Origin of the sequence: Mesorhizobium sp. M4B.F.Ca.ET.143.01.1.1 (genome assembly GCF_004792275.1) — a bacterium.
Taxonomy (GTDB): Bacteria; Pseudomonadota; Alphaproteobacteria; order Rhizobiales; family Rhizobiaceae; genus Mesorhizobium; species Mesorhizobium abyssinicae.
Window position 1 is genome coordinate 496,151 of sequence record NZ_SRSR01000002.1, and the last position, 57,671, is coordinate 553,821.

The window sequence follows — 57,671 nt, forward strand, 5'->3', positions numbered from 1 at the left end:
TCTGGGTGACGAAATAGACGCCGACACCCTTGGAGCGGATCAGCCGCACCACCTGCTCGACGCGATCGACCAGCACCTTCGGCGCGTCCTCGAACAACAGATGCGCCTCGTCGAAGAAGAAGACCAGCTTCGGCTTGTCCGGATCGCCGACTTCGGGCAATTCCTCGAACAGCTCCGACATCAGCCAGAGCAGGAAGGTGGCGTAGAGCCTGGGATTCATCATCAGCTTGTCGGCGGCAAGCACGCTGATGGCGCCACGGCCGTCGCGCGTGGTGCGCATGATGTCGGCGATGCGCAGCGCCGGCTCGCCGAAGAAGTTCGCCGCGCCCTGCTGTTCCAGCACCAGCAGCGTGCGCTGGATGGCGCCGACCGACGGCTTGGTGACATTGCCGTAGCGGGCGCTGAGCTCATCGGCGCGCTCGGCGATATTGGCGAGCAGCGCCTGCAGATCCTTGAGGTCGAGCAGAAGCAGGCCTTCCTCGTCGGCGATGCGGAAGGCGATGTTCATGATGCCTTCCTGCGCTTCGGTTAGGTTCATCAGCCGCGACAGCAAGAGCGGTCCCATCTCCGAAGTCGTGGCGCGAATCGGGTGGCCCTGTTCGCCGAACAGGTCCCAGAAGATGACCGGGAATTCCTGGAAGTCGTAAGGGTCGAGCTTGATCTGCTCGGCGCGCTTGACCAGGAAATCCTTGGCCTCGCCCATCATGGCGATGCCGGAAAGATCGCCCTTGATGTCGGCGCAGAAGACCGGCACGCCGGCGTTGGAAAAACCCTCGGCGAGGATTTGCAGGCTGACCGTCTTGCCGGTGCCGGTGGCGCCGGTGACCAGGCCGTGGCGGTTGCCATATTGCAGCAGAAGCTGCTCGGGGCGCTGATAGCTGTCGTCGGGCTTGCGGCTGGCGCCGATGAAAATGCTCTTGTCGTCAGCCATATGTCCGGTCTCCGCAACCTGATGAAGTTAAAAGCAAAGGGCCACGCTGAGGTATAGTGAGGCGACGCGGCAGCGACAATGCTCCAATCGCGAATCGGGCTTTCAGTCGGAGTCTGGAACTCAACCCAAATCCCGACTTGCCGGGCTTCCTGCAGCTTGCGGACTTTGCGCATGTTTGGCAATCGGTCGGTGGTTCACCCGGCCGCATGCGTGGCGCATTGTGATATCGGACAGGGAACCTTAGACTGACGGTTCGAATTGATGCGGCAGAAAAACCAGGAGTGCGGATGGGCGCCGGCGCCTTGACCAGGGAAGTCGACCTTCAGAACGCTGACCGCCAGCGCTGGCTGGCGCTCGCCGAAAAGGCGCTTGCCGGCGGCTCCTTCGAGGACAGGCTGGTTTCCCACAGCGACGACGGCATCCGCATCGAGCCGCTCTATGAGCGCTCGGCCGCGGCCGAACCGCTGGTCAGGGCAAATCCCGGAGCGCCCTGGATCGTCAGCCAGCGCGTCGACGATCCGGATATTGGCCGCGCCAAGGCGCAGGCACTGGACGATGTCGCGCAAGGGGCGACCGGTCTGTCACTGGTTTTCGAGGGCGCGCCGAACGCTTTCGGCTATGGCCTGCCGCGAACGGCCGAGGCGCTGGAAGCGGTGCTCGACGGCGTGCCGCTCAACCGCGTCCAGGTCCGCATCGATGCCCATCCCTGGAGCCGTGCGGTGGCCGACTGGCTGGTGGCATTCCTGGGCAAGCGCCGCTCCGATCCGGCCAAGCTCAACCTTTCCTTCGGCATCGATCCGGCGGCGATCTTCGCCGGCACCGGCCGGCTGCGCATGTCGATCGAGGCGCTGCAGGAATCGATGCCGCAGTCGATGGCGCATTTCTTCTCGATGGGAGTGCCCGGCGTGCTGCTCGAGGCCGACGGGCGCGTCTTCCACAATGCCGGCGCCACCGAGGCCCAGGAGCTCGGCACGATGATGGCGTCGGCGGTCTCCTATCTCAGGATGTTCGAGAAGGCGCGCCAGCCGCTGGTCTATGCCGCACCCCATATCGGCTTCGCGCTCAGCGTCGACCAGGACCAGTTGCTGTCGATGGCCAAGGTGCGCGCCTTGCGCCGGCTGTGGGCGCGGATCCAGGAAGCCTGCTCGATCCCGGCCTCGACGGCCAGCATCCACGCCGAGACGTCCTATCGCATGATGACGGCGGCGGACCCGGAGACCAACATATTGCGCACGGCGATCGCCTGTTTCGCGGCCGCCGCCGGCGGGGCCGATTCGATCTCCATCCTGCCACACACAATCGCGCATGGGCTGCCGGCCGGCTTTGCCCGCCGCGTCGCCCGCAACGCGCAGCTGATCATGGCCGAGGAAAGCCACGTCGATCACGTCGCCGACCCCGCTGGCGGATCGGGCGCCGTCGAGGCGCTGACCAATGATCTCTGCGCGGTCGCCTGGCAAGAATTCCAGCGCATCGAGGCCGAAGGCGGCGTGCTGGCGAGCCTGCAGCAAGGCTACATCCAGAACCGCGTCCAGACCGCCGCTGCGAAGCGCAACGCCGAATACCGGACGGGCGCGCGCGCTATCGTCGGCACGACACTGTTCCGCGCGGGCAGCGAACGCCCGGTCGAAACACTGGCGGCGGAGCGGCGACCGGCGCTGACGGAAGGCGTCGCGACCTGCGAGCCGCTGTTTCCGGTGCGCATCGATCAGTCGATCGGAGCCGGCGCATGATCCCCGATTTCAGCCAGATCGGCTGGTCTGCTCCGCGCCGCGCGCCGGTCGAGCTCAAGGGCCAGCGGATGACGCCGGAAGGCATCGCCGTGAAGCATCTCTACATGCAGGGCGATCTCAAGGGCCTCGCCAATCTCGATACCTATCCCGGCTTGGCGCCCTTCGTGCGCGGCCCCTACCCGACAATGTACGTCCAGCAGCCCTGGACGATCCGGCAATATGCCGGCTTCTCAACGGCGGAAGAGTCGAACGCCTTCTACCGGCGCAACCTGGCGGCCGGGCAGAAGGGCCTGTCGGTCGCTTTCGATCTCGCCACGCATCGCGGTTATGACAGCGACCATCCTCGCGTCGCAGGCGATGTCGGCATGGCGGGAGTCGCCATCGATTCCATCCTCGACATGCGCCAGCTGTTCGACGGCATTCCGCTCGGCGAAATGACGGTGTCGATGACCATGAACGGCGCGGTGCTGCCGGTCATGGCGCTCTACATCGTGGCGGCGGAGGAACAGGGAGTTGCGCAAAAGGATCTCGCCGGGACCATTCAGAACGACATTCTGAAGGAGTTCATGGTCCGCAACACCTACATCTACCCGCCGAAACCCTCGATGCGGATCGTGTCGGACATCTTCGCCTACACGTCGCGCAACATGCCGAAGTTCAACTCGATCTCGATCTCGGGCTACCATATGCAGGAGGCCGGCGCGACGGCGGACCTCGAGCTCGCCTACACCATCGCCGACGGCATCGAATATGCCCGCGCCGGCGTCGCTGCCGGGCTCGACATCGACCGCTTCGCGCCGCGGCTTTCCTTCTTCTGGGCCGTCGGCATGGACTTCTTCATGGAGGTCGCCAAGCTCAGGGCCGCGCGCCTGCTGTGGTCGAGCCTGATGAAGAAGAATTTTGCGCCCAAGGACGAGCGCTCGCTGTCGCTGCGCACGCACTGCCAGACGTCAGGCTGGTCACTGACGGCGCAGGATCCCTACAACAACATCACCCGCACGATGATCGAGGCGATGGCGGCGACGCAGGGGCATACGCAGTCGCTGCATACCAATTCCTTCGACGAGGCGATGGCGCTGCCGACCGACCATTCGGCCCGCATCGCCCGCAACACGCAGCTCATCCTGCAGAAGGAATCCGGCACCACGCGCATCGTCGACCCGTGGGGCGGCTCGGCCTTCGTCGAGCGGCTGACGCAGGATCTGGCGGCGCGCGCGCTCGCTCACATCGAGGAGGTCGAGAGCCTCGGCGGCATGGCGGCGGCGATCGAGAAAGGCATTCCGAAGCTGCGCATCGAGGAGGCCGCGGCCCGCACCCAGGCACGCATCGATTCCGGCGAGCAGACGCTGGTCGGCGTCAACGCGCATCGGCCGCAAACCGACATCGAGGTCGACGTGCTGAAGATCGACAATGCCGAGGTCAAGGCCAGGCAGTTGGCGAAGCTGCAGCGGCTGAAGGGCACGCGCGACGTCGGCGCGGTCGAGGGCGCGCTTGCCGCGTTGACGCGGGCGGCCGAGGACGACGAGAACCTGCTTGAATTCGCCATCCGCGCGGCGCGCGCCAAAGCGACCGTCGGCGAGATTTCGCTGGCGCTGGAAAAGGTTTTTGGGCGTCATGTCGCCTCGGTGCAGACGATCTCCGGCGTCTACCGCGATGCGCTCGGCGACAATCCGGCGGTCGACAGGCTGCAGGACAAGATCGCGACGTTTGAGGAGAAATCCGGTGGCAAGCCACGTATCCTGGTTGCCAAGATGGGTCAGGACGGCCATGACCGCGGGCAGAAGGTGATCGCCACCGCCTTTGCCGATCTCGGCTTCGACGTCACCGTCGGTCCGATGTTCCAGACGCCCGAGGAGATCGCGAAACTGGCGGTCCAGCACGACGTCGACATCATCGGCGCCTCCTCGCTCGCGGCCGGACATTTGACGCTCATTCCTGAGCTCAAGGAAGCGCTGAAGAAGCTCGGCCATGGCGACATGCTGATCGTCGCCGGCGGCGTGATCCCGCCGCAGGACTATGATGCGGTGCTGAAGGCGGGTGCGGCGGAAATCTTCCCGCCGGGCACGGTCATTCCAGAAGCGGCGGACAGGCTTATGGACCGCTTGCTGGCGGCGGCATGAGGCCGTTATAATTCCTGTTGCAACAATCGGCGTCTGGCGTTATAATCGGCGTTGCAACAGGATGATCCGTCATGAACACCACCATTCGCAAAATCGGCAATTCCGAAGGGCTGATCCTGCCGAAGGAACTTCTCGACCGGGTGAACCTGAAGGCGGGCGACAATGTGGTCGTCGTCCAGGAGGGTCAGGAGCTTCGCTTGCGCCGCCTTGAGGACTCTGCCGAAGAATTCGAACGCAAGATGAAGATCGCGCGTGAGCGGATGAAGAAATACGAGGTTGCCTACCGCGCGCTCGCGAAATGACCGCGCATCATTCGCGAGAATTCGTGGAGGCGATGCACGCCGAGCAGTTGCGCCTTCACGGCGGTGCGCCGGGCATTCGTGACGAAGGCATGCTGGAATCAGCGCTTGCTAGGCCTCAGCAGAAGGAGGCCTATGGAGAGCCCGATCTTTGCGAACTGGCGGCCGCTTATCTCTTTGGCATCGCAAAGAACCACCCATTCGTCGACGGCAACAAGCGCACCGCTTTTGCCGCAGCCGATTTGTTTCTCTACTTCAATGGATTGAGTGTCGAGGCCGAGCAGGAGGACGTCATCCAAATGGTGATGATGGTTGCAGCGGGTGAAATCGACGAAGCCGGGGCCGCGGCATTCTTCCGCGACCATGTCGTCAGGCTGGAAGACTAGCTCTCAGCCTTGTCCGAAAGCTTGGTGATCTCCCACTCCTTGCCGTTGACCGACGCGATGTCGCCAAGCTTCTTGCCGAACAGCGCCACTGCCATCGGCGAGACATGGGAAATGCTGCCCTTTGAGGGATCGGCCTCGTCCTCGCCGACGATCTTCCAGTGCACTTTCTTGCCGTCATCGCCTTCCAGCGTGACGCCCATGCCGAAGCGGACCACGTCGCTGCCGGGCTCGGGCACGGAAAGCTCCGCACTCTCGCGCCTGGCGGTCCAGTAGCGCAGGTCGCGCGACACGAGCGCGATGCGCTCGCGGTCGGCTCGCCTCTCGGCCTTGCCCAATTCGTCGCGCAGTCCTTCGAGTTCCTGATCGATCATTGCCAAGCCACGCTCCGTCACCAGGTTGCGGTGCTGGCTGATCGGACGCTCGCCAATGCCGGCGATGGCGTTTTCGCTGTCTTCTTCGCGGGTAAAAGCTCTGCTCATGCAATGAACTTAGGCCCGGTGCCGCCTCTGTACAAGCTGTAGTCCGACGGCAGGCCTGGCACGATTCCTGCGACAGGGATGGCAAACGCCAGGACCTGTGCCGATGTTGAACAGACGAATGCTGCTCGCCCAGACCGCCGGCTTTGCCATTGCGGGCCTTTGCGCTGGCAAAGTCTCGGCCAAGGTGCTGCCCGGCATCGCGAAAGCCTCGATGCGCGGTTCGATCAACGCCACCGAGCTCGGCGTGCAACCAGGCACGCTTGACGACCAGAGCAAGGCCTTCACCAAGCTCCTCAACGACGCCAGCGAGCGCGACGCGCCGGTGTTTTTGCCGCAGGGCACCTATGTCGTGTCCAACCTCAAGCTGCCAGCGCGCCTGCGCCTGAGCGGCGTGCCGGGCGCCACGCGCATCGTCTATGGCGGCAACGGCCATCTGATGATGGTCGAGCAGGCCGAGCATATCGAACTCGGCGGGCTGGTGTTCGACGGCTCGAACCGCTGGCTGGCCGACTATGCGCAAGGCCTGCTCGACCTGCGTCGCGTCGGCCATCTCGTCATCGACAATTGCCAGGTCACCGGCAGCGGCAAGAACGGGCTGGCGCTGGAGCATGTTTCGGGCCGCGTCGGGCGTTGCGACATTTCCGGCGCGGCGGACGCCGGCATCTATTCGGTCGAAGCCGGCGGGCTGGAGATCTCCGGCAATACGGTTTCCGACTGCGCCAATGGCGGCATCCTCGTGCATCGCTGGCAGCAGGCGGAAGACGGCACCCTCGTCAGTGGCAACCGCGTCGAGCGCATCGGCGCCAGGAGCGGCGGCACCGGCCAGAACGGCAACGGCATCAACGCCTTCCGCGCCGGCAATGTCGTGATCTCGGGCAACATCGTCTCGGACTGCGCCTTCTCGGCGATCCGCGCCAACAGCTCCAGCAATCTGCAGGTCACCGGCAACACCTGCTCGCGCTCGGGCGAGACGGCGCTCTATTCGGAATTCTCCTTCGAAGGCGCGGTCATCGGCAACAACATCATCGACGGCGCCGCCAACGGCATCTCGATCGTCAATTTCAACGAAGGCGGCCGCATGGGCGTGTGCGCGAACAACATCGTGCGCAACCTGTCGACGGTCGGCCCCTACCCCGCCGACGCGCCCGGCTTCGGCGTCGGCATCAGCGTCGAGGCCGACACCACCGTGTCGGGCAATGTCGTCGAGAACGCGCCGCTCTATGGCATGCAGATCGGCTGGGGGCCTTATCTGCGCAATGTCGTTGCCACCGGCAACATCATCCGCAAGGCCGGGACCGGCATTGCGGTGTCGGTGGTCGAGGGCGCAGAAACGGCCATCATCTCGGACAATGTCATCGATGGCGCGCTGAACGGCGCTATCGTCGGCCAGCGCTGGGCCGATCCGGCGACCGCCGACCTCGCCCAGTCAGGCAATGCCGGCTATGCGCATCTGACCGTTGAGCGCAACCACGTCAGTTGAGCGCAGCCGTCGGCCGTAGCGTGCCAACCTTGGCGCCAATCCGGCTTTCGACGGGGCGATGGGCGAGCTCCATCAGTTTTGCGGCGAGGCCTTCGTCGCCACGCAGCAGCCTGGCCAGCACCGCGGCGATCATCACCTCGGCGGCGCGGCCGGCGCCGTCGTCGCATTTCAGCGCAATGCCGAGGCCAAGCTCGGGAACGGCGGCGCAATAGACGCCCTCTGCACCGGTCTTGACGAAGATGCGGCCGGGCGCCGCCTGCATCAGCGCGACATCGGCGCCGCCGCTGCCGGAGACCAGGAAGGGCTCGGCCATGCAGGCGGACAAGAGCCGCTTCGCCGCCCTGGCCCGCTCCGGCGCAAAGCCCCTGCCCGTCGCCATGCGGGCAAAGCCGAGCGCGAAGCTCTTTAGCGGCACGGCATAGGTCGGGATGGAACAGCCGTCGGTGCCGCAGTGGTCGACGTCATGGGCGGCACCGGTCACGGACTGCATGGCATCGCGAACCATCTCCTGCTGGGCGTGGCCGGCCTTGACGTAGCCGCGATGGGCGATGCCCGCATGCACGCAGGTGCATAGGAAGCCGGCATGCTTGCCGGAGCAGTTGTTGTGCAGCGCGTTCGGCACGCCGCCGGCACGGGCAAGCGCTATGGTGGCGTCATGGTTCGACGGCCAATGCGCGCCGCATTCGAGCGCGGTTTTGTCGAGACCGGCTTTCGCCAGCATGGCTTGCGCCAGTTCGACATGCGCGGCCTCGCCGGTATGCGAGGCGCAGGCCAGCGCCAGTTCGCGGTCGCCGAAGCCATAGGCGTCGGCCGTACCGCTTTCGACCAATGGCAGCGCCTGGATCGCCTTCACCGCCGAGCGCGGAAACACCGGGCGGACCGTCTCGCCGATTTCGAGCAACGGCTTGCCGTCAGCATCGAACACGGCGACCGCGCCGCGATGGGCGCTTTCGACCACCGCGCCGCGCAAAACCTCGACCAGAACCGGATTTGACATGCTGCCTCCCGCACGCGCGCGCCCAGAGGGCGCCGCTTTAAATGCGGGCCGCTTCTACCTGATCCGGTCGAGAATGGAAACGTAGTTGGCAACGGCAGCGCCACCCATGTTGAAGATGCCGCCGAGCTTGGCGCCCGGCACCTGGATGCCGCCCGCCTCGCCGGTGAGCTGCATGGCGGTCAGCACATGCATCGACACGCCGGTGGCGCCGATCGGGTGGCCCTTGGATTTAAGGCCGCCGGAGGGGTTGACCGGCAGGCGGCCGTCCCTGACCGTGGTGCCGTCCAGCGCCAGCTTCGCGCCTTCGCCTGGCTTGGCCAGCCCCATCGCCTCGTATTCGATCAGTTCGGCGATGGTGAAGCAGTCATGCGTCTCGACGAAGGAGAGGTCGTCGAGCGTCACGCCGGCCTTCTTCAGCGCCTGGTTCCAGGCCTGCTCGCAGCCCTCGAAGGCGAGGATGTCGCGCTTCGACATCGGCAGGAAATCCTGGACGTGCTCATTGGCGCGGAAGGTGACGGCGCGGCGCATCCTGAGCGCCGTCGCGGTGTCGGTGAGCACAAGCGCGGCGGCGCCGTCCGAAACCAGCGAGCAGTCGGTGCGCTTCAAGGGACCGGCGACGAACGGGTTCTTCTCGCTTTCCTGGCGGCAGAATTCAAAGCCGAAATCCTTGCGCATCTGCGCGTAAGGATTGTCGACGCCGTTCTTGTGGTTCTTGGCGGCGATCATGGCGAGCGCATCCGACTGGTCGCCATAGCGCTGGAAATAGGCCTGCGCGATCTTGCCGAAGACGCCGGCAAAGCCGGCGGGCGTGTCGCCATCCTCCGGCAGGTAGGAGGCCTTGAGCAGGTTTTTGCCGATCTCGGGGCCGGGCGTGGTGGTCATCTGCTCGGCGCCGACCACCAGCACAATGCGGGCCGCATTGGCGTCGATGGCGCGGATACCTTGCCTCACGGCGGCCGAACCGGTGGCGCAGGCGTTTTCGACGCGCGTCGCCGGCTTGAAGCGCAGCCGGTCGTCGGCCTGCAAAACCAGACTGGCGGTAAAATCCTGCGCGGAGAAGCCAGCGTTGAAATGGCCGAGCACGATCTCGTCGACATCGTCGGGACCAATCCCGGCATGGTCGAGCGCCTCGACGGCGACCTTGGTGATCAGGCCCTCGAGCGTCTCGCCCTCGAGCTTGCCGAAGCGCGAATGCGCCCAGCCGACGATGCATGCGGTCATTACAGCCTCCATTTGCCGCGCAGCCTGGCGTGTGGATCCTCAGGTGATGCCGGCCTGACCTGAACCTCCACACACGCTAGCACGTCCTGTCGCGGCATGAGATTCAATATTGTTCAACAGTGAACTTTTTTCCAGCCCAGGGGATGGGCCAGACCAACAGGATCGTTTGATGCCAGCATCGATTTTTTGTTGATTGATCCGTCAATAAAAAATAATCTTATATCGAGCCCGGATCCCAAAATGCCGAAAATCGGAATGGAACCCTTGCGCCGCAAGGCGCTCATCGATGCGACGATCTCGGCGATCGGCGAGCGCGGCTCGCTGGACGTGACGATGTCGGAGATCGCCGGCCGCGCCGGCGTGTCGTCGGCGCTGGCGCACCATTATTTCGGCGCCAAGGACGAGCTTCTGTTCGCGACGATGCGGCACATACTGTCGGAGCTCAACACCGACACCAGGCGTGCGCTGCGGGCCACCGGCACGGCGCGCCAGCGCGTCTCGGCCGTGGTCGCCGTCAGTTTCTCCGACGACCAGTTCCAGCCCGAGACCATCGCCGCATGGCTTGCCTTCTATGTCGAGGCGCAGAAGTCGTCGGCCTTGCGGCGCCTGCTCAAGATCTATGCGAGGCGACTGCATTCGAACCTGATGAGCGGGCTGACCGGCATCCTGTCCCGACGCGAAGCGGATCGCGTCGCCGAAGCGACGGCGGCGCTGATCGACGGGCTCTACATCCGTCGCGCGCTGAAAGACGGCGTGCCGGACGCGGCGACGGCCATCGCGCTCGTCGAAGACTATCTCGAAACCAAGCTCAGCGGACGGAGCCTGCCTTGACGAGCGGACGGCCCAATTTCCTGATCGTCATGGTCGATCAGCTCAACGGCACGCTGTTCCCCGACGGACCGGCGGAATTCCTGCATGTGCCGCATCTGAAGGCACTTGCCGCCCGCTCGGCGCGCTTTGCCAACAACTACACCGCCTCGCCGCTCTGCGCGCCCGGCCGCGCTTCGTTCATGAGCGGGCAGTTGCCGTCGCGCACCGGGGTCTACGACAACGCGGCGGAGTTCACGTCCTCGATCCCGACTTTTGCCCATCACCTGCGATCTGCCGGCTACTACACCTGCCTGTCTGGCAAGATGCATTTCGTCGGGCCGGACCAACTGCATGGCTTCGAGGAGCGGCTGACCACCGACATCTATCCGGCCGATTTCGGCTGGACGCCAGACTATCGCAAACCCGGCGAGCGCATCGACTGGTGGTATCACAATCTGGGCTCGGTGACCGGCGCGGGCGTCGCCGAGACCACCAACCAGATGGAGTATGACGACGAAGTCGTGTTCCTGGCCACGCAGAAGCTCTACCAGCTTTCGCGGGAGCAGGACGATGCGGACCGGCGGCCCTGGTGCCTGACCGTTTCGCTGTCGCACCCGCACGACCCGTACGTCGCGCGCAAGCAGTATTGGGACTTCTACGAGAATTGCCAGGCGCTGGACCCCGAAACCGGGTTCATCGCGCATGACGAGCAGGACGCGCATTCGCAGCGGCTCTACCACGCCAGCGACTATTCCGCTTTCGCGATCACAAGCGACCAGGTGCGCCGTTCGCGGCGCGGGTATTTCGCCAACATCTCCTATGTCGACGACAAGCTCGGCGAGCTGCTGGACGTCCTCGGCCGCACGCGCATGCTCGACGACACCGTCATCCTGTTCTGCTCGGACCATGGCGACATGCTCGGCGAGCGCGGGCTGTGGTTCAAGATGAGCTTCTTCGAGGGTTCGGCGCGCGTACCGCTGATGATCGCCGGCAAAGGCGTGCCGGCCGGGCTGATCGAGGCGCCGGTCTCCAATCTCGACGTGACGCCGACGCTGTGCGACCTCGCCGGCATCGACATGGGCGCCATCGCTCCGTGGACCGACGGCCAGTCGCTGCTGCCGCTCGCCAATGGCGGGCAGCGCACCGCGCCCGTGTTGATCGAGTATGCCGCCGAAGGCTCCTACGCGCCGCTGGTGGCGATCCGCGACGGCAAATACAAATTCGTCCATTGCGAACTCGACCCGCCGCAATTGTTCGACCTCGAAACCGATCCGCTCGAGCGTGACAACCTCGCCGACGACCTGGCCAACGCGGCGCTGGTCGCGGCGTTCATGGACAAGGTCCGGGCGCGCTGGGACATGGCCGCTTTCGACGCCGCCGTGCGCGAGAGCCAGGCGCGCCGCTGGGTGGTGTATCCGGCGCTGCGCAACGGCGCCTATTACCCCTGGGATTTCCAGCCGCTGCAGAAGGCGTCCGAGCGCTACATGCGCAACCACATGAACCTCGACAATCTCGAGGAGAGCAAACGGTATCCGCGAGGCGAATGATGACAACGCTCGTCCCCTCACTCGACCATCTCAAAATGGCCTATGCCCTCACCTCGGCCGCAACGCAGGTGACGCCATTGCTGGAGTCGACGGCGCTCGCCAGGGAGACGGGCGCGGCGCGTGTCTTCGTCAAGCCGGAATCGCTGCAATGGGCCGGCTCCTTCAAGGTGCGCGGTGCCTATTGGCGGCTGAAGCAGCTGTCGCCGGATGAGGCCAAGAAAGGCGTCGTCGCCTACTCGTCCGGCAATTTCGCGCAAGGGCTGGCCGCCGCCGGCCAGGCGCTCGGCATTCCCGTCACCATCGTGATGCCGATCGATGCGCCGGCCGCCAAGCGTGAGGCCACCGCCGGCTATGGCGCGCGCGTCGTGCTCACCGACCATGGCGATCGCGCACGCGAGGAAGTGGCGGCCGCCAGGGCGCGCGCGATCGCCGAGACCGAAGGACTCACGCTGCTGCATCCCTTCGACGATCCGGAGATCGTTGCCGGCCAGGCCGGCGCCGGGCTGGAGGCGCTCGACCAGTTGGCGGCGAAGAACGCGCATGCCGACCTGGTGTTCTGCTCCGTCGGCGGCGGCGGGCTGATCGGCGGCGTGTCGCTCGCTTTCCACTATCTGTCGCCCCAGACCGAAATCATCGCGGTCGAGCCGGAAGGCTTCAACGGCATGGGTTCCTCACTGGCGCACGGCGCCATCGAGACGATGCCGATCGGGCCGAAATCGATCTGCGACGGGCTTATGGCGAGGCAGCCCGGCGAAGCGCCATTCGCGGCGGTGCGCGCGGCCGGCGTGCGCGGCGTCACCGTCGACGATATCTCGGTGCGGCGCGCCATGAAGATCGCCTTCGAGCGGATGAAGCTGGTGCTGGAGCCGTCGGGCGCGGCGTCGCTGGCGGCGCTGCTTGGGGGAAAGGTGAACGTGGCGGGAAAAACCGTCCTTGTTGTGGCTACCGGCGGCAATGTCTCGCTCGCCGATTTCATCTCGCATATGAACGATGGGCGCATATGAACAATGCTTGAAGCGGACTTCGTGATCATCGGCTCCGGCTCCGCCGGCTCGGCCATGGCCTACAGGCTGTCGGAGGACGGCAAGCACTCGGTGATCGTCATCGAGTTCGGCGGCACCGATATCGGGCCGCTGATCCAGATGCCGTCGGCGCTGTCGATCCCGCTCAACATGAGCCTCTACGACTGGGGCTTTGCCAGCGAGCCGGAGCCGCATCTCGGCGGCCGCGTGCTCGCCACCCCGCGCGGCAAGGTGATCGGCGGCTCGTCCTCGATCAACGGCATGGTCTATGTGCGCGGCCATGCGCGCGACTTCGACCACTGGGCCGAACAGGGCGCAACCGGCTGGGGCTTCGCCGACGTGCTTCCCTACTTCAAGCGCATGGAGGATTCCGACGGCGGCGAGGATGGCTGGCGGGGCAAACGCGGCCCGCTGCATGTCCAACGCGGCACGCGCAGGAACCCGCTCTACGGCGCCTTCGTCGAGGCCGGCCGCCAGGCCGGTTTCGAGCTGACCGACGACTACAACGGTTCGAAGCAGGAAGGGTTCGGCCCGATGGAGCAGACCATTCTCGGCGGCCGCCGCTGGTCGGCGGCGAACGCCTATCTGAAGCCGGCTCTGAAACGCAAAAACGTCACCTTGGTCAAGGGCTTCGCTCGCCGCGTGGTGATCGAGAATCAACGCGCCATCGGGGTCGAGATCGAAGCTAACAAACAGATTCAAATCGTTAAGGCGCGACGTGAAGTGATCGTCGCGGCATCGTCAATCAATTCGCCGAAGATCCTGATGCTGTCGGGCATCGGCCCGGGCGCGCATCTGCAGGAAAACGGCATCCAGGTCGTTGCCGACCGGCCAGGCGTCGGCCGCAATCTGCAGGACCATATGGAACTCTACATCCAGCAGGAATCGACCAAGCCGATCACGCTGAATTCGGTGCTCAACCCCTTCTCCAAAGCGTTGATCGGCGCACAGTGGCTGTTCTTCAGGACCGGCCTCGGCGCCACCAACCATTTCGAGGCCGCGGCTTTCGTGCGCTCGCGGGCCGGCGTCGACTATCCGGACATCCAGTACCACTTCATTCCGGCGGCGGTGCGCTATGACGGCAAGGCGGCAGCGAAGTCGCACGGCTTCCAGGCGCATGTCGGGCCGATGCGCTCGAAGTCGCGCGGCTCGGTGACGCTGCGCTCGCCCGATGCGAAAGCGAAGCCGGTGATCCGCTTCAACTACATGTCGCATCCGGACGACTGGACGGAGTTCCGCCACTGCATCCGGCTGACGCGCGAGATCTTTGGGCAGAAGGCTTTCGACAGTTTCCGCGGCAAGGAGATCTCGCCCGGCAGTCATGTGCAGTCGGACGAGGATCTGGACGCCTTCATCAGGGATCACGCCGAGAGCGCCTATCATCCTTGCGGCACGTGCAAGATGGGCCGCGCCGACGATCTGACGAGCGTGGTCGATCCGGAATGCCGGGTGATCGGCGTCGAGGGCCTGCGCGTCGCCGACTCCTCGATCTTCCCGCGGGTGACCAACGGCAATCTCAACGCGCCCTCGATCATGACCGGCGAGAAGGCTTCAGATCACATCCTTGGGCGGATGCCGCTGGCGCCGTCCAACCAGGAACCATGGATCAATCCGCGCTGGCAGGCGGCGGATCGATAGGGCATTGTGAGGCTGGCGCCCTCCCGCCCAGCGACCATCAATGGAGAAGACCATGCGCGCCCAGCCCACGGCATCGCACTATGTCAACGGCCGCTACATCGAGGACGAGGGCGGCGCGCCGCTGCCTGTGATCTATCCGGCCACGGGCGAGACAATCGCCACGCTGCATTCCGCGACGCCGAACGTGCTGGAACTGGCGATCGAGGCCGCGCGCGCCGCACAACCGGCCTGGGCTCGGCTGAAGCCGGTCGAGCGCGGCCGCATCCTGCGCCGCGCCGCCGACATTCTTCGCGCCCGCAATGCCGATCTCGCGCGCATCGAGACGCTGGACACCGGCAAGGCTATCCAGGAGACGCTGGTGGCGGACGCGCCCTCGGCGGCGGATTGCCTGGAATATTTCGGCGGCGCGGTCGCCGCCTTCAACGGCGAGGCGGTCGATCTCGGCGGGCCTTTCGCCTACACGCGGCGCGAGGCGCTTGGCGTCTGCGTCGGCATCGGCGCCTGGAACTATCCGATCCAGATCGCCGGGTGGAAATCCGCCCCGGCGCTCGCCATGGGCAACGCCATGGTGTTCAAGCCCTCGGAGAACACGCCGCTGTCGGCGCTGGCGCTGGCCGAGATCTACTCGGAGGCCGGCCTGCCCGACGGTCTGTTCAACGTCGTGCAGGGCTATGGCGATGTCGGCGCCGGCCTCGTCGGCCACGATGTCGTCGCCAAGGTTTCTGTGACCGGCTCGGTGCCAACCGGACGCAAGGTGCTGTCGCTCGCCGGCTCGAAGATGAAGCACGCGACGATGGAGCTCGGCGGCAAGTCGCCGCTGATCGTCTTCGACGACGCCGATCTCGAAAACGCCATCGGCGGCGCCATGCTCGGCAACTTTTACTCGACCGGTCAAATCTGCTCCAACGGTACGCGTGTCTTCGTGCAGAAGGGCATCCACGACCGTTTCGTCGACCGTCTGGTAGAGCGTACCAAGAAGATCCGCATCGGTGACCCGCTCGATCCAGAAACGCAGATGGGGCCGCTGGTCAACAAGGCGCAGCAGGAGAAGGTCGTCTCCTACATCGCGACCGGCAGGCAAGACGGCGCTGCCCTCGCCTGCGGTGGTAGCGTGCCCTCGCTGCAGGGTTTTCAGGGCGGCTTCTTCGTCGAGCCGACGGTGTTCACCGGCGTCACCGATACGATGCGCATCGCCCGCGAAGAGATCTTCGGGCCGGTGATGAGCGTGCTGAAGTTCGACAGCGAGGACGAGGTGATCGAGCGCGCCAACGACACCGAATTCGGGCTCGCCGCCGGGGTCTTCACCCGCGACCTGCCGCGCGCCCACCGCGTCATCGCCGAACTGCAGGCCGGCACCTGCTGGATCAACGCCTACAATCTGACGCCGGTGGAAATCCCCTTCGGTGGGGTGAAGCAGTCGGGCATCGGGCGGGAGAACTCGCTTGCGGCGCTGGCACTCTACTCGCAGCTGAAGGCGGTCTATGTCGAGACGGGGGACGTGGCGAGCCCGTATTGAGGGGCTGGCGCGAGGCACGCCTAATCTCCCCCCTTGAGGGGGAGATGTCGCCGAAGGCGACAGAGGGGGGTCGCCGCGCGTGGGGCGCTAGCCTTATCCTGTCGCAAAAGAAGGTCGCGTCCAGTCGAACCGACCCCCTCTGGCCTGCCGGCCATCTCCCCCTCGTGGGGGGAGATCGGCGGCTTCAGCCTCCCTCCCCGGCCGTTCCATCCAGATACTGCGTCAGCGCGCAGACGAGGTGGTAGAAAATGCTGGCCGGCACGTCGGTCGCCAGCGAGCGGCCGCGTTCGTCGATGCGGTCGATCCAGAGGCCGAGCGGCGCCGGGTCGATGTGCCAGCGGAACAGGCGGCCGACGCGCGCCTCGATCTCCGGCTTGAGGTCCGGCCCGCCCGTGCCGTCCAGCGCAATCGCCGCCTTGACCGCTTCGGCCTGCGGCCAGCTGCGCGACACCCGGTCGAGCGGCAGGCCTTGCCTGGAGACGGCGCCGTAGGACAGGCCGGTGGCGCGGTTGAGGCCGTTGGCGACGGCGGAGGCATAGAGCTTGCGGGCAAAGGCGGTGAGCTCGGTCTGGCCGCTGCGGCCGGCGAAATCGACGAGCAGCGAGGCCCATTCGAAATGATGGCCGGGCTCGGTCCAGCTGCCCTTCTCGCCGGCCACCGGCTTCCAGCCGTCGTCGAAATGTTCGCCGAGCGTCCAGCTTTCCGGATCGAAAAAGTGGCTGCGGAAGAGGTCGATGATCTGCGCCGCGCGGCGCAGATAGGCGCGCTCGCCGGTCGCCTGATGCCAGGCGAGGAAGGCTTCGAGCAGATGCATATGCGGGTTGGAGCGCCGCTCGCCTTCGCCGTCGGACGTTTCGAGGAAGCCGGTCATGCGGCTGTCCTCGAGATGGGCGTCGAGAAAAGCAAAGGTCTCCTCGCCGAGCCGGAGCGCGTCGGGATGACCCGATATATGGGCGTGCGCCAGCGCCAGAAGCACGCAGGAATGGTCGTAGGCGTCCTCGGCCGGGTCGGCGACCGAGCCGTCGATGTTGAGCGTGCGCACCCAGCCGCCCCTTGCGGTGCGGCCCTTGCCGGTCATGAAATCGATGCCATGGGCGATCAGCCGGTCGGCCGGGCCGGTCCAGCCGCGTTCCTTGGCCACCGCGAAAGCATAGACCTGGCGCGCCTGCGTGCGCATGCGCTTGGGCTTCATCAGCGGCGAGCCGTCGAAGCCGAGCGCCTCATGGAAGCCGCCATGACGCTCGTCGACGCCCGACGTCGACCACAGCGGCAGCGTCTCGTCGAACAGCCAGTGATGTACGCGCTGCCGCCAGGCGCCGCTTTCGATGACGCGGTCATGCGCCGGCGTGAAGCGGGTTTCCAGGCGACCCGACTTCTCCAGCTGCTCGACGATCTTCTTGACGTGCTGGCTGTGGCTGACCGGCGCCACGAAAGTGGCGTCGGCGGTCGAGACGATGGCGACGTCCTTCATGCCGATGGCCGAGAGCAGCCGGCCCTCGCCGCGAATGTAGGAATTCTCGCAATCGATGGCGACGACATCGCCGACGATGACGTTGCCTTGATTGTCGGAGGGCCCGACATCGAGCAGCGACTGCCAGGAGCCGAGATCGTTCCAGCGGAAGCCGGCCGGCACCATGGCGATGCCCTTGGCACGCTCCATGATGGCGTAGTCGATCGAGGTCGATGGGATGGCGGAATAGAGTTCCAGCGGCATATAGAGACCGGAAAGATCCGATGTCGCCGCCTTATAGGCGGCTTCGGTGGCCTGCCAGATATCAGGCGCGAAAGCCGCGAAGGCGTCGCGCATGGCGCCGGCGCGAAACAGGAAGATGCCGGTGTTCCAGTAGAAGGTTCCGGCTTCGAGATAGGTTTGCGCGGTGGCGAGGTCGGGCTTCTCGACGAAACGCGAGACATCGAACACACCGTCCCTGTCGGCGGCGACCTCTATATAGCCGTAGCCGGTCTCGGGCTGGGTCGGCTTGATGCCGAACACCACCAGGCGGCCGGCATGAGCCGCCACGGCCCCGGCTTCAACACTGCGCCAGAACTGCTCCGCGGTCGAAATCTCGTGATCGGACGGCACCACCAGCACCAGGCTGTCGCCGAATTCGGACAGCGTGCGCAATGTGGCGAGCGCGACGGCGGCCGCGGTGTTGCGTCCGGTCGGCTCGAACAGCGGGCCGCCGCCGGCAAGATCGAGGCCTGCGAGGTCGGCATGGACGCGCTCGGCGTGGCGCTCGGCGGCGATCAGGAAGATCGGCGTTTCGCCGGCCGGCCTTGCCGCCAGCCGGCGCAGGGTCTTGGCCAGCATCGAACCGTCGCCGGAAAAATCGTGGAACTGCTTGGGATTGTCCTCGCGCGACAGCGGCCAGAGCCGCGAGCCGACGCCGCCACTCATGACGAAACTGACAATGCGCTCGCTCATCCGGGTCTCGCAATCAGAAGTTGGTCGCATGGGTACGCACAGCTTTATGCACTGTTTACCCGATTCGAAATCCGCTCGGTCGCCAGATCGATGAACGCCTTGACCAGGGGCGACAGGTGGCGGCTGCTCGGATAGAGGACGTAAAGACCGCCGGCCGGCGTGGTGTGATCCCCAAGGACGCGGCGCAGCCGCCCCTCGCCGATCAGCGCGTCCGCCATTCCGTAGGGCAATTGAGCGATGCCGTAGCCGGCAATGGCGGCGGCGACGACAGCCTGCATCTCGTTGGCGGCGAAGCGCCCGGATACCGTGACCGTCTCCTGGCCTTGCGGCCCGTCCAGGACCCAGTGAGCGCCGGCTGCCGAGGGGCCGGCAATGACGCAGTGGTGATGAGCGAGATCCGCCGGCGCTTCCGGTGCTCCATGGCGCGCCAGATAGTCCGGGCTGGCGCAGAGATGCCTGTGCGTCGAGCCGAGCTTGCGGGCGATCAGCGTCGAATCCTGCAAGACGCCAGTGCGGAAGGCGAGATCGATCCCGTCCTCAACCAGGTTGAGCTTGTCGTCGGTCAGGCGAAGCTCGACCTTGGTCTTCGGATAGATCTCGAGAAACTCGACCACGGCGCGGTTGAGGAAATAGGCGCCGAAACCGACGGGCGCCGAGATACGGATCGTGCCCGATGGTTCCGCGTTCGCCTCGGCAAGGCGCAGATTGGCCTCTTCGATCGCCCGCAGTGCCTGGCTGCTCTGCTCGTAATAAAGGCGCCCAGCATCCGTCATGTTGAGGCTGCGGGTCGTGCGCTGCAGCAGGCGGACGCCGAACTCGCGCTCGAGCGCGGCAATGCGGCGGCTGACCGTCGTCTTTGGCATGGCAAGCAGGCGCGCGGCGGCGGTGAAGCTGCCGGTTTCCACAACGCGGGCAAAAACCGCGATGTCGTTGAGGTCGATCATTGTATCCAAGAGTGGGACAAAGTTTTCCAATTATAGGTGATTATGCATCAATGCCGCAAACCCTAACTTTGCTCCACGCAAACACGGAGCAAACAGATGACCATCAAAAGAGACATTCTGGTGACCGGCGCCACCGGCCAGCAAGGCGGCGCGGTCGCGCGCGCTCTTCTTGCCAAGGGCCACGGCGTCAAGGCGTTGACGCGCTCGCCGGACGGCAAGGCGGCGCGGCAACTGGCGACCGCCGGCGCCGAAATCGTGGCCGGCGATCTATCCGACGCCGCCTCCATCATCAAGGCTGCGAGCGGCGTCGACACCATGTTCCTGATGGGCACCATGACCGAGGCCGGCATGGAGGAAGAGACCCGCCAGGGTATCCTTGCCGCCGACGCGGCGAAGGCTGCCGGCGTCGGGCATCTCGTCTATTCGTCCGTCGCCGACGCCAACAAGAAAACCGGCATCCCGCATTTCGAAAGCAAATATCTGGTCGAGCGGCATATCGAGCGGCTCGGCATCCCCTATACGATCAGCGCCCCGGTCGCCTTCATGGAGAATTTCGTCGCCCCCTGGTCGATCGGCGCGCTGGCCCAGGGCACGCATGCTTTCGCGGTGCCCGCCAAGCGCAGGCTGCAGCTGGTCGCGCTGGCGGACATCGGCGCCTTCGTCGCGGCGCTGATCGAGCGTCGCGAACGGGTATTCGGCAAGCGCTTCGATTTCGCCGGAGATGAATTGTCCGGCGAAGAGCAGGCGAAAATCCTGTCGCAGGCCATCGGCCGCCCGATCGGCTACCAGGAGGTCCCGATCGCCATGGCCCGCCAGCAGAACGAGGATGCGGCGTTGATGTTCGAATGGTTCGACAGCGTCGGCTACGACGTCGACATCCCCGGCTTGCACAAGGAATTCCAGGAGGTGCGCTGGCACAGCTTTGCCGACTGGGCGCGCGCGTTCGACTGGAGCATGCTCGATCGGTCAGCCGCCTGATTGCGCTGGGTTTCGGCAAGCGGATCAGCCAGCCCATCGTGCTGGTCCGCTTGCCCTTTTCGCGCAGCGGATCGCTGAGCCAGCCCGAAGATTTCAACAGTCCGCGGCGAATGTGACGAAATGCGACAGACGTACTGCCATTGGCGCTTGCAGGATCGAAAAGCGGCGGCTATAAGCCCGCGGTCTGGTCACGGAGTGTAGCGCAGTCTGGTAGCGCACATCGTTCGGGACGATGGGGTCGCAGGTTCAAATCCTGCCACTCCGACCAGAAAAACAAGCACTTGGCTGCTTGTTGCCTCCCGCTCCCGAAATCACCCGTCTGCGCCGCAAATCGAGCGGAACGGCCTCTGGCCTTCCATTGTGCTCGACAACAGGCTCTCGCTTTGACCTAATGGCGCCCTACCCTGGTTCGACGGGCGTGCGGGACTGAGGAACGGCGAGAGCAGGTGAAAGTATCAAGTCCGCGCCGACGGCAGCACTCCTGTTTACTTTGATCACCGTGCTGCTCGTTGCGGTTGGCTGCTCCTCGAGGCTTGCCTCGATCGATTCGGACAAATACGACCGCATGAGCTGCCCGGAACTCAACGTCGCGCTCGGCGACACCGCCACCGGGATCTCGCAAACCGCCATCGCACGCGGCAAGGTCGCCAATACCAGCGTGCCGAACTGGCTGCTCGGCGGCGAGCGCGTGAAGACGGTCGTGGCCAACCGCGAAACGGCCAGGATCGAACGGATGCAGCAACAGCAGCAGGCGATCGTCGCGGCAAGAAAGCGGCAGTGCACGTCGTAGCGTTGTGCGGCTGGGCACAGGGCCGCTGCCTTACGCGCTCATCCGAAATCGCGCCGTATCGATCGCGGCGTTCATCAGCGTCTGGGTGTAGCCGGCCTGCGGATTGCTGAAGATGTCTTCCGTCGGCCCTTCCTCGACGATCTTGCCCTGCTTCATGACGATGATGTAGTCGGCCATGGCGCGGACCACGGCGAGGTCGTGGCTGATGAACAGGTAGGACAGTTCGTGGTCGGCCTGCAGCTTGCGCAGCAGCTCCACGATCTGCTTCTGCACCGAGCGGTCGAGCGCCGAGGTCGGCTCGTCAAGCACCACCAGCCTCGGCTTCAGGATCATGGCGCGGGCGATGGCGATGCGCTGGCGCTGGCCGCCCGAGAATTCGTGCGGATAGCGGTTGCGCGAATTGGGATCCAGCCCGACTTCGCGCAGCGCCTCGACCGCGCGCTGGTCGCGCTGCTTGCCGGTGAGCGACGGCTCGTGCACCAACAGCCCTTCGGTGATCACCTGGCCGACGGTCATGCGCGGCGACAGCGAGCCGAACGGATCCTGGAAGACGAGCTGCAATTGCCGCCTGAGTGGCCGCATCGCCTGGCGGTCGGCGTCGGAGATGTCGCGGTCGCCGAAGCGGATCAGGCCCTCGCTGGGCAACAGCCTGAGCAGCGCGCGGCCGAGCGTCGACTTGCCGGAACCGGATTCGCCGACGATACCGATCGTCTGGTTGCGTTTCAGGCGGATCGAGATGTTGTCGACGGCGCGCAGCATCAGCGGCTCGCCGGCGAGGAAGCCGCCGCCGATCCTGAACACCACCTCGACATTGCGGCCCTCGAGCAGCACCGGGGTACCGGCCGGCGGCGGCGCCTTGGAGCCGGTCGGCTCGGCCGCCAGCAGCATCTTGGTGTAGGCGTGCTGCGGGTTGGCGAAGAGCGCTTCGGCCTCGCCCTCCTCCACCACCTCGCCCTGGCGCATGACATAGACGCGGTCGGCGAAGCGCCTGACGATGCCGAGATCGTGGGTGATGAAGACGATGGCCATGCCGAGCTTGCGCTGCAATTCGGCGAGCAGCATCAGGATCTGCGCCTGGATGGTGACGTCGAGCGCCGTCGTCGGCTCGTCGGCGATCAGGATGTCGGGATCGTTGGCCAGCGCCATCGCGATCATGACGCGCTGGCGCTGGCCGCCCGACATTTCGTGCGGATAGGATTTCATCCTCCGTTCGGGATCGGGAATGTGCACGAGCCGCAAGAGCTTCAGCGCCTCCTCGCGCGCTTCCGCCGCGCCCAGCCCGCGATGCCTGCGGATCGGTTCGATCAGCTGGTTGCCGATCGAATAGAGCGGATCGAGCGAGGTCATCGGCTCCTGGAAGATCATGCTGATCTTGCGGCCGCGCACCTTGTTGAGCTCGCTCTTGCTCATCGTCAAAAGGTTGCGGCCGCGATAGTCGACGGCGCCTGTTGCCTCGCCGTTGGAGGCCAGCAGGCTCATCGCGGCCATCATGGTCTGGCTCTTGCCGGAGCCGGATTCGCCGACCACGGCGACGGTCTCGCCGGCCCTGACGTTGATGTTGATGCCCTTGACCGCCTCGACCGCACCGTCGAGGGTGCGGAAGCGGACGCGAAGGTCCCTGACGTCGAGGATCGTTTCGGCAGCGGCCATGTCAGCGGTCCTTCGGGTCGAGCGCGTCGCGCAGGCCGTCGCCGACGAAGTTCAGCGCGAACAGCGTCGAAACGAGGAAGAAGGCGGGGAACAGAAGCAGCCAGTTGGCGCTGCCGATGTTCTTGGCGCCGACCGAGATCAGCACGCCCCAGCTGGTCATCGGCTCCTGCACGCCGAGGCCGAGGAAGGACAGGAAGCTTTCCAGGATGATGACCTGCGGCACCAGCAGGGTCATGTAGATCACCACCGGGCCTAGCAAATTGGGGATGACGTGACGCATCAGGATGCCGCGCTGGCCGACACCCATGGCTTCGGCGGCCTGGACATATTCCTGCCTTCGGATCGACAGCGCCTGGCCGCGCACGATGCGTGCCATGTCGAGCCACAGCACGGCGCCCACCGCCAGGAACATCAGGACGAAGTTGCGGCCGAAGAACACCACCAGCATGATGACGAAGAAGATGAAGGGCAGCGAATAGAGCACGTCGACGATGCGCATCATCACCTCGTCGACCCGGCCGCCGGCAAAGCCGGCCGCGGCGCCGTAGAGCACGCCGATCACCACCGCCACGACGCCCGCCAGAAGGCCGATGGCCAGCGATATGCGCCCGGCCATCAGCGTGCGCGACAGCAGATCGCGGCCGGTGTTGTCGGTGCCGAAGTAGAAATATTGCTGCTTGATGGCGGCACTCATCGTCACTTCGAGCCCGTCGGGCGATTTGCTATCGATCTTTGTGTCGTCGAAGGCGTCGGACCGATCGAGATAGCGGATGTAGCGGTCGTCTATCGGCTTCTTGGACGTGACCGTCACGATCACGCGGCTGCCGTCCTGGTGCCATTCCTTGATGTCGACGCGCATGCGCTTGATGGCGTCGGTCAATGCGGTCTGGATCATGTCGGGCTTGGGGTATGCCGAGAAGCTCGGCGGCGTGCGCACATAGTCGCCGTAGATCGTGGTGTATTCGTGCGGCACCAGGGATGGACCAAACACGCTGATCAGCGCGATGAAGGCAAGATAATAGAGGCTGAACATGGCGGCGCGGTTGGCCTTGAGGCGCGCCCAGGCGTCGCCCCAGAGCGAGCGGCCAACGACTGCGGGGGCTGCGGCTGCGATATCAGTCATAGCGCACCCTCGGGTCGACGACCGCGTACATGACATCGACGATCAGGTTGAAGACGATGGTGAAGATGGCGATGACCACCACAGTTCCCATGACCAACGTGTAGTCGCGGTTCAGGGCGGCATCGACGAAATAGCGGCCGACGCCCGGAATGGAAAAGATGGTCTCGACGATGACCGAGCCGGTGAGCAGCGCCGCCGCCGCCGGGCCGGTGAAGGAGACGATCGGCAGGATGGCGCCGCGCAGCGCATGCTTGACCACCACCGCCCAGTCGGACAGGCCGAGCGCGCGGGCGGTGCGGATGTGATGGGAGCGCAAGCTCTCGATCATCGAGCCGCGCATCAGCCGGGCGACGATCGCGATCTGCGGCAGCGCAAGCGTCAGCACCGGGCCAACCTTGTTGATCAGCGCGCCGTCGCCCCAGCCGCCGATCGGCAGGAGCTTCCAGGTCAGGCCGAACAGGAGCTGGATCACCGGCGCGATGACGAAAGTGGGAATTGTGCTGCCGGCCGTCGCCAGCGCGATCACGGCATAGTCGCCAAGCTTGTTCTGGTTGAGCGCGGCGACGGTGCCGAGCACGCCGCCGAGCAGCAAGGCCAGCAGCAGCGCCGAGGACCCGAGCTGGACCGAGATGGGCAGCCCCTTGGCGAACAGCTCGGTGACGGTGAAATCCGGCATGTTGTAGCTCGGGCCGAAATTGCCGCGCAAAAGGTTACCGAGATAGTGGGCATATTGCAGCCAGAGCGGATCGCCCAGCCCGAACTGAGCTTCGAGATTGGCCCTGATCTCAGGGCTCAGTCCCCGCTCCTGGTTGAACGGGCCGCCCGGCGCGACACGGATCAGGAAGAACGCCAGCGTCACGATGACGAATAGCGTCGGGATGGCGGTCAACAGCCGCCGGAAGACATAACGCAGCATCGGCGCCCCGCTTCAGCCAGGGTGACGGCTCTCCAAACGAAGACCCGCAACGCCGGCATCTCTGATCTTCGCACCGGCATTGCCGAAAATCCAACCCGACTTTCGGCCCGGTACGACGACAGACCGCGGCCGCCGCTGCCCAAAATGGCAGCGGCGGCACGGCCAAGGTTTCTTGTCAGTCCTTGGAGATGAAGCGGGACGGATGGATGTCCATCACATTGTCGTCGAAGCCATGCAGCTTCGAGGAAACGATGTCGTGGAAGCTGTAGTAGAGAAGCGGGATCTGGCCGACGTCGTCGACGAGGACGCGCTCCGCCGCGGCCAGCTCCTTCATGCGCTCCTCGGGCTTGCCGCCGGCGGCGGCTGCCTTGTCCATTGCGGCCTCATAGGCCGGGCTGTTGTAGTCGGAGTAGTTGTTGCCGCTCGCTTTGCGCGAGATGCCGAGGAAGGTTTCCGGATCCTTGTAGTCGGCGATCCAGGCGGCGCGGGCGACGTCGTAGTTACCCTTCTGCTCGAGGAAGCCGTAGTGGGTCTTGGTGTCGGTGTTGAGCAGCGTCACCTCCACGCCGAGCGGCTTCAGCTGCTCCTGGATGGCGACCGCCGTGTTCTTGTGGTTCTCCGAGGTGTTGTAGCGGATCTCCATCTTCAACGGATGCTCGGGCGTATAGCCGAGTTTCTCGAGGATCTTCTTGGCAGCGTCCTCGCGGTCGATCTGCGGCATGTCGGCGTATTTGGCCACTGCCGGCGTGTAGCCCTCGATGCCCGGAGGCACCATCGAATAGCCGGGCAGCATCGAGTTCTGCCAGACTTTCTCGGCGAGGAAGTCGCGATCGATCGCCATCGAGATGGCGTTGCGCAGCTCGACATTGTCCCACGGCGCCTTGTCGGTCTTGATCGCGTAATAGTAGGTGCCGAGATATGGACCGACGCGGACCTGGTCGCCGAACTTGGTCTTGAGATCGGCAAGCTGTTCGGTCGGCAAGTCACCATAACTGTCGAGTTCGCCGGCCTCGAAGCGCTTCATCGCAGATGAGCGATCCTCGGTCGGGATGTAGTTGACGACGTCCATTTTGACGGTGCCGGCGTCCCAGAATTTCGGATTCTTGACCAGCTTGAGATGGTCGTTGGGCACCCATTCGGCCAGCGTATAGGCGCCGTTGGAAACCAGCTTGCCCGGCTTGATCCAGTCGGCGCCGAGCTTGTCTATGGACGCCTTGTTGACCGGATAGGTCGCCTGGTGGGTCAGCATCTCCAGGAAATAGGGCGTCGGCGCCTTCAGCGTCACTTCCAGCGTGTTGGCGTCCACCGCCTTCACGCCCATGTCCTCTGCCTTGCCCTTCTTGGTGTTGAAGTCCTCAGCGCCCTTCACCGGATAGAGCATCGAGGCGTATTCGGCAGCGGTGGCCGGGTCTTCCAGCCGACGGAACGAATAGACGAAGTCTTCCGCCGTCACCGGGCTGCCATCCGACCAGAGGCCGTCCTTGCGCAGCTTGAAGGTGTAGACAGTGCCGTCGTCGGACACGGTCCAGCTTTCCGCGGCGCCCGGGATGAGGTTCGTCTTCTGGTCATGCATGACCAGGCCCTGGAACATGTCGCGTATGATATCGGCTTCGTAGACCGTCGAGGTCTTGTGCGGATCGACGGTCTCCGCCTCGGCGGCGGATCCGCGGTTGTAAACGGTCTCGGCGAAAGCCGGCGTGTAGAAGGTGCCCGCGGCCAAGGCCATGGTCGTGGCGAACACCGTCGCCTTCAGCACATTTTTCAGCATGAAGTTCTCCCTGTCGGCGCGGCCCCTCAGCCACACCTATTACGTGTTGACGCCCCTGAACCAATTTTGGTCGCTTTTGGGCGTGCCACCGATCGCTTCCGGCGGCTGGTGGCAGGACACTAGACAGACAGATATCCGATTTCAACCGAGTCGTGCTGTGTGCACGCTTGACGCTAAGTTAGCGCGCAATCGCTAAAACAGCGGCGACTTAAGCAAAAACAGGGCGTTCAACTTGCTGCACCTAGCGGTTGCTCCATCCGTTTTCTGTTTTTGCAGTGCGGATTTGGCATGCTCCGCACTATGCTGCAGGACCCAAAAAGCCGTGTTTCGTGGTCTCGTTTCCGGGCTGACGCCGTCGGGACAACGGCGGTCGAATTCGCCATGCTGGCGCCGCTTTTCATCCTGCTTTTGCTCGGCATGGTTGCATATGGCATCTATTTCGGAGCCAGCCATTCGGTCCAGCAGATCGCCGCCGACGCGGCGCGAACGGCGATAGCCGGGCTGAACCAGACCGAGCGGCAGGCCCTGGTCACCAATTTCATCAATCACGACGTCGCCGGCTATCCGTTCGTCGACCCGCACAAGCTGACGGTCGATGCCAAGGACAGCGCCATCGACGGCAGCCAGTTCGTCGTTTCGGTCAGCTACGACGCGCGCGAGCTGCCAATCTGGAACCTGCTGGACAGCCTGCCGATGCCATCGATGACGATCAAGCGCCAATCGACGATCCGCGTCGGGGGCATATGATGCGCGCCGCTGCCGCCGCGATGCTGCGATCGGGCAGCCGGCTGATCGCCGACAGGCGCGCCAACTTCGCCGTCATGGCGGCGCTGAGCGCGCCGGTCGCGCTGGCGCTGACAGCCTTCGCCGTAGACGAAGGCGCGCTGTTCAACGAGCGCCGCGCGGCGCAGTCGATCGTCGATCTCGCGGCGATCACCGCCGCGGCCAATATCAACAATGCCGAGAAGGCAGTGCTGACTGCGCTGAAGGACAACGGCTTCAACTCGGTCGCCGTCCAGAAGCAGGGGACGACCGTCGAGCCGACGGCCAGCAAGGCGGTCGTCCAGGTGGTGCCCGGCCGCTATTCCGGCGTCAGCGCGATTGCCGCCGGAAGCCGTTTCGAGGCCGGCAAGCTGCCCTACAACGCCGTGCAGGTGTCGCTGAAGAAGAAGGGCACGCTCTATTTCGGCGCGATGATGATGAAGCCGCCGGTGATCGGAACGACGGCCACCGCCAGCGCCCAGGCGGAAGCCGCGTTCTCGGTCGGGTCGCGGCTCGCCAGCCTCAATGGCGGCGTGCTCAACGCGCTGCTCGGCGGCCTGCTCGGCACCAACATCTCGCTCAGCGTGATGGACTACAACGCGCTGATATCGGCCGATGTCGACGTGCTCTCCTTCACCGACGCGCTGGCGACGCAGCTGCATCTGACGGGCGTGAGCTATTCGGACGTGCTGGCTTCGAAGGCCACCATCGGCCAGATCGCCACCGCTATGGCCAATGTCCCGGGGCTTGACCGCACCTCCAAGCTGGCGCTGCAGGCGATGGCCGCAGGCGCCACCAACACGGTCAAGATCCCGCTCAGCCACCTCATCGATCTCGGCTCCGTCGGCAGCCTCGGCGTCGGCCAGAAGCCGGCGGGGCTTACGGTAGCGGCGAGCGCCATGAGCATGGTGACGGCGGCGGCGGCACTTGCCAACGGCACCAACCAGGTCCAGGTCAATCTCGGTGCCACAATACCGGGGCTGACCTCCACCACGCTCAGCATCGCCATCGGCGAGCCGGCGCAATCCTCGCCCTGGCTGCGGGTCGGCGAAGCCGGCACCGTGGTGCGCACCGCGCAGACCCGCATCAAGCTGAATGCCAGCGTCGGCATCGGCAACGGCAACAATGGCAGCGGCTTCGGCAATGGCAGCGGGAACGGCACCGCCGGCGTGAATTTGGGCGGCGGCATCAAGCTGCTCGCCGTCAACCTGCCGCTCAATGTCGAAGTGGCCTATGCCGAAGCGAAGCTCACCGACGTCAGCTGCCCGACCGGCCGTCCCGACAGCCTGAAGGTCACGATCGCGGCACAGCCCGGCGTCGTCGCCGCGCATCTCGCCGACACCAACGCCAACGGCTTTGCCGACTTCACCAAGCCACAATCGTTCGGCGACGCCGAAATCGCCGACGTCAGCGTCAAGCTCTTGCTGGTCAACCTCAGCCTGCTGCAGATCAACGGATCTTCGGCGTTCTCGGTCACCAACATGGCGCCGACGAACCTGACCTTCAATGCCACCGAAATCGCCGCCAAGACGATGAAGACCGTGTCGACGAAGAACCTGACGCAGTCGCTCTCCACCTCGCTGGTCAACAACCTGTCGCTGTCGGTCAAGGCGCTGGGCGCCGGCCTCGACGTCACCGCCCTGCTCGGCACCGTGAAGCCGGCGGTGGTGACGGTGCTGAACGGCGTGACCGCGCCGGTCGACAGCCTGGTCTACAACGTGCTTGGCGCGCTCGGCGTGCATGTCGGCGAAGCCGATATCCGGGTCACCGGCGGGACCTGCGGACGCTCCGTGCTGGTGCAGTAGTCAAATTGCAGAGATAATCAAATTTGCCTCTTCAAAGAGATTCAGGCCATCGAAGTCGACGTATATGGTCTGGCCTTGCACATCTATTTGATCAAGCATCGCTGAAATCGCGCCAGCGTGTTCCTTAGACAAGGATATCAATACCTTTCCGTCTTGAATCCTCACTAAGTGCTCATTCTCAGTGACAATCGTGACCTGAAAGCCAGATATCCCGCCCGAAAAATCTGCGTTGAATCCAGACGACATGTCGACAACATCGCGGAGCAACAATTTCGAAGACAGATCTCGTACCTCACGAAGCGTGCACAATACAATTACGGATGGCGGTGGCTCCCCGAACGCAACTTCGTTCGTGAATTCGATGAGCATCACCGAGCCTCGTTGGACGTTGACGGGCTGGCCGCCAAGTTGGTTCGCCCCAGAAAGCAACCCAGCGGCGGCAGTGACAATACGTCTTCGGCAATGACCGCGCCGGTGCCGAGATCGATCGCTTCAACAGGCCCAAAAGCCGGCGGCAACGCCCAATTTGCCGGCTCGTCGGCGAAGTTGAAGACGCAGACCAGGCTCTCGCCCTCACCCTCGCGGACGAAGGCAAGGACATCGCCTTCGGCATCCAGGAAGCGGATGGAGCCGCTGACCAGCGCTGGGTGCCGCTTGCGCAAGGCAAGCACCGCCCGGTAGGCGGCAAGCACCGATCCCTCCTCGCCGTTCTGGACATCCACGGCGCGGGCGCGGTGGCTGGCCGGCAGCGGCAGCCAGGGCTTGCCCGTGGTGAAGCCGCCATTGTCGGCGCCGGCTTCCCAGGCCATCGGCGTGCGGCAGCCGTCCCTGCCCTTGACGCCTGGCCAGAAGCGGATGCCGAGAGGGTCGCGCAGATCCTCGAAGGTGAGTTCCGCTTCCTCCAGACCGAGTTCCTCGCCCTGGTAGAGGCAGATCGAGCCGCGCAGGCAGGCGAGCAGCGCGATCGAGAATTTCGCCACTGTGTCCGGATCGCCGCCCGGCCGCGTCCAGCGGCTGACATGGCGCACGACATCGTGGTTGGAGAAGGCCCAGCAGACCCAGCCGTCGGCGACGGTGCCTTCGAAAGCCTCGACGCAGCCGCGTATGTGCGCCGCCGAGAATTGCGGCCCGAGCAGGTCGAATGTGTAGCACATCTGCAGCCTGTCGCCGCCGGAGGTGTAGGCGGCGAGCGTCTGCAGCGAGCGGTCCTCGTCGCCGACCTCGCCGACCGCGGCTCGGTCCTGGTACTCGTCGAGCAGCGCGCGGAAGCGGCGCAGGAAATCGAGGTTCTCCGGCCGCGTCTTGTCGAACAGATGCTCCTGGAAGGCATAGGTGGTGGTGGCGCCGTTGGTGCCGGCGACGCTTGCCGCCAGAGGCGGGTTGTCGCGCAGCCAACGGTCATGGAAATAGTAATTGACCGTATCGAGTCGAAAGCCGTCGACGCCGCGCTCCAGCCAGAAGCGCACCGTGTCCAGCACCGCGTCCTGAACCTCCGGATTGTGGAAGTTGAGGTCGGGCTGGGCGGCGAGGAAATTGTGCATGTAGTACTGCCGGCGTGTGGCATCCCACTCCCAGGCCGGTCCGCCGAACAGCGACAGCCAGTTGTTGGGCGCATTGCCGTCGGACCTGGCATCAGCCCAGACGTACCAGTCGGCCTTCGGGTTGTCGCGGCTGGCGCGGCTCTCGACGAACCATTCATGCTTGTCGGACGAGTGCGAGATCACCTGGTCGATGACGACCTTCAGGCCGAGCCGGTGCGCCTCGGCGACCAGCGCGTCGAAATCCTCGAGCGTGCCGAACATCGGATCGACGTCGCGATAGTCCGACACGTCGTAGCCCATGTCGGCCATCGGCGACTTGAAGAAGGGCGACAGCCAGATGGCGTCGACGCCGAGCGAAGCGACATGGGCGAGTCTGGCGGTGATGCCCTTGAGATCGCCGCTGCCATCGCCCGTCGTGTCCTGGAAGGAGCGCGGATAGATCTGGTAGATGACGCAGCCGCGCCACCAGTCGGCCCCCTGCTCCCCATTGCCCTCTGTCATCCCTTGTCCTTCCCGCTGCGTATCCGGCCGCCGGCCTTGCGCTCGATCATGAATACCACCGTCCGTCCCGGCACCGGCCGCGACAGGTCGACGCCGCCATCCGCCGCCTCGATGGCGGCATGCCAGCGGAACCCGGTCCGTTCCGGCAGCGTGAAGACGCATTGGCGGCGGTCGCCGTTGACGACGACGGCAAGGCGGCCATCGCCGGCGCCGCCAAGCACCATGGCGAGGCGATGGCGCCGCGAGTCGTTCCAGTCGGCCTCGCCAAGCGGCGCGCCGGATTCGGTCAGCCATGCAACATCGGGCACGTCGGAACCGGCTTGCGGCTGGCCGCTCAGGAAGCGCGTTTCCGAAAGCGCCGGCACGGTGCGGCGCAGTGCGGCGAGCGCTGCCGCGAAACGCTCCAACCCTTGGTCGCGGCCTGCCCAGTCGAGCCAGGTGATGCCGTTGTCCTGCGCATAGGCGTTGTTGTTGCCATCTTGCGAGCGGCCGAACTCGTCGCCCGCCGTCAGCATGATCGTGCCGCGCGAGGCAAACAGCGTAGCAAGCAGCGCGCGCTGATCGCCGAGCCGCGCCTCGACGATCGAGGCGTCGTCGGCCTCGCCCTCGACGCCATTGTTCCAGGACAGGTTGTCGCCATGGCCGTCGCGATTCTGCTCGCCATTGGCCTCGTTGTGCTTTTCCTCATAGGCGACGAGGTCGGCCAGCGTCATGCCGTCATGCGCGGCGATGAAATTGACCGTGCGGCTCTTGTCCTGCGCTGCCCTGGCGAAGACATCGGACGAGCCGGCAAGCCGGGTCGCCAGGGTGCCGATCGTGCCGGTATCGGCGCGCCAGAAGCGCCTGACATCGTCCCGGTAGCGGTCGTTCCATTCGAGGAAGGGTCGCGAAAAATTGCCGAGCTGATAGCCGCCCGGGCCGATGTCCCAGGGTTCGGCGATCAGCACCCGGTCGGCCAGCAGCGGATCGCCGGCGATGGCTTGAAGCAGCGGGGCTTGCGGGTCGAACGTGCCGTCGACGCGGCCGAGCACTGGCGCCAGGTCGAAGCGGAAGCCGTCGACGCCGGCATCGCGGACGAAATGGCGCAGCGTGTCGAGCACCATTTCGCGGACGACCGGGTGATCGCAGGCGATGGTGTTGCCGGTGCCGGTGTCGTTGACCAGCCTGCCGTCCGGCTCGTGCCGGTAGTAGGCCTGCGCATCGAGGCCGCGCAGCGACAGCGTCGGACCGAAGCGGTCGCTCTCGCCTGTGTGGTTGAAGACGAGGTCTAGGATGGTGCTGATGCCGGCCTTGCGCAAGGCGGCGACCGTGTCGCGCAATTCGGCCACGCCACCCGGCGCCAGGCGCGGATCGAGCGCCATGAAGGTGACGGGATTATAGCCCCAGGCGTTGTGGAGCCCGAGCGGCGGCAGATGCCGCTCGTCGATCGAGGCGGTGATCGGCATCAGTTCGACAGCGGAGACGCCGAGCTTTTGCAGATGCTCGATCACAGCCGGATGGGCGAGAGCGGCGATGGTGCCGCGCTGCGCCTCCGGGACGTCGGGATGCAGCCTGGTGAAGGAGCGGACATTGAGTTCGTAGATCAGGCCGCCGGGCTTGAGGACGGGTGGCAACAGCGCGGCCGGTTGCGGCAGCGCGACCACGACCGCCTTGGGCATCAATGCCGCGGTGTCGGCGCCTTCGTTGCGTTTGGCGGCAAGCCGCCAGTTGAATTGATACGGTCTGTCGATCTCGATGGCGTAAGGGTCGGTGAGCAGTTTCTCCGGGTCGAACCAGAGGCCGCGCTCGGGGGTGTAGTCACCATCGGCGCGGAAGCCGTAGCGGGTGCCGCTGGCAAGGCCGGTGACGAGCAGCGCGCGCAAGCCCTCGCCTTCGGGTTCGAGCTCGAGCCGGTCGATCTCGCGCTCGCCGGCATCGTCGAAGATCGAGACCCAAAGGCGTCTCGCCGACGACGACCAGGCGGCGAAGCGGATCCCTTCGTTGGTGATGGTTGCGCCGGGTGAGGTCACGCGCGCGCCTCCCCTTCTCCCCTTGTGGGAGAAGGTGGATCGGCGCGCAGCGCCGAGACGGATGAGGGGTGTTGGACGGAATGATGGATCGATGATTTGAACGCAGGCGGGCGCCAAGCTGGAGCACCCCTCATCCGTCGCCTTCGGCGACACCTTCTCCCACAAGGGGAGAAGGGGGAGCCGCGGAGAACCACCCTCAAGTAATCACGCTCGGCTTGTCGCGGCCGGTGTGGCTCTTGATACCGGCAATGTCGTCCGCCGCGGCGATGAGGTCGGCGAGCGCTTCCTGGGTGTCGAGATCGTGCCTTGCCTGATCCGGCTCGTAGCGCTCGATATAGACGCGCAGCGTGGCGCCGGAGGTGCCGGTGCCGGAGAGGCGGAAGACGACGCGCGAGCCGCCCTCGAACAGGATCCTGATGCCCTGGTTCTTGCTCACCGAGCCGTCGACCGGATCGTGATAGGCGAAGTCGTCGGCGGTGGCGATCTTCAGGCCGCGCACGCTGGTGCCAGGCAGCGAGGCGAGCTTGGCGCGCAGTTCATCGACCAGCCTGTTGGCGCGGTCGGTGTCGACCTCCTCATAGTCGTGGCGCGAATAGTAGTTGCGGCCGTAAGTCGCCCAATGCTCGGTGACGATCTGCTTGGCGCTCTCGCCGCGCACGGCGAGGATGTTGAGCCAAAGAAGCACCGCCCACAGTCCGTCTTTCTCGCGCACGTGGTTGGAGCCGGTGCCGGCGCTTTCCTCGCCGCAGATCGTCGCCATGCCGGCGTCGAGCAGATTGCCGAAGAACTTCCAGCCGGTCGGCGTCTCGTAGATGCCGATGCCGAGCTTCTCGGCGACGCGGTCGGCGGCACCGCTGGTCGGCATCGAGCGGGCGATGCCCTTGAGGCCGTCCTTGTAGCCCGGCGCCAGATGCGCATTGGCGGCGAGCATCGCCACCGAATCCGACGGCGTGACGAAGATGCCCTTGCCGATGATCAGGTTGCGGTCGCCGTCACCGTCGGAGGCGGCGCCGAAGTCCGGCGCGTCCGCCCCCATCATCTCGTCATAGAGATGCTTGGCATGCACAAGGTTCGGGTCCGGGTGGTGGCCGCCGAAGTCCGGCAGCGGCTTGAAGTTGCGGCAGGTACCGCTCGGCGCGCCGAGCCGGCGCTCGAGGATCTCCTTGGCATAGGGGCCGGTCACCGCATGCATGGCGTCGAAGCGCATGCGGAAGCCGTATTTGAAGTTGGCGCGGATGGCATCGAAGTCGAAAAGGTTTTCCATCAGCTCGGCATAGTCGCTGACCGGATCGATAACCTCGACCGTCATGCCGCCGGCCTTGACCGTGCCGATCGTGTCGATGTCAATCGCGCCGATATCGGCGATCTTGAAGCTCGAAATCGTCTTGGTCTTCTCGAAGATCGCGTCGGTAATCTTCTCCGGCGCCGGGCCGCCATTGCCGGCATTGTATTTGATGCCGAAATCCTCGTGCGGGCCGCCCGGATTGTGGCTGGCCGACAGGATGATGCCGCCGAAGGTCTTGTATTTGCGAATGATGTTGGAGGCGGCCGGCGTCGAGAGGATGCCGCCCTGCCCGACCATCACCTTGCCGAAGCCGTTGGCGGCAGCCATGGCGATGGCCTTCTGGATGACCTCGCGGTTGTAGAAGCGGCCGTCGCCGCCGATCACCAGCGTCTCGCCCTCGAACCCTTCCAGAGCGTCGAAGATCGACTGGATGAAGTTCTCCGCATAGTGCTCCTGCTGGAACACAGGCACCTTCTTGCGCAGGCCGGAGGTGCCGGGCTTCTGGTCAAGATAGGGTTTGGTGGCGACGGTCCGTATCATGATTCAGGCAACCCTTTTCGAAAGCAGCAGGCGATAGAGTTCGACATATTTCTCGGCGCTCCTGTCCCAGGAGACATCGGCCTTCATGCCCTGGCGCTGGATCGAGCTCCAAACGGCGGGATTGGCATGCGCGCTGACCAGCCGGTGGATGGCATGGACGAGCGCGCCGCCATTGTTCGGCGCGAACTGGAAGCCGGTCGCAACGCCAGCCGATATCGCCGCTTCGTTGGCGTCGATGATGGTGTCGGCGAGCCCGCCGGTGCGGGCGACGACCGGCACGCAGCCATAGCGCAGGCCGTAGAGCTGGGTCAGCCCGCAAGGCTCGAAACGCGACGGGATGACGATGGCGTCGCAGCCGCCCTGCATGATGTGCGAGAGCGCCTCGTCATAGCCGACGACGACGCCGATGCGGCCGCGATGGCGGGCGGCGGCAGCAAGCAGCGCGCCTTCGAGGCCGGCGTCGCCGGAGCCGAGGATGGCCAGGCGCGCGCCGGCCGCGACGATGCCGTCGACGACCGCAGCCAAAATGTCCATGCCCTTCTGCCAGGTCAGCCGGCTGACGACGCAGACGATCGGACTGTCGTCACTCTCGAGATTGAAACGGTCCTCAACCGCCTTGCGGTTCTTGGCCCGCGCAGCAAGCGTCTCGGCCGAATAATTGGCCACAAGATGCTTGTCGGTCTCGGGATTCCAGATGTCGACATCGATGCCGTTGACGATGCCATGGAGATCGGTGGCGCGCATGTTGATCAGCCCGTCAAGGCCCATGCCGAATTCGGGTGAACGGATCTCCTGCGCATAGGTCGGGCTCACCGTGGTGATCGCCCAGGCGGCCTGCAGACCGGCCTTGAGATAGCCGACGCCGCCGTAATATTCGACGCCGTCGAGCGCCATCGCCACGCCCGGCAGGCCGAGCTCACCAAAGATGCCGGCGCCGAACTGGCCCTGGAAGGCGAGGTTGTGCACGGTGATCAGCGACGGCACGCCGACCGCCTTGCCGTAGCGCATATAGGCAAGCGCCATCGCCGACTGCCAGTCATGGGCGTGCACGATGTCGGGCTGGTAGCCGGAGATGACGCCGCCGGCGATGTCGCCGCCAACCTGGCTGAGCGCGGCGAAGCGCCGCCAATTGTCTGGCCAGTCGGCGCCGGTGGCATTGCCATAGGGGCCGCCCGGGCGGTCGAACAGATGCGGCGCGTCGAGCACAAAGAGGTCGAGTCCGGCGATCTGAACGGCATGGATGGAGGCTTTGCCACCCTGCAGCAGCGGATACTGGTAGACGGCCTTCTTTTTCTTGAAGGCGGCCATCACCTGAGGGTAGCCGGGGATGAGGGTGCGCATGGCGACGCCCTTGCCGGCCAGCGCGATCGGCAAAGCGCCGGTCACGTCGGCGAGCCCGCCGGTCTTGATCAGCGGGAAGATTTCGGGCGTGACCGACAGAACCTGCATGCGCTTAATGATCCCATCCTGTCTACAGTTTAAGCTTGTCGAGCATGTCCTGGGTGACGAGGCAAATGCCCTTCTCCGAGACGCGGAAGCGCTTAGCGTCGAGGGCGGCATCCTCGCCCACCACCAGCCCTTCCGGGATGCGCACGCCATGGTCGATGACGACGCGCTTCAGCCTGGCGTTACGGCCGACATGCACGTCCGGCAGCATGACGACTTCTTCGAGCGTCGAATAGGAATTGATGCGCGCGCCGGTGAAGATCAGGCTTTTCTTCAGTGAAGCGCCGGAGACGATGCAGTCGCCCGAGACCAGTGAGGAAACCGCGGAGCCGCGCCTGCCATCCTCGTCATGCACGAATTTTGCCGGCGGCTTCAATTCGGCATAGGTCCAGATCGGCCAGTCGCGGTCGTAGAGGTCGAGTTCGGGCGTGACGTCGGTCAGGTCGATATTGGCCTCCCAATAGGCGTCGACCGTGCCGACGTCGCGCCAGTAGGCCTCGTTCTCGGCCGTCGAGCGCACGCAGGATTTGGCGAAGCGGTGCGCGATCGCCTTACCGTGCTGGACGACATAGGGGATGATGTCCTTGCCGAAGTCGCGGCTGGAGCCGGGCTCGGCGGCGTCGCGGCGCAGCTGCTCCATCAGGAATTTGGTCTTGAACACATAGATGCCCATCGAGGCCAGGGCGAAGTCCGGCTTGTCCGGGATGCCGGGCGGGTCGGCCGGCTTCTCGATGAAGGAGATGATGGTGTCCTTGGCATCGACATGCATGACGCCGAAGCCGGTCGCTTCCATGCGCGGCACTTCGAGGCAGCCGACGGTGACGTCGGCATTGGCGTCGACGTGCTGGCGCAGCATCAGCTCGTAGTCCATCTTGTAGATGTGGTCGCCGGCCAGGATCACCATGTATTCGGGGCCATAGGCCTCGATGATGTCGATGTTCTGGTAGACGGCGTCGGCCGTGCCTTCATACCACTGCGTCTCGGAGACGCGCTGGCTGGCCGGCAGGATGTCGAAGCTCTCGTTTCGCTCGGGGCGCAGGAAGTTCCAGCCGCGCTGCAGGTGGCGGATCAGCGAATGCGCCTTGTACTGGGTGGCAACGCCGAGGCGGCGAATGCCGGAGTTCAGCGCATTGGACAGCGCGAAATCGATGATGCGCGTCTTGCCGCCGAAATAGACCGCGGGCTTGGCGCGGCGGTCGGTCAGTTCCTTGAGACGGCTGCCGCGCCCGCCGGCCAGCACGTAGGCCATGGCATCACGTGCCAGCGGCTGGGTTCTTTTCAAGTCTGCCATTTTTACCCTCCCAAATTACGGCATCGTTCAGTCCGGGACAAATTCGAGCATGATCGTCGACAGTGGCGGCAAAAGCATCGTCGCCGATACGCCTCCACCTTCCGCCCTGGCCTCGACCACGCCGCCATTGCCCTTGCCCGAACCGCCATAGGCCGAAGCGTCTGTGTTGATGATCTCGCGCCATTTGCCGGCCTTCGGCAGCGGCACGCGGTAATTTTCCCGCGGTACCGGCGTGAAGTTGGAGATGACGGCGATCGGATTGCCGTCTGGCGCGCTGCGCAGCCAGGCGAACACCGAATTCTCGCTGTCGTCGACGATCAGCCAGGAAAAGCCCTCCGGTTCACAGTCGCGCGCATGCAGCGCCGGACGCGAGCGGTAGAGATAATTGAGGTCGCGCACTGTCTGCCAGATACCGCGATGCGGAGCGTGGTCAAGCAAGTCCCAGTCTAGGGCCCGCGCCTCGCTCCATTCGCGCCGCTGGGCGAATTCCTGGCCCATGAACAGGAGCTTCTTGCCGGGGTAACCCCACATGAAGGCGTAATAGGCGCGCAAGGTCGCGAATTTCTGCCAGTCGTCGCCGGCCATCTTGCCCAGCAGCGTGCCCTTGCCGTGCACGACCTCGTCATGGGAGAGCGGCAGCACGAAGTTCTCGGAGAAGGCGTAGACAAGTCCGAAGGTGATGTCGTTGTGGTGATGCTTGCGGTAGATCGGCTCCTTGGAGAAATACTCCAGCGTGTCGTGCATGAAGCCCATGTTCCACTTGAAGCCGAAGCCCAGCCCGCCCTCATGCACCGGCCGCGACACTTTCGGCCATGAGGTCGATTCCTCGGCGATCGTCACCACGCCGGGATGGTGGCCGTAGACCTCCTTGTTCATCTTCTGCAGGAAGGCGACTGCCTCGAGGTTTTCGCGTCCGCCCTTCTCGTTGGGGATCCATTCGCCGGCCTTGCGCGAATAGTCGAGGTAGAGCATCGAGGCCACCGCGTCGACCCGCAAACCGTCGACATGGTATTTCTCGGCCCAGAACAGCGCGTTGTTGACCAGGAACGACACCACCTCGCGGCGGCCGAAATTGTAGATCGCGGTGTTCCAGTCGGGGTGGAAGCCCTGGCGCGGATCCTCGTGCTCGTAGAGCGCAGTGCCGTCGAAGCGGGCGAGGCCATGCGCATCGACGGGAAAATGCGCCGGCACCCAGTCGAGGATAACGCCGATGCCGGCACGATGCGCGCCGTCGACGAAACGGGCAAAGCCGTCGGGGTCGCCGAAACGGGCGGTCGGCGCGTAGAGGCCGGTGGTCTGGTAGCCCCACGACGGGTCGTAGGGGTGCTCGGAGATCGGCAGGAATTCGATATGGGTGAAGCCGGTGTCGGCGACGTAGGGGATCAGCCGCGCGGCGAGTTCGTCCCAGCTCAGGAACGTGCCGTCGTCGCGAAGCTGCCAGGAGCCGGCGTGGACCTCGTAGATCGAGATCGCCTCGCGCCTGGGGTCGGCACTGCGCCAGAACGTGCGGTGCGCCTCGTCGCCCCACTCATGCGCCATCGGCGGCGCCGTCACCGACGCGGTGGCCGGGCGCAGTTCCGACTCGAAGGCGAACGGGTCGGCCTTCAGCGGCAGCCTCACGCCGTCGGGGGCGATGATCTCGAACTTGTAGGGCTGGCCCGCGCCGATATCGGGGATGAACAGTTCCCAGATGCCGGTGTCGCGGCGGTCGCGCATGGTGTGCCGGCGCCCGTCCCATTCGTTGAACGCGCCGACCACCGAGACGCGCCGCGCATTGGGCGCCCAGACGGCGAAATGCACGCCGGTGGCGCCCTCATGGTCGATGACATGGGCGCCGAGCTTGTCGAAGAGCCTCAGATGCGAGCCCTCGGCAATATAGTAGTCGTCCAACGGGCCGAGCACCGGACCGAAGGAATAGGGATCGGTCAGCCACCAGTCGCCGCCGGCATTCCTGGCGTGATAGCGCAGCGGCTGACGCTTCCTGAGCGTGAGCTTGCCCTCGAAGAAACCCGAATCGTCGCGTCGCGACAGCTCGCCTGCCGCCTTGCCGCTCAGCGTGTAGGCGGTGACGAGCTCGGCGTTCGGGACAAAGCAGCGGGCAACAAAACCCTTGCCGGCCTCATGCACGCCGAGAACCGCGAAGGGATCGCCATGCGTGCCGGCGACAATCGCCGCGACATCGCCGGCTGGCGCCAGTCCGTCCGGCCCGCTCGTCGCAGCGGTCGCGCGCGGCTTCCTCATCAGGCGGTCGCCCTCCCTGGGCACTCGTACTCAAATACTAGCGGAGGTTTGACTTCGACATCTGCATCGCCGACTGGTCCTGGATCGGTCGCAAGTGTCAAACTCACTCCACTAGGGGCCACGTTGTTCGTGACCTCATGCAATCATATCAGACGGGCACGTTCCAGATTTCTTTCGCATATTGGCGGATCGTGCGATCGGAAGAGAACCAGCCGACGCGGGCGACGTTGCGGATGGCGCGCGCGTACCAGTCGGGGCTGTTGCGCCAGACGGTATCGACCTCGCGCTGGGTGGCCGCGTAAGTGTCGAAGTCGGCCGCCACCATGAACCAGTCGCTGTTGTAGAGGCCGTCGATCAATGCGCGGTAGCGCTGCGGATCGTCAGGCGAGAAGACGCCCGAGGAGATGGCAGCGAGCGCCTGCGAAAGTTCCGGCGAGCCTTCGATCACCGCGCGCGGATTGTAGCCGTTGTTGCGCCGCTCGGCGACCTCGGCGGTGGTCAGGCCGAAGATGAAGATGTTGTCGTCGCCGACGCATTCCTTGATCTCGACATTGGCGCCGTCCAGCGTGCCGATGGTCAGCGCGCCGTTCAGCGCGAACTTCATGTTGCCGGTGCCGGAGGCTTCCATGCCCGCGGTCGAGATCTGCTCGGAAAGGTCCGCGGCCGGCATCAGCACTTCGGCCAGGCTGACATTGTAGTTCGGCACGAACACGACCTTGAGCAGGCCGCGCACCGCCGGATCGCGGTTGATGACCCTGGCGACGTCGTTGGCGAGTTTGATGATCAGCTTGGCGTTGTGGTAGCTCGGCGCCGCCTTGCCGCCGAAGAATTTTACGCGCGGCATCCAGTCGCGTTCGGGATGCGAGCGGATCTGGTCGTAGAGGGCGACGGCTTCCAGGATGTTGAGCAGCTGGCGCTTGTATTCGTGGATGCGCTTGACCTGAATGTCGAACAGCGCCGAGGGGTCGAGCTTGATGCCGAGCCGGTCGGCGACCAGGTTGGCGAGCCTCGACTTGTTCGCCCGCTTCACCGCCGCGAACTTCTCGCGGAAGGTGGCGTCGCCGGCAAAGGCGTCGAGCCCCTTGATGGCGTCGATATCGTCGAGGAAGCGGTCGCCGATCGCCTCGCGGGCAAGCGCGGTGAGGCCGGGATTGCACTGGATCAGCCAGCGCCGCGGCGTGATGCCGTTGGTCTTGTTGTTGATGCGGTCGGGATAGAGCTTGTGGAGGTCGGCGAACACCGTCTCCTTCATCAGCTCGGTGTGCAGCGCCGAGACGCCGTTGATCGAATGGGAGCCGACGAAGGCCAGATTGCCCATGCGCACGCGGCGGTCGCCATTCTCCTGGATCAGCGAGATGCGGCTGATCTGCTCGCCCGAGAACTTGTTGGTGGCGCGCGCCTCCAGAAGCACCTCGGCATTGATGGCGTAGACGATCTGCATGTGGCGCGGCAGCAGCCGCTCGAACAGCGGCACCGGCCAGCTTTCCAGCGCCTCCGGCAGCAGCGTGTGGTTGGTGTAGCCGAAGGTGCGTTTGGTGATGTCCCAGGCCTGGTCGAAATCCATGCCGTGGACGTCCATCAGGAGCCGCATCAGTTCGGGCACGGCGATCGCCGGATGGGTGTCGTTGAGATGGATCGCCGCCTTGTCGGGCAGCGACTGCAGGTCGCCATATTGGCTGAGATGGCGCTGCACGATGTCCTGCAGCGAGGCGGTGGAGAAGAAATACTCCTGGCGCAGCCTGAGCTCCTGCCCGGCCATGTGGGAATCGGCGGGATAGAGCACGCGCGACAGGGCGTCGGCCTTGTTGCTTTCGGCCAGCGCGCCGATGTGGTCGCCGGCGTTGAACTTGTCGAGCAGGATCGGATCGATCGGCATGCCGGACCACAGCCGCAGCGTGTTGACGCGGTTGGCCCGCCAGCCGGCGACCGGCGTGTCGTAGGCGACGGCCAGCACATGCTCGGTCGGCTTCCAGACGTGGCGCTCGAGCCTGCCGTCCTTGGAGGTGATCGATTCCACCGAGCCGCCGAAGCCGACCTCGAACGAGCGCTCGCGGCGCTCGAACTCCCAGGGATTGCCGTGATCGAGCCAGGTTTCCGGCAGCTCCACCTGCCAGCCGTCATGGATCTCCTGGCGGAACATGCCGTTGGCGTAGCGGATGCCGTAGCCATGCGCCGGAATGCCGACGGTGGCCATGCTTTCCATGAAGCAGGCAGCGAGCCGGCCGAGGCCGCCATTGCCGAGCGCGGCATCGGGTTCGAGCCCGGCGATCAGGTCGAGGTCGACGCCGAGCGAGCGCAACGCCTCGCGCATGTTGTCCATCAGGCCGAGATTGGAGAATGCGTCGCGCATCAGGCGGCCGATGAGGAATTCCAGCGACAGGTAGTAGACGCGCTTTTCCTGCTGGGCGTAGGCCTCCTGCGTGGCCTGCATCCACTGATCGACGACGCGGTCGCGCACGACCTTGATCGATGCGGTGAGCCAGTCGTACTGGGTGGCGACGTTGGTGCCCTTGCCGACCCTGTATTTGAGGGCCAGCAAGACCTCGTCGGCGAGCGTCTTGGGGTCGGGGATTTCCAGGATGGGAGCTTCGGTCGTCATCGCGCTTGTCATGTCGCCTCTCGTGCGGTTGCCATGATCATACCGGCTTTCACGGTTCCTCCCACCCTACCCCAGTGCATTGCAGCATATATTCAATCGATTTAGGTCGACAGGCAACCGATTCATCTGCGGCAAATTACCCGTCGCGGCGAATCAGGCGGCCAGCGCGTCCTCCGGCGGCTTCTTGGCGCCGGTCATCAGGGCGACGGCATCCGACATGGAAATCTGCTTCGGATCGACGACGCACAGGCGCCGTCCGAGCCGGTGGATGTGGATGCGGTCGGCGACCTCGAACACATGCGGCATGTTGTGCGAGATGAGCACGATCGGCAGGCCGCGCTTCTTGACGTCGAGGATCAGTTCCAGCACGCGGCGGCTTTCCTTGACGCCGAGGGCGGCGGTCGGCTCGTCCATGATCACCACTTTCGAGCCGAAGGCTGCGGCGCGCGCCACCGCGACGCCCTGGCGCTGGCCGCCCGAGAGCGTTTCGACCGCCTGGCTGATGTTCTGGATGGTCATCAGGCCTAGCTCGGTGAGCTTGTCGCGGGCGCGCTTTTCCATCGCCGGACGGTCGAGCATGCGCAGCCAGCTGCCGAGCGGGCCAGGTTTGCGGATCTCGCGGCCGAGGAACATGTTGTCGGCGATCGACAGCGCCGGCGACAAAGCGAGGTTCTGGTAGACAGTCTCGATGCCGGCTTCTCGAGCCTCCATCGGCGACTTGAAGGCAACGGCTTTGCCTTCAAGCTTGATTTCCCCTTCGTCGGGCACGGCCGCGCCGGAAATCGCCTTGATGAGCGATGATTTGCCGGCGCCGTTGTCGCCGATCACCGCCAGGATTTCGCCCGGATAGAGGTCGAAATCGGCATTGTCGAGGGCGGTGACACGACCATAGCGCTTGGTGAGACCGCGCGCGGTGAGGATGGGTTCCTGGGTCATGATTATGCCGAAACCTTTCTGATCCATTGATCGACCGCCACGGCGCCGATGATCAGCCCGCCGGTGAGCAGCACTTTCCATTGCGGATCGGCGCCCATCATGTTGAGACCCATCGAGACGACGCCGACGATCATGGCCCCGAACAGCGTACCGAGGATCGAGCCGCGGCCGCCGAAGAGCGAGATGCCGCCGATCACCGTCGCGGTGATGGCTTGCAGATTGTAGTCGGTGACGGCGGCCGACGGTGAGATCGAGCCGTTGCGGCCGATCGAGACCCAGGCCGCGAAAGCGGCGATCAGCCCGGCAAGGGCGTAGACCGTAATCAGCACCTTCTTGGTCTGGATGCCCGACAGTTTCGCAGCCTCCTGATCGTCGCCGACGGCATAGACATGGCGGCCCCAGGCGGTGTGGTTGAGCACGTACCAAAGCACTCCCACCAGCACGACCGTGGCAATGACGCCGGCTGTCAGCACGGCGGAGCCGACCCTGAAGCTCATCGCGAACAGGTGCAGCAGCGGCGCCTGCGCATCGACATCGGCATCGCGGATCGTCTCATTGGCCGAATAGATGAAATTCGTGGCCATGACGATGTTCCAGGTGCCGAGCGTGACGATGAACGGCGGCAGCTTCATGTAGGCGACCAAAAGGCCGTTGAGAAGCCCGCAGGCGGCGCCGGCGGCAAGGCCGACGATAACGGCGAGGATGGTCGGCATACCGTAGGTGATGGCGCAGTTGCCCATGATGACGGCCGAAATCACCATGATCACGCCGATCGACAGGTCGATGCCGGCGGTCAGGATGACCAGCGTCTGGGCGGCGCCCAGAATACCGACGATGGCGATCTGCTGCAGGATCAGCGTCAGCGTGTAGGACGAAAAGAACCGTCCGCCGATGGCGATACCGAAGATGATGATCGACAAGACCAGCACGATCAGCGGCACAGCGGCCGGCGTGGAGTGCAGGAAATGCTGGGCGCGCTTGACGAACGACTTGCCGTGCTCATCGAAGGCGGCGACGCTGGTGTCGCTGCTCGAGAGAACCTTCTCGAATTCCTGAATCTGAGACATATCTCCTCCCGTCTGCGCGGAGCTTCTCACGGCTCCCCGTCCCGTTCACGCATTCCGGTCTGTCGCCTGGATTGTCAGCGCCAACGAAAGCGCATCGTCCACCCGATGCGGCCGGGGATCAAGCCCCCAGCCGCAAGGTTTATGTGCCGGTCAGCCCAGCATCAGCCCCAGCACTTGGCGAGGCCTTCCTTGGTGTCGATCGACTTGACGCCGTTGGCCGGCTTGTCGGTGACGAGGTTGACGCCCGTATCGAAGAAGTTCTTGCCTTCGGTCGGCTTCGGCTTGGTGCCGTCCTTGGCGAACGCGGCGATCGCCTCGATGCCGAGCGCGGCCATCTGCAGCGGATATTGCTGCGAGGTGGCGCCGATGACGCCTTCGGTGACCGACTTGACGCCGGGGCAGCCGCCGTCGACCGAGACGATCAGCACCTGCTTCTCGAGGCCAACTGCCTTGAGCGCCTGGTAGGCGCCGACGGCGGCCGGCTCGTTGATGGTGTGGATGACGTTGATGGTGTTGTCCTTCTGCAGGAGGTTCTCCATCGCCTTGCGGCCACCCTCTTCGTTGCCGTTGGTCACGTCATGGCCAACGATGCGCGGATCGTCCTCATCGCCGATCTTGTTGGGGTCCTTCACGTCGATGCCGTAGCCCATCATGAAGCCCTGGTCGCGCAGCACGTCCACGGTCGGCTGCGACGGGGTCAGGTCGAGGAAGCCGATCTTGGCGTCCTTGGCCTTGTCGCCAAGCGTCGCAGCGGCCCAGGCGCCGATCAGCTTGCCGGCTTCGAGGTTGTCCGTGGCGAAGGTCGCGTCGGCCGCATCGATCGGATCGAGCGGGGTGTCGAGCGCGATCACCAGCAGGCCGGCGTCACGCGCCTTCTTCACCGTCGGCACGATGCCCTTGGTGTCGGACGCGGTGATCAGAATACCCTTGGCACCGTCGGCGATGCAGCTTTCGATCGCCGCAACCTGGCTCTCGCTGTCGCCGTCGATCTTGCCGGCATAGGTCTTGAGGTCGACGCCAAGTTCCTTGGCCTTGGCGGTCGCGCCTTCCTTCATCTTGACGAAGAAGGGATTGGTGTCAGTCTTGGTGATCAGGCAGGCGCCGACGCCGGCGGCCGATGCCGTCGAGGCGAACGCCATCAGGCCCAACGCGGCGGCCGCGAACACGGTGGACTTCAGCAGTGCTTTCTTGGTCACGATTTTCCTCCCAGTGGAACCATTGCGGACGCCGGGCCACCCGACGTCTCAAGCGCATCCAACCATTTCTCCCAGCGTGGACGCCCCCTCAAAAGACACCACTCCGAGACGGCTGTCAATAATTAAATCACTCTTATTTATTATTGACAGCCTTGCGTCGTTCACTCATTCTGCACGAAAAGCATTGAGGGGAAACGACGGAGGAAACAGGGTGGAGACCGGCATTGCGAGGCACGGTTCGCCCGAGGCGGCAGAGAGCCGCCTGCACCGCGGCACCAACCAGAGCGGCATGCGCGACCACAATGAGCGGCTTGTGCTGTCCCTGGTGCGCCAGCATGGCAGCCTCGCCAAATCCGACATAGCGCGCATGACCGGACTCTCGGCGCAGACCGTTTCGGTGATCATGCGCGAGCTGGAGGACGACCGGCTGCTGGTGCGCCAGGCGCCGCTGCGTGGAAGGATCGGCCAGCCCTCCATTCCCATGGCGCTCAACCCCGAAGGCGCTTTCTTCATCGGCCTCAAGATCGGCCGCCGCAGCGCCGAGCTGGTGCTGATCGACTTCCTCGGCAATGTGCGCTCGATGCTGCAGCACTCCTACCGCTATCCGGCGCCGCGCGAGACGGTGGAATTCGCGCTTTCCGGCATGACCAGGATGCGTGGCGAACTTACCCAGGCGCAGGACAAGCGCATTGCCGGGCTCGGCATCGCCATGCCGTTCGAATTGTGGAACTGGGCCGACACCGCCGGCGCGCCGCGCGAGATCATGGACGAGTGGCGCCATCGCGACATCCGCTCCGACATCCAGGCGCAGTGCGATTTCCCTGTCTACCTGCAGAACGACGCCACCTCGGCCTGCGGCGCCGAGCTCGTCTTCGGCCAGGCGGGCGGGGCGCGCGACTTCGTCTATTTCTACATCGGCGCCTTCGCCGGCGGCGGCATCGTGCTCAACGGCCGGCTGTTCGGCGGACCGACCGGCAATGCCGGCGCGCTCGGCTCGATGCCGGTGCCGGGGCCGGACGGCAAGCCGACGCAGCTCATCGACGTGGCATCGATCGCCATGCTGGAGAAGGCGCTCAACGCGCGCGGCGTCGAGGCCTCGCATCTGTGGACGTCGCCCGAGGACTGGGGCGAGATCGGCCCCGAGCTCGACCTATGGATCGCCGGCGCCGCGCAGGCCCTCGCCTACGCCATCGTCGCGGCCTCCTCGGTCATCGATTTCGAGGCGGCGGTGATCGACGGCTGGATGCCGCTCTCGGTGCGCGGCCGTCTCGTCGACGCGGTGAGAGTGGCCATCGGCACGATCGACGGCGAAGGCCTGAAGTTGCCGGCGGTGCGCGAAGGAACCGTCGGCATCCACGCGCGGGCACTTGGCGGCGCCAGCCTGCCGCTGTCGGAGCGCTTCCTGATCGGCTCGACCACGATTTCCAGGAGCGCCTGAGCATGCTGATCGGCATCCCCTCGCTGCTCGGCCCGGAGCTTCTGGCAACGCTGCGCGCCATGGGCCATGGCGACGAGATCGCGCTTGTCGACGGCAACTACCCGGCCGAGCAGCAGGCGCATCGGCTGATCCGCGCCGACGGCCATCACATGGTTCCCGTGCTCGACGCGATATTGAGCGTGCTGCCGGTGGACGACGCAGTGCCGGAGGCGCTGTTTCGCGCCTCGGTCAAGGGCGATCCGGCGCTCGCCGATCCGGTCCACCATGAGATGGAAGCGGTATGCGCCAGGCGCGCGCCCGGCCACAAGGTGGTTGCGCTGGCCGGCGCCGATTTCTATGCACGGGTCAAGGCCGCGCATGCGATCGTCGCCACCAGCGAACCCCGGCTCTATGCCAACATCATCATCCGCAAGGGCGTGATCTATCCGCCGGAAAGCCAGACATCATGATCCTCTGCTGCGGCGAAGCCCTGATCGACATGCTGCCGCGCACGACGACCGAGGGCGAACCGGCCTTCGCGCCCTATGTCGGCGGCGCGGTTTTCAACACGGCGATCGCGCTCGGGCGGCTCGGCGCGCCGGCCGGCTTCTTTTCCGGCCTGTCGTCGGACCTGTTCGGCGGCCAGTTCCGCGAAGCGCTCGGCGCAAGCAAGGTCAGTTCCACCTATGCCCACACCTCGCCAAGGCCGACGACGCTCGCCTTCGTGCGGCTCACCAACGGTCAGGCGACCTACACTTTCTACGACGAGAACACCGCCGGGCGCATGCTCACCATCGAGGATCTGCCGAGCCTCGGCGCCGAGATCGAGGCGATGCTGTTCGGCGCCATCAGCCTGATCTCCGAGCCTGCCGGATCGGCCTATGAGGAGTTCATGCGGCGCGAGCACAACAGCCGCGTCATGATGCTCGACCCCAACATCCGGCCGAACTTCATCCCCGACAAGGCAAAGCACCTGCGGCGCATCCGCGAGATGATGGCGATGGCCGACATCGTGAAACTGTCGGACGAGGACCTCAACTGGTTCGACGAAGCCGGCTCGCACGAGGACGTCATCCGCAACTGGCTGGATCGCGGACCGAAGCTGATCGTCGTCACCCATGGCAGCGAGGGCGCGGTCGGCTACAGCAAGAGCCACAAGGTCACGGTGATGCCGCAGAAGGTGACGGTGGTCGACACGGTCGGCGCCGGCGACACCTTCAACGCCGGCATCCTCGCCTCGCTGCACGAACAGGGCCTGCTCACCAAGGCGGCGATCGGCGACCTGTCGGAAGACGCGATCCGCCAGGCGCTGGCGCTCGGCGCCAAGGCGGCGGCGGTGACGGTGTCGCGCGCCGGCGCCAATCCGCCCTGGCGCCACGAAATCGCCTGATCGGCCGTCCATCCGGCGGCGAAGCCGCTCAGCCGGCTGATCACTTTATGTTTCCGTCGGCTGAAAAAGCGCGAGAAAAGGCACTGATTGCGCCTTGCAAAGGCCGGAATTCCGGCACCTTGCGGAAAAGCAGGAGTGATCGTCAAGTAACAGGCTGCGACAACCGGACCGGTCGCCATGCCCGTGGCCGGCTTTCTCGGATTGTCCAAGTCTGGTACCAGCGGCCCGTTAAGTTGTTGTTTCCGTGCGTGTCATGCCCCCGCCGCTTGCCATGGCGACACGCACCAACCCCTTGTTGAGGCAGACATGCAGTTCATCGATCTCGGCGCGCAGCGCGAACGTATCCGCGACCGGCTCAAAGCCGCGATCGACCGCGTTGTCGACGAAGGCCGCTATGTCCTCGGGCCTCAGGTCACCGAATTCGAGAACAAGCTCGCGGCCTATGTCGGCACCAAGCATGTCGTGGCCTGCGCCAACGGCACCGACGCCTTGCTGCTGCCGCTGTTCGCGGCCGGCATCGGCCCGGGCGACGCGGTGTTCGTGCCGAGCTTCACCTTCGCAGCGACGGCCGAAGTGGTGGCGCTCGCCAAGGCCGAACCGGTGTTCGTCGATGTCGATCCCGACACCTACAACATCGACATCGCCAGCCTCGAGGCGGCGATCCAGTTGATCAAGAAGGAAGGCAGGCTGAAGCCGAAGGCGATCATCCCGGTCGACCTGTTCGGGCTCGCCGCCGACTACGAGGCGATCATGGCGATCGCCAAGCGCGAGGACCTGCTGGTGATCGAGGACGCCGCCCAGTCGATCGGCGGCTCGGCCGACGGCAAGTTCTGCGGTTCCTTCGGCCATGTCGGCTCGACCAGCTTCTATCCGGCAAAGCCGCTCGGCTGTTACGGCGACGGTGGCGCGATGTTCACCAATGACGACGCGATGGCCGACAAGCTGCGCTCCTTCGCCTTCCACGGCAAGGGCGAGACCCAGTACGACAACATCCGCGTCGGCATCAATTCGCGTCTCGACACGCTGCAGGCGGCGATCCTGATCGAGAAGCTCGCCATCCTCGAGGACGAGATGGTTGCCCGGCAGGCGGTCGCCGATCGCTATGCCTCGGGTCTCGGCGATATCCTCAAGGCCTCGCGCAATCTGGGCCACGGCCGCTCGGCCTGGGCGCAATACGCCATCGAAACGCCGAAGCGCGACGGGCTGAAGGCGCATCTGACGGAGAAGGGCATCCCGTCCGTCATCTACTACGTCAAGCCGCTGCACGTGCAGCTTGCCTATCGCGACTATCCGCGCACGCCGACCGGCCTCGCCGTTTCGGAAGAACTGCCGAAGCGGATCCTCTGCCTGCCGATGCACCCCTATCTCAGCGAAGCCGACCAGGATCGCATCATCGAGACGATCCGCAACTATATCGGCTCGAACTCGGCGCACGTCGCGGCGGCGTAGGCCCCTCTGCTGCCTGTCCGGCTCGACTATTCGTCGTCGAGCAGGATGCGTTCGGCCGCACCTTGCATGTCGTCGTACTGACCGCTTTTCAGCGACCACAAGAACGCGCCCAACGCCGCCCCGCCAAGCAGGAGCGCCAGCGGAATGAGATAGACGAGACTGCTCATGCGCGCCCCACCACGGGCGGCAGTGGTTTTGGCATCTGGTCGGCAACCCAGCCGCTGGCCACATCGCGGCCGGCGATGCCGCGAAGCCGCAAGGCGTTCGCGACGACCAAGATCGACGACGCCGACATGGCCAGTGCGGCAAGCAGCGGCGTGACCTGCCCGGCGATCGCAAACGGAATGGCGATGGCGTTGTAGCCGATCGCGAGGACGAAATTCTGATGCACCAGCCGCGCCGCCTGCCGGGCGATACCGATCGCATCGGGAATGGCCAGCAGGCTCGGCCGGAGAAAGACAAGGTCGGCGGCACTGCGGCCGATATCGCCGGCGCTGGACGGCGCCATCGACACATGCGCGGCACTCAACGCCGGCGCATCGTTGAGACCATCGCCGACCATCATCACCTTGCGGCCCGTGGCGGCAAGCGCGGCGATGCGGGCAACCTTCTCCGCGGGCAGCAGTCGTGCCGACACGTCGCCTATGCCGAGTTGCCCACCGACGCGCAAGACCGTCCGCTCCTGGTCGCCCGATAAGATGGCCACCGCAAATCCATCGCGCTTCAGAGCCTCGATCGAGCGCGCCGCATCCTGCCGCAGGCTGTCCTCAAAAAGGAGTGAAGCGAGCGGATGGCCGTCGCGTGAGAGCATGGTTGCGGCCGTGGCGCCGGATACCGCCCATTCGGCACGGCCGAGCCGGTATAGGTGCCGCCCGATCCGGCACTCGACCCCCAGTCCCGGATGCTCGGCAATTGCGACCGGCATCGTTTGCAAACCGTCGTCGAAGGCCGCCAGAGCCCGCGACACGGGATGATTGGAGCGAGCCGCGATCGCTCCGGCGATCGCCAGTGCGGATGGCTCGATCTGCGAGGCATTGGCCAAGCTCAGCCGCCCCGTCGTCAGCGTTCCCGTCTTGTCGAAGAGAACCGTGTCGATCTCCGCCAGCCGCTCCAGGGCCGAGCCGTCCTTGACCATGATACCGGCCTCGAACAGCCGCCTGGCCGCCACCGTGTGCACGATCGGCACCGCAAGCCCAAGCGCGCAGGGGCAAGTGATGATCAACACCGCGATGGCGACACTTATGGCGCCATGCCAGTCGCCGGTCGCGACCATCCAGCCGAGAAAGGTGAAAAGCGCGGTCAGGTGAACTACCGGCGAATAGAGACGCGCGGCGCGATCGGCGATGCGCCTGTAGCGCGAGCGGCCGCCATCGGCCGCTTCCATCAGCGCCACCATTTCGGCGAGCGAGGAATTGCCGGCATCGGAGGTGGCCGTCAGCGTCAGCGCGCCGCTGAGGTTGAGCGTCCCGGCGCGCAAGGACGATCCGGGCCCGACCGATTGAGCGGCGCTCTCGCCGCTGACCAGCGAGCAATCGACATCGGACCGGCCGCCGTGGACGATGCCGTCGACCAGGAGGCGTTCGCCGGGCGCCACCGCCAGCAGCATGCCCTCCTTGATCTGTCCGGCAGGCAGATAGTCGCGCGTACCGTCCTCGCGTTCCACAGTCGCGCCACGCGGCGTGAGCCGGATCAGGCCGCGCACGGCGCTGCGCGCCTTCTCGCGCATGACATGGTCGAGGCTGCGGCCGATGAGCAGGAAGAAGAGAAGCGATATCGCCGCATCGAAATAGGCATAGGCGCCGCCGGCGGCGGTGTCGTAAAGGCTGAGCGCGAACGCCAGGATGACGCCGACGGAGATCGGCACCTCCATGTTGGTCCTGCCCTGCCGCAGGGCCGACCACGCCGCCGCGAAAAACACGCGTCCGGAATAGATCAGCGCCGGAAAGGCCAGCACCGCCGAAATCCAGTGAAAGGCCTGGCGGGTCTGTGGCTCCGCGCCCGACCAGACCGATACCGACAACAGCATGATGTTCATCGAGGCAAAGCCGGCGACGGCGGTTGCCCGCAGCAGCCGCGAAAGCTCGGGGTCGACGGCCGCGTCCTCGTTGTCGAACAGATGCGCCGCGTAGCCTGCCGTCATCACCGTCTCGAAAATGGGGGGCGGCATCTCGCCCCGCCATTTCACCGACAGCCGCCTGGCGGACAGGTTGACGCGCGCCTGCTCGACACCCGGGACGCGGCGGAACGCCCCCTCGATCGCGGCGATGCAGCCAGCGCAGTGGACGCCGGGCACCGACAGATCGGTCTGGCGCAGGCCATCCGCAAGGTCGTGACTGGCGAGCAGGATTTCATCGCGCGACGGAGGGCCGCCGAGCTCGGCCGCGGCTTCCGCTCCGGGCGCGCAGCAACTCATCTCATTGCCTTGTAGGCGTGCCACGTGCCGTGACCGAGCACGGGAAACACGACAACCAGGCCAAGCAGGCCGGTGGCGACGCTCAACAGGAAAAGCGCAAGCACGATCGAGCCCCAGGCGATCATCACGGGTATGTTGTTCCAGACCAGTGAAATGCTGGTGCCCATGGCCGTGAAGGCATCCGTCTCCTCGTCGAAAAGCATCGGAACGGAGAAGGTGCTTATGGCAAAGGCGAAAGCGGCGAAGACGCCGCCGGCCACGGATCCAACCAGGAGCATCGCCCATCCAGTAGGCGTCGTGAACAACATCGACGTGATGTGATCGAGACCCGGGAACGGCAGCAGGCCGAAGAACAGCGCGTAGATCAAGACCGCCGCCCGCATCCACACCAGCATAAGCAGGCACAGGATCGCCCCGGTGAACCAGACCTGCGCGCCGGATTTCGGCCGGACGAAGATCATGCGCGAAAGCGAGACTGGCTGCCCTGCCGCGATCGCCCAGCTCTTTTCATAGAGGCCGATGGCGATCAGCGGCCCGACGACCATGAAGCCGGCGAGCGCGGGAAACAGGATATAGTCCAGGCCAAGCGCGAAGAGTGTCCAGACGATCGCCAGCGAAACAATGAAAACCGCCGCGCCATAGACGAGGCTCGGGCCGGGGCTGACCATGAAATCCCGCCAGCCGGCTTTGAGCCAACCGACAGCGGTGCCGGCCGGCAGGTTGCGCCGGTTGCGCTCGATGTAGGGCCGCGAGGCGTCTGGGGCTTCGGTCATGGTCTTCTCTCTCAACACGCCGGCCTGGCCGGACGAAGGAGGGACGCCGTGTCTAAGGCGGGATCGAGCACGCATTCCGGCTGCGATTGGACGGCGACGTAGACAAGATGAACATTGGCGCCGATGAAGACGGCCAACAGCACCGCCACGACCGCAAACCATTTGAGCCGTGTATTTGCCCGCCTTCGCGCCGATAGACCGGCAATCATGGCCGCCGTTCTCATTTGGCCTGCCCAAGCTGACCGACATAGAGCGCGAGCAGCTTGATCTCCGCCGGCGTCAGCCGCGCGTTCCAGTTCGGCATGTGCCCCTGGCGGCCGGAATAGACCGTCGAATACACATCCTGGAGCGTGCCGCCGTAGATCCAATGGCTGTCGGTGAGGTCGGGCGCACCCTGCTCATGCATGCCCTTGGCGTCCTTGCCATGACACGCCACGCAGTTGCCGGCGAAAACCTCTCGGCCGGCCTCGATGCTTTCGGCCGACCCTGCGTCCGGCATCGACAGGGAGCGGACATAGGCGACGACGTCGGTGATCTTCTGACGATCGAGTATGCCGTCGCGGCCGAATGCCAGCATCTGCGAAACGCGGGTATCGTCATTGGTCGAATTGATGCCGATGCCGATCGTCTCGGCGATCTTCTCGGGTTCCCCGCCCCAAAGCCAAGACTTTGCCGTCAGATCCGGGAAGCCGGGCCCCCCGGTTGCCTTGATGCCGTGGCAAGCCGCGCAATTGTCCGAAAACAGCACGTGACCGGCCTTCGTCACGTCCTGCATCAGCACCGGATCGGATTTGATCGCGGCGAAATCCAAGGCCTGGATCTTGTCCAGCCAAGCGGCGCGCTGAGCCTTCGCGGTTGCCACCTCCTGATCGACGATGCGACGCTGGTCGTTGCCGAGCAGGCCCTTCGTGTAGGTCGAACCAAGCGGCCAGGCAGGCATCAGCAGCCAGTAGCCAAGGCAGAACAGCGCTCCGATGGCGAGAAAGAACAGCACCACCTTGGGAACCGGCGTGTTCAGTTCCTCAATGCCGTTCCATTCATGACCGGTCGTGGTGCGGCCGGTGACAGGGTCGCGTCGTCCTACATCCACGGCTTGTCGTCCTTGTCCAGAATGCTGCTTTTGGCGCGATCGAACCCGGCTCGATTGGACGGCCAGTAGGCATAAATCACCACCCCGGCGGACAGAGCGAGGAGATAGAAAAGGCCCCAGCTTTTGGAGATTGCGACCACCGCGTCATGCATGCTCATTCCCCCAGCGCCGTCTGGTCGGTCTTCCTGGCCGCATCGGTCAATCCGCCGAGGATCTGCAGATACGCGACTAGCGCGTCCATCTCCGTCAACTCGCCGGGATTGCCGTCGAAAGCCCTTACATGGGTCGCCTTGCCGTAGCGCTCGGTGACGCCACGCGCCTTGTCGTCATCCGGCGCGGACTGGCCATAGGCATCGATCGGCGCGTTGGCGACCATCTCGTCCGTGTAGGGCACGCCGACGGTCCGCAAGGCGGCCAGGTGCCTGCCGAGATCGTCGGTCTTCAAAGGCGTGCGCAGCAACCAGCGATAGGCCGGCATTATCGATTGCGGAACGACATCGCGCGGGTTGTTGAGATGCGCCACCTGCCATGCATCCGAGTATTTCTCGCCGATGCGGGCTAGATCGGGCCCGGTGCGCTTCGACCCCCAGAGCATCGGGTGATCATATTTGGATTCGACCGCCAGCGAGTAAGGTCCGTAACGCTCGACCTCGTCGCGCAACGACCGGATCATCTGGGAATGACAGGCGTAGCAGCCTTCGCGCATGTAGATGTTGCGCCCGGCGACCTCGAGTGGCGTGTAGACGCGCATGTCGGGCGCCGCCTCGACCGTGGAGCCGATCGTGAAAAGCGGCGCGATTTCGACCAGGCCGCCGATCGAGGCGACGGCGATGATGGCCAGCATGAAGCGGATGGCGCTGCGTTCGAGTTTGCGATGGAGGTCAGCCACGGGTCATTCTCCAGGCTGTGCGGCAGGCCTGCCGAGCGGCAGGTCGACCTCGCCACCGGCCTCGACGCCACGCTCGAGGCGCGCCTGCCGGATGGTCATCAGCACATTGTAGGTTCCGACGATCGCGCCGAGCAGGAACAGCAGCCCGCCGAAGGTGCGCGCGACATAATAGGGATGCATCGCCTCGACCGTGTCGAGGAAGGAATAGGCGAGCGTTCCGTTCTCGTTGTAGGTGCGCCACATCAGGCCCTGGATAATGCCCGAGTTCCACATCGAGAAGACGTAGACAATGGTGCCCGAGAGTGCGAGCCAGAAGTGCACCTCGACGAGTTTCGGCGAATAGATCGCCGGCCGCTTCCACATCCACGGGACCAAAGCGTAGATCGAGCCGAACGTGATCATCGCCACCCATCCCAGCGCGCCGCCGTGGACATGGCCGATTGTCCAGTCGGTGTAGTGGGAGAGCGAGTTGACGGCGCGGATCGCCATGAACGACCCTTCGAAGGTCGACAGGCCGTAGAAGACCGCCGCGACCATCATGAAGCGCAGCGTCGCGTCGTCGCGCACCTTGTGCCAGGCGCCGTTGAGTGTCGCCAAGGCGTTGCCGGCTGAGGCCCAGGACGGCACCAGCAAGACCAGCGAAAATGTCATGCCGAGCGTCTGCACCCATTGCGGCAGCGCCGTGTAGTGCAGGTGGTGCGACCCTGCCCACATATACATGAAGGTAATGCCCCAGAAGCTGATCAGCGAAAGCGGATAGGAGAAGATTGGCCGCCCGGCGCGCTTCGGCAGGTAGTAGTACATCATGCCGAGGAAGCCCGAGGTGAGGAAGAAGGCGACGGCGTTGTGGCCGTACCACCATTGCGTCATCGCATCCTGCACGCCGGAGAAGGCCGAGTAGCTCTTGGCGCTGCCGAAGGAGATCGGCACAGCCAGGTTGTTGACGATATGCAGGATCGCCACGACCAGGATGAAGGCCATGTAGTACCAGTTCGCTACATAGATGTGCGGTTCCTTGCGGCGGGCCAGCGTGCGGACAAAGATCAGGAAATAGACAATCCAGACAATCACCAGCCAGAGGTCGGCATACCATTCCGGCTCCGCATATTCCTTGGACTGGGTGATGCCCAGGAGATAGCCGCTGGCTGCAACGATGCAGAAGAGATTGTAGCCGATCAGCACGAACCAGGGGCTCAATTGGTCGGGCAGCCGGGCGCGCGACGTTCTCTGCAGGACGTGGAAGGAGGTGGCGATCAGGGCATTTCCGCCGAAGCCGAAGATGACGCCGCTGGTGTGGACCGGCCGCAACCTGCCGAAGCTCGCCCAGGCAGCGTCGAAGGTCAGCTCCGGCCAGGCCAAAAGCGCCGCAACCCAAACGCCAACGAACATGGCGATGACAGCCCAGAACATGGTGAGGACAATGCCCACCTTGGTCGGATCGTCATAGTAGTGCTCGAGCAGGGACCGGTCCGGCGGCGGCGCATCCCATCTGGCGATGATGAAGCCGCTCAACGCCAGCGCGAGAAGGAGCACGGTGAAGCCCTGGACGCCAAAAGGCTCGCCGCGACCCGCGGCGGCCATGGCAAGTCCGATCGCCGCCACGACAAGGCAGATGATAAGCCCAATCTGCCGTTCGGTGACAGTCAGCTTGGTCATGCGAGGTCTGCCTTTCGCGTGCATGAACGGCGGTGGTTGGCCCGCCTTATACGCGCTGGCAGAAGCTGTCTTTGCGCTAGCGCAAATTGGCCTGCCCTATTGCCCGGTTTGCACTTTGAAAGTCTGTGCTTTCGCGGCATTGTAGAAAGTATGACCACTGCCGAAATGAGATGAGCGCCGGCCGCCAGGACGTCCACAATTCCAACGTTCCCGCACTGTGCCAAAGCTGCGAGGCGCGTCACAACGGCATGTGCGGCGTGCTCAACGCGGATGAGCTGCTCGCCTTCGCCAAGCATACGAGAGTCGTCAGGCACGGCGCCGGCGAAGAACTGCTTTCCGAAGGCGCGTCGATCACGGCGTACAGCAATGTCATGCGCGGCGTGGTCAAGCTGATCAAGACGCTAGCCGATGGACGCCGGCAGATCGTCGGGTTGCAGTTCGCGCCGGACTTCGTCGGCAGGCTCTATGCCGACGAAAGCGCGGTCACCGCCGAAGCCGCCTCGGATGTCGAGCTTTGCCGCATATCGAAGCGTGCCCTGGAGCGCATGGTCGCCAGCAATCCGATGCTGGAGGGACGGCTGCTCAAGCAAGCGCTGCGCGATGTC

47 protein-coding genes and 1 tRNA gene (2 of these 48 running past the window's edge) are annotated in these 57,671 nt (G+C 64.9%); 20 read left to right on the forward strand and 28 right to left on the reverse strand.

What is annotated here, in order from left to right:
- Nucleotides 1-931, reverse strand: partial view of a helicase HerA-like C-terminal domain-containing protein gene (locus EN786_RS06665; RefSeq protein ID WP_127312050.1) — the 5' portion only. It extends 614 nt beyond the left edge of the window; the window shows 931 of its 1,545 coding nt (coding positions 1-931); the start codon lies at nt 929-931; the stop codon falls past the left edge of the window.
- A 287-nt stretch (nt 932-1,218) separates the two neighbouring features.
- Between EN786_RS06665 and EN786_RS06670 the strand changes: the two genes are divergently transcribed.
- The 4 genes from EN786_RS06670 (at nt 1,219) to EN786_RS06685 (ending at nt 5,466) form a co-directional block, all read left to right on the forward strand.
- The gene (locus EN786_RS06670) at nt 1,219-2,661 is read left to right on the forward strand and encodes a methylmalonyl-CoA mutase subunit beta (RefSeq protein ID WP_127283090.1); all 1,443 of its coding nucleotides are present in this window, start codon (nt 1,219-1,221) and stop codon (nt 2,659-2,661) included.
- On the forward strand, nt 2,658-4,781 hold the full coding sequence (gene scpA / locus EN786_RS06675; protein WP_127283089.1) for a methylmalonyl-CoA mutase: 2,124 nt from the start codon (nt 2,658-2,660) through the stop codon (nt 4,779-4,781). Before EN786_RS06670 ends, scpA begins: the two co-directional genes overlap by 4 nt.
- A 71-nt stretch (nt 4,782-4,852) precedes the next feature.
- Nucleotides 4,853-5,083 (forward strand): AbrB/MazE/SpoVT family DNA-binding domain-containing protein, encoded by a 231-nt coding sequence (locus EN786_RS06680; RefSeq protein WP_127283088.1) that lies wholly within the window; start codon nt 4,853-4,855, stop codon nt 5,081-5,083.
- Entirely contained in the window at nt 5,080-5,466 is a 387-nt protein-coding gene (locus tag EN786_RS06685) for a type II toxin-antitoxin system death-on-curing family toxin (protein ID WP_127283087.1), read from the forward strand. Before EN786_RS06680 ends, EN786_RS06685 begins: the two co-directional genes overlap by 4 nt.
- Here the strand turns inward: EN786_RS06685 and greA are convergent.
- Nucleotides 5,463-5,945: a transcription elongation factor GreA gene (gene greA, locus EN786_RS06690; protein WP_127283086.1), complete on the reverse strand. Its 483-nt coding sequence runs from the start codon at nt 5,943-5,945 to the stop codon at nt 5,463-5,465. The two genes, EN786_RS06685 and greA, sit on opposite strands and share 4 nt — an antisense overlap.
- 103 nt (nt 5,946-6,048) lie before the next feature.
- Here greA and EN786_RS06695 point away from each other — a divergent pair, with 103 nt between their 5' ends.
- A complete protein-coding gene (locus EN786_RS06695) occupies nt 6,049-7,425 on the forward strand; it encodes a TIGR03808 family TAT-translocated repetitive protein (protein WP_127283085.1) in 1,377 nt (458 codons plus the stop codon).
- Here EN786_RS06695 and EN786_RS06700 read toward each other — a convergent pair.
- Together EN786_RS06700 and EN786_RS06705 are read right to left on the reverse strand one after the other, a co-directional pair.
- Nucleotides 7,418-8,422, reverse strand: coding sequence for an asparaginase (locus EN786_RS06700; protein ID WP_127311124.1), 1,005 nt, complete (start codon nt 8,420-8,422; stop codon nt 7,418-7,420). The genes EN786_RS06695 and EN786_RS06700 overlap by 8 nt on opposite strands.
- Before the next feature lie 54 nt (nt 8,423-8,476).
- A complete protein-coding gene (locus EN786_RS06705; protein ID WP_127287076.1) occupies nt 8,477-9,643 on the reverse strand; it encodes an acetyl-CoA acetyltransferase in 1,167 nt (388 codons plus the stop codon).
- Between the two features lie 240 nt (nt 9,644-9,883).
- Here EN786_RS06705 and betI point away from each other — a divergent pair, with 240 nt between their 5' ends.
- The 5 genes from betI to betB are packed head-to-tail and all read left to right on the forward strand — an operon-like array spanning nt 9,884 to nt 16,176.
- Nucleotides 9,884-10,474 carry a transcriptional regulator BetI gene (gene betI / locus EN786_RS06710; protein WP_127311123.1) on the forward strand — a complete coding sequence of 197 codons (591 nt, stop codon included), beginning with the start codon at nt 9,884-9,886 and terminating at the stop codon, nt 10,472-10,474.
- Nucleotides 10,471-12,000 carry a choline-sulfatase gene (gene betC / locus EN786_RS06715; RefSeq protein WP_127311122.1) on the forward strand — a complete coding sequence of 510 codons (1,530 nt, stop codon included), beginning with the start codon at nt 10,471-10,473 and terminating at the stop codon, nt 11,998-12,000. The genes betI and betC overlap by 4 nt, the downstream gene beginning before the upstream one ends.
- Nucleotides 11,997-13,004, forward strand: a complete 1,008-nt coding sequence (locus tag EN786_RS06720; RefSeq protein ID WP_127287131.1) for a threonine/serine dehydratase — start codon at nt 11,997-11,999, stop codon at nt 13,002-13,004. Before betC ends, EN786_RS06720 begins: the two co-directional genes overlap by 4 nt.
- Nucleotides 13,005-13,007: 3 nt before the next feature.
- On the forward strand, nt 13,008-14,660 hold the full coding sequence (gene betA, locus EN786_RS06725; protein ID WP_127287132.1) for a choline dehydrogenase: 1,653 nt from the start codon (nt 13,008-13,010) through the stop codon (nt 14,658-14,660).
- 52 nt (nt 14,661-14,712) lie between these two features.
- Complete coding sequence (gene betB, locus EN786_RS06730) at nt 14,713-16,176, forward strand: betaine-aldehyde dehydrogenase (protein WP_128275880.1); 1,464 nt, start codon at nt 14,713-14,715, stop codon at nt 16,174-16,176.
- A gap of 184 nt (nt 16,177-16,360) precedes the next feature.
- On the opposite strand, the gene EN786_RS06735 is transcribed toward betB, so the two are convergent.
- Both EN786_RS06735 and EN786_RS06740 read right to left on the reverse strand, forming a co-directional pair.
- On the reverse strand, nt 16,361-18,601 hold the full coding sequence (locus tag EN786_RS06735) for an AGE family epimerase/isomerase (RefSeq protein WP_128346578.1): 2,241 nt from the start codon (nt 18,599-18,601) through the stop codon (nt 16,361-16,363).
- Between the two features lie 44 nt (nt 18,602-18,645).
- Nucleotides 18,646-19,545 carry a LysR family transcriptional regulator gene (locus EN786_RS06740; protein WP_127286546.1) on the reverse strand — a complete coding sequence of 300 codons (900 nt, stop codon included), beginning with the start codon at nt 19,543-19,545 and terminating at the stop codon, nt 18,646-18,648.
- A 96-nt stretch (nt 19,546-19,641) separates the two neighbouring features.
- On the opposite strand from EN786_RS06740, the gene EN786_RS06745 reads away from it, so the two are divergent.
- The 3 genes from EN786_RS06745 (at nt 19,642) to EN786_RS06755 (ending at nt 21,313) form a co-directional block, all read left to right on the forward strand.
- A complete protein-coding gene (locus tag EN786_RS06745; RefSeq protein WP_127286547.1) occupies nt 19,642-20,523 on the forward strand; it encodes an NmrA/HSCARG family protein in 882 nt (293 codons plus the stop codon).
- A gap of 191 nt (nt 20,524-20,714) precedes the next feature.
- A tRNA-Pro gene (locus EN786_RS06750) sits at nt 20,715-20,791 on the forward strand.
- Nucleotides 20,792-21,013: 222 nt separating this feature from the next.
- Complete coding sequence (locus EN786_RS06755) at nt 21,014-21,313, forward strand: hypothetical protein (protein WP_246688720.1); 300 nt, start codon at nt 21,014-21,016, stop codon at nt 21,311-21,313.
- Between the two features lie 30 nt (nt 21,314-21,343).
- On the opposite strand, the gene EN786_RS06760 is transcribed toward EN786_RS06755, so the two are convergent.
- The 4 genes from EN786_RS06760 to EN786_RS06775 form a co-directional block, all read right to left on the reverse strand.
- A complete protein-coding gene (locus EN786_RS06760) occupies nt 21,344-22,963 on the reverse strand; it encodes an ABC transporter ATP-binding protein (protein WP_135908090.1) in 1,620 nt (539 codons plus the stop codon).
- A 1-nt stretch (nt 22,964) separates the two neighbouring features.
- A complete protein-coding gene (locus tag EN786_RS06765) occupies nt 22,965-24,086 on the reverse strand; it encodes an ABC transporter permease subunit (protein WP_127312107.1) in 1,122 nt (373 codons plus the stop codon).
- Nucleotides 24,079-25,002 (reverse strand): ABC transporter permease subunit, encoded by a 924-nt coding sequence (locus EN786_RS06770; protein WP_127286579.1) that lies wholly within the window; start codon nt 25,000-25,002, stop codon nt 24,079-24,081. Before EN786_RS06770 ends, EN786_RS06765 begins: the two co-directional genes overlap by 8 nt.
- Before the next feature lie 175 nt (nt 25,003-25,177).
- Complete coding sequence (locus tag EN786_RS06775; RefSeq protein ID WP_127311216.1) at nt 25,178-26,770, reverse strand: peptide ABC transporter substrate-binding protein; 1,593 nt, start codon at nt 26,768-26,770, stop codon at nt 25,178-25,180.
- A gap of 381 nt (nt 26,771-27,151) precedes the next feature.
- On the opposite strand from EN786_RS06775, the gene EN786_RS06780 reads away from it, so the two are divergent.
- Nucleotides 27,152-27,517, forward strand: coding sequence for a TadE/TadG family type IV pilus assembly protein (locus EN786_RS06780; protein ID WP_245478389.1), 366 nt, complete (start codon nt 27,152-27,154; stop codon nt 27,515-27,517).
- Nucleotides 27,517-29,337: a TadG family pilus assembly protein gene (locus EN786_RS06785; RefSeq protein ID WP_245494792.1), complete on the forward strand. Its 1,821-nt coding sequence runs from the start codon at nt 27,517-27,519 to the stop codon at nt 29,335-29,337. Before EN786_RS06780 ends, EN786_RS06785 begins: the two co-directional genes overlap by 1 nt.
- Here the strand turns inward: EN786_RS06785 and EN786_RS06790 are convergent, their stop codons facing one another.
- From EN786_RS06790 to EN786_RS06840, 11 genes are all read right to left on the reverse strand, one after another.
- On the reverse strand, nt 29,338-29,706 hold the full coding sequence (locus EN786_RS06790; protein WP_127286582.1) for a hypothetical protein: 369 nt from the start codon (nt 29,704-29,706) through the stop codon (nt 29,338-29,340). It abuts the gene before it with no gap.
- Complete coding sequence (locus EN786_RS06795) at nt 29,706-31,379, reverse strand: alpha-glucosidase family protein (protein WP_127311217.1); 1,674 nt, start codon at nt 31,377-31,379, stop codon at nt 29,706-29,708. The genes EN786_RS06790 and EN786_RS06795 overlap by 1 nt, the downstream gene beginning before the upstream one ends.
- Nucleotides 31,376-33,388: a glycogen debranching protein GlgX gene (gene glgX / locus EN786_RS06800; RefSeq protein WP_135908092.1), complete on the reverse strand. Its 2,013-nt coding sequence runs from the start codon at nt 33,386-33,388 to the stop codon at nt 31,376-31,378. The genes EN786_RS06795 and glgX overlap by 4 nt, the downstream gene beginning before the upstream one ends.
- A 196-nt stretch (nt 33,389-33,584) precedes the next feature.
- Nucleotides 33,585-35,213, reverse strand: coding sequence for an alpha-D-glucose phosphate-specific phosphoglucomutase (locus tag EN786_RS06805; RefSeq protein ID WP_127285587.1), 1,629 nt, complete (start codon nt 35,211-35,213; stop codon nt 33,585-33,587).
- A gap of 3 nt (nt 35,214-35,216) precedes the next feature.
- A complete protein-coding gene (gene glgA / locus EN786_RS06810) occupies nt 35,217-36,662 on the reverse strand; it encodes a glycogen synthase GlgA (protein WP_127285588.1) in 1,446 nt (481 codons plus the stop codon).
- Nucleotides 36,663-36,684: 22 nt separating this feature from the next.
- Nucleotides 36,685-37,950: a glucose-1-phosphate adenylyltransferase gene (gene glgC, locus EN786_RS06815; RefSeq protein WP_127285589.1), complete on the reverse strand. Its 1,266-nt coding sequence runs from the start codon at nt 37,948-37,950 to the stop codon at nt 36,685-36,687.
- A 27-nt stretch (nt 37,951-37,977) separates the two neighbouring features.
- Nucleotides 37,978-40,191: a 1,4-alpha-glucan branching protein GlgB gene (gene glgB, locus EN786_RS06820; protein WP_127285590.1), complete on the reverse strand. Its 2,214-nt coding sequence runs from the start codon at nt 40,189-40,191 to the stop codon at nt 37,978-37,980.
- A 148-nt stretch (nt 40,192-40,339) separates the two neighbouring features.
- The gene (locus tag EN786_RS06825) at nt 40,340-42,802 is read right to left on the reverse strand and encodes a glycogen/starch/alpha-glucan phosphorylase (RefSeq protein WP_127310476.1); all 2,463 of its coding nucleotides are present in this window, start codon (nt 42,800-42,802) and stop codon (nt 40,340-40,342) included.
- A 141-nt stretch (nt 42,803-42,943) separates the two neighbouring features.
- Entirely contained in the window at nt 42,944-43,726 is a 783-nt protein-coding gene (locus EN786_RS06830) for an ATP-binding cassette domain-containing protein (RefSeq protein WP_187331199.1), read from the reverse strand.
- A gap of 2 nt (nt 43,727-43,728) precedes the next feature.
- Nucleotides 43,729-44,793 carry an ABC transporter permease gene (locus tag EN786_RS06835; RefSeq protein ID WP_135908094.1) on the reverse strand — a complete coding sequence of 355 codons (1,065 nt, stop codon included), beginning with the start codon at nt 44,791-44,793 and terminating at the stop codon, nt 43,729-43,731.
- A gap of 161 nt (nt 44,794-44,954) precedes the next feature.
- Nucleotides 44,955-45,971, reverse strand: a complete 1,017-nt coding sequence (locus EN786_RS06840) for a sugar ABC transporter substrate-binding protein (protein ID WP_187331253.1) — start codon at nt 45,969-45,971, stop codon at nt 44,955-44,957.
- A 229-nt stretch (nt 45,972-46,200) separates the two neighbouring features.
- On the opposite strand from EN786_RS06840, the gene EN786_RS06845 reads away from it, so the two are divergent.
- The 4 genes from EN786_RS06845 to EN786_RS06860 all read left to right on the forward strand — a co-directional run bounded on the left by EN786_RS06845 (nt 46,201) and on the right by EN786_RS06860 (nt 50,245).
- A complete protein-coding gene (locus EN786_RS06845; protein ID WP_127283840.1) occupies nt 46,201-47,427 on the forward strand; it encodes an ROK family transcriptional regulator in 1,227 nt (408 codons plus the stop codon).
- Nucleotides 47,428-47,429: 2 nt separating this feature from the next.
- Nucleotides 47,430-47,876: an RbsD/FucU domain-containing protein gene (locus tag EN786_RS06850; protein ID WP_127283839.1), complete on the forward strand. Its 447-nt coding sequence runs from the start codon at nt 47,430-47,432 to the stop codon at nt 47,874-47,876.
- A complete protein-coding gene (locus EN786_RS06855) occupies nt 47,873-48,796 on the forward strand; it encodes a carbohydrate kinase (RefSeq protein ID WP_127283838.1) in 924 nt (307 codons plus the stop codon). The genes EN786_RS06850 and EN786_RS06855 overlap by 4 nt, the downstream gene beginning before the upstream one ends.
- Nucleotides 48,797-49,102: 306 nt before the next feature.
- Nucleotides 49,103-50,245, forward strand: coding sequence for a DegT/DnrJ/EryC1/StrS aminotransferase family protein (locus tag EN786_RS06860; protein ID WP_127283837.1), 1,143 nt, complete (start codon nt 49,103-49,105; stop codon nt 50,243-50,245).
- A 26-nt stretch (nt 50,246-50,271) separates the two neighbouring features.
- On the opposite strand, the gene ccoS is transcribed toward EN786_RS06860, so the two are convergent.
- From ccoS to ccoN, 7 genes are all read right to left on the reverse strand, one after another.
- Complete coding sequence (gene ccoS, locus EN786_RS06865; protein WP_127283836.1) at nt 50,272-50,412, reverse strand: cbb3-type cytochrome oxidase assembly protein CcoS; 141 nt, start codon at nt 50,410-50,412, stop codon at nt 50,272-50,274.
- Entirely contained in the window at nt 50,409-52,658 is a 2,250-nt protein-coding gene (locus tag EN786_RS06870; RefSeq protein WP_127310523.1) for a heavy metal translocating P-type ATPase, read from the reverse strand. Before EN786_RS06870 ends, ccoS begins: the two co-directional genes overlap by 4 nt.
- Nucleotides 52,655-53,431 carry a DUF2189 domain-containing protein gene (locus EN786_RS06875; protein WP_127310518.1) on the reverse strand — a complete coding sequence of 259 codons (777 nt, stop codon included), beginning with the start codon at nt 53,429-53,431 and terminating at the stop codon, nt 52,655-52,657. Before EN786_RS06875 ends, EN786_RS06870 begins: the two co-directional genes overlap by 4 nt.
- A 220-nt stretch (nt 53,432-53,651) precedes the next feature.
- On the reverse strand, nt 53,652-54,521 hold the full coding sequence (ccoP, locus tag EN786_RS06885) for a cytochrome-c oxidase, cbb3-type subunit III (RefSeq protein ID WP_127310519.1): 870 nt from the start codon (nt 54,519-54,521) through the stop codon (nt 53,652-53,654).
- Complete coding sequence (locus EN786_RS06890) at nt 54,512-54,679, reverse strand: cbb3-type cytochrome c oxidase subunit 3 (RefSeq protein ID WP_127310520.1); 168 nt, start codon at nt 54,677-54,679, stop codon at nt 54,512-54,514. The genes ccoP and EN786_RS06890 overlap by 10 nt, the downstream gene beginning before the upstream one ends.
- The gene (gene ccoO, locus EN786_RS06895; protein ID WP_128273696.1) at nt 54,676-55,410 is read right to left on the reverse strand and encodes a cytochrome-c oxidase, cbb3-type subunit II; all 735 of its coding nucleotides are present in this window, start codon (nt 55,408-55,410) and stop codon (nt 54,676-54,678) included. The genes EN786_RS06890 and ccoO overlap by 4 nt, the downstream gene beginning before the upstream one ends.
- Before the next feature lie 3 nt (nt 55,411-55,413).
- Nucleotides 55,414-57,066, reverse strand: a complete 1,653-nt coding sequence (gene ccoN / locus EN786_RS06900; RefSeq protein WP_189340544.1) for a cytochrome-c oxidase, cbb3-type subunit I — start codon at nt 57,064-57,066, stop codon at nt 55,414-55,416.
- A 170-nt stretch (nt 57,067-57,236) separates the two neighbouring features.
- On the opposite strand from ccoN, the gene EN786_RS06905 reads away from it, so the two are divergent.
- Nucleotides 57,237-57,671: the 5' portion of a Crp/Fnr family transcriptional regulator gene (locus EN786_RS06905; RefSeq protein WP_135908096.1), read on the forward strand. Its footprint extends 294 nt past the window's final position; only the first 435 of its 729 coding nucleotides appear in the window; the start codon lies at nt 57,237-57,239; its stop codon lies beyond the right edge, outside the window.

Excerpts from the sequence above, each read along its gene's own strand:
- EN786_RS06695 (WP_127283085.1), top strand. The coding sequence starts at position 6,049 with ATGTTGAACAGACGAATGCTGCTCGCCCAGACCGCCGGCTTTGCCATT.
- EN786_RS06760 (WP_135908090.1), bottom strand. The coding sequence starts at position 22,963 with ATGGCCGCTGCCGAAACGATCCTCGACGTCAGGGACCTTCGCGTCCGC.
- EN786_RS06765 (WP_127312107.1), bottom strand. The coding sequence starts at position 24,086 with ATGACTGATATCGCAGCCGCAGCCCCCGCAGTCGTTGGCCGCTCGCTC.
- ccoN (WP_189340544.1), bottom strand. The coding sequence starts at position 57,066 with ATGACCAAGCTGACTGTCACCGAACGGCAGATTGGGCTTATCATCTGC.
- EN786_RS06745 (WP_127286547.1), top strand. The coding sequence starts at position 19,642 with ATGACCATCAAAAGAGACATTCTGGTGACCGGCGCCACCGGCCAGCAA.
- EN786_RS06835 (WP_135908094.1), bottom strand. The coding sequence starts at position 44,793 with ATGTCTCAGATTCAGGAATTCGAGAAGGTTCTCTCGAGCAGCGACACC.
- EN786_RS06780 (WP_245478389.1), top strand. The coding sequence starts at position 27,152 with ATGCTGGCGCCGCTTTTCATCCTGCTTTTGCTCGGCATGGTTGCATAT.
- EN786_RS06805 (WP_127285587.1), bottom strand. The coding sequence starts at position 35,213 with ATGATACGGACCGTCGCCACCAAACCCTATCTTGACCAGAAGCCCGGC.
- EN786_RS06775 (WP_127311216.1), bottom strand. The coding sequence starts at position 26,770 with ATGCTGAAAAATGTGCTGAAGGCGACGGTGTTCGCCACGACCATGGCC.
- EN786_RS06870 (WP_127310523.1), bottom strand. The coding sequence starts at position 52,658 with ATGAGTTGCTGCGCGCCCGGAGCGGAAGCCGCGGCCGAGCTCGGCGGC.
- EN786_RS06670 (WP_127283090.1), top strand. The coding sequence starts at position 1,219 with ATGGGCGCCGGCGCCTTGACCAGGGAAGTCGACCTTCAGAACGCTGAC.
- EN786_RS06850 (WP_127283839.1), top strand. The coding sequence starts at position 47,430 with ATGCTGATCGGCATCCCCTCGCTGCTCGGCCCGGAGCTTCTGGCAACG.
- EN786_RS06795 (WP_127311217.1), bottom strand. The coding sequence starts at position 31,379 with ATGACAGAGGGCAATGGGGAGCAGGGGGCCGACTGGTGGCGCGGCTGC.
- EN786_RS06700 (WP_127311124.1), bottom strand. The coding sequence starts at position 8,422 with ATGTCAAATCCGGTTCTGGTCGAGGTTTTGCGCGGCGCGGTGGTCGAA.
- EN786_RS06875 (WP_127310518.1), bottom strand. The coding sequence starts at position 53,431 with ATGACCGAAGCCCCAGACGCCTCGCGGCCCTACATCGAGCGCAACCGG.
- EN786_RS06705 (WP_127287076.1), bottom strand. The coding sequence starts at position 9,643 with ATGACCGCATGCATCGTCGGCTGGGCGCATTCGCGCTTCGGCAAGCTC.
- EN786_RS06830 (WP_187331199.1), bottom strand. The coding sequence starts at position 43,726 with ATGACCCAGGAACCCATCCTCACCGCGCGCGGTCTCACCAAGCGCTAT.
- EN786_RS06790 (WP_127286582.1), bottom strand. The coding sequence starts at position 29,706 with ATGCTCATCGAATTCACGAACGAAGTTGCGTTCGGGGAGCCACCGCCA.
- betI (WP_127311123.1), top strand. The coding sequence starts at position 9,884 with ATGCCGAAAATCGGAATGGAACCCTTGCGCCGCAAGGCGCTCATCGAT.
- EN786_RS06825 (WP_127310476.1), bottom strand. The coding sequence starts at position 42,802 with ATGACAAGCGCGATGACGACCGAAGCTCCCATCCTGGAAATCCCCGAC.
- EN786_RS06855 (WP_127283838.1), top strand. The coding sequence starts at position 47,873 with ATGATCCTCTGCTGCGGCGAAGCCCTGATCGACATGCTGCCGCGCACG.
- glgB (WP_127285590.1), bottom strand. The coding sequence starts at position 40,191 with ATGAGGAAGCCGCGCGCGACCGCTGCGACGAGCGGGCCGGACGGACTG.
- EN786_RS06680 (WP_127283088.1), top strand. The coding sequence starts at position 4,853 with ATGAACACCACCATTCGCAAAATCGGCAATTCCGAAGGGCTGATCCTG.
- EN786_RS06860 (WP_127283837.1), top strand. The coding sequence starts at position 49,103 with ATGCAGTTCATCGATCTCGGCGCGCAGCGCGAACGTATCCGCGACCGG.
- EN786_RS06740 (WP_127286546.1), bottom strand. The coding sequence starts at position 19,545 with ATGATCGACCTCAACGACATCGCGGTTTTTGCCCGCGTTGTGGAAACC.
- glgC (WP_127285589.1), bottom strand. The coding sequence starts at position 37,950 with ATGGCAGACTTGAAAAGAACCCAGCCGCTGGCACGTGATGCCATGGCC.
- scpA (WP_127283089.1), top strand. The coding sequence starts at position 2,658 with ATGATCCCCGATTTCAGCCAGATCGGCTGGTCTGCTCCGCGCCGCGCG.
- EN786_RS06735 (WP_128346578.1), bottom strand. The coding sequence starts at position 18,601 with ATGAGCGAGCGCATTGTCAGTTTCGTCATGAGTGGCGGCGTCGGCTCG.
- EN786_RS06685 (WP_127283087.1), top strand. The coding sequence starts at position 5,080 with ATGACCGCGCATCATTCGCGAGAATTCGTGGAGGCGATGCACGCCGAG.
- ccoS (WP_127283836.1), bottom strand. The coding sequence starts at position 50,412 with ATGAGCAGTCTCGTCTATCTCATTCCGCTGGCGCTCCTGCTTGGCGGG.
- glgA (WP_127285588.1), bottom strand. The coding sequence starts at position 36,662 with ATGCAGGTTCTGTCGGTCACGCCCGAAATCTTCCCGCTGATCAAGACC.
- EN786_RS06770 (WP_127286579.1), bottom strand. The coding sequence starts at position 25,002 with ATGCTGCGTTATGTCTTCCGGCGGCTGTTGACCGCCATCCCGACGCTA.
- EN786_RS06720 (WP_127287131.1), top strand. The coding sequence starts at position 11,997 with ATGATGACAACGCTCGTCCCCTCACTCGACCATCTCAAAATGGCCTAT.
- betB (WP_128275880.1), top strand. The coding sequence starts at position 14,713 with ATGCGCGCCCAGCCCACGGCATCGCACTATGTCAACGGCCGCTACATC.
- greA (WP_127283086.1), bottom strand. The coding sequence starts at position 5,945 with ATGAGCAGAGCTTTTACCCGCGAAGAAGACAGCGAAAACGCCATCGCC.
- betA (WP_127287132.1), top strand. The coding sequence starts at position 13,008 with ATGCTTGAAGCGGACTTCGTGATCATCGGCTCCGGCTCCGCCGGCTCG.
- EN786_RS06890 (WP_127310520.1), bottom strand. The coding sequence starts at position 54,679 with ATGAGCATGCATGACGCGGTGGTCGCAATCTCCAAAAGCTGGGGCCTT.
- EN786_RS06785 (WP_245494792.1), top strand. The coding sequence starts at position 27,517 with ATGCGCGCCGCTGCCGCCGCGATGCTGCGATCGGGCAGCCGGCTGATC.